Here is a 57,671-nt window from a genome sequence, read left to right on the forward strand (position 1 = left end):
TTGTGAAAATCTCCAGCCGCCCCAGCAGCATGGCGAAGCTCATCAGCCATTTGGTGGCACCATTGAGTGACCCGTAGTTGGGGCCGGCCTCGCCGAGGGCGGGGCCCAGATTGTTGAGCGATGAGAAGACCACCGACACGGCAGTGACCAGATCATGCTCGATACCGGAGACGATCAGCGTGAGCACGACCACGCAGAGGATGTAGAGCGACACATAGCCCCAGACCGCGTTGGCAACTTCCTGATCGAGCGTGCGCCCGCCCAGCTTCAGCGGCACTACGGCACGCGGATGAACAAGGCGCTTGAGCTCACGCAAGCCCTGCTTGGTCAACAGATAGACACGAATGATCTTGAAGCCGCCGGTGGTAGCGCCGGCGCAGCCGCCCAGACCGCTGATCAGCAGCAAGAGCAGGGGCAGCGTGCCAGGCCATGCATAGACTTCGGCCGTGGTGAAGCCGGTGGTGGTCATGTAGGAAATCGACTGGAAGACGGCGTAGCGCAGCGACTCCCAGAAGCTCGAATACAGGCTCTGGTGCCACAGCAAAAGCGTGGCCACCACTGAAATACTCAGCAGCAGCAGCACGAACAGCTTGAGTTCCGGATCGCGCAGATAGACCTGCAGGGTAGTCCGGCGCAGGGCCAGATAGTGCAGGCCGAAGTTCAGGCTGGAGATCACCATGAAGAATACGACCAGCCATTCGATCAGCGCGCTGTCGAAATAGCCAATCGAGGCGTCGTGGGTGGAAAACCCGGCCGTGGCGACGGTCGAAAAGCTGTGCCCGATAGCATCGAACAGCGACATGCCCGCCGCCCAGAAGGCGGCCGCGCACAGCACCGTCAGGCCGATGTAGATCAGCCACAGCGCCTTGGCCGTCTCGGCGATTCTCGGTGTCAGCCGGCTTTCCTTGACCGGCCCGGTAATCTCGGCCTTGTAGACCTGCATGCCGCCGATGCGCAGCATCGGCAGGATGGCGACCGCCAGCACGATGATGCCCAGCCCACCCATCCAGTGCAGCTGCTGGCGATACCACAGGATCGAGATCGGCATCTCGTCGAGGCCGGTGAAGACCGTGGCGCCCGTGGTGGTCAAACCGGAGGTTGATTCGAACACCGCGTCGACCAGACTGGCGTCGATGGCCAGGACAAAAGGCACGGCCCCGGCCAGACACACCGCTGCCCAGCAAGCCACCACCACCAGAAAACCGTCGCGAATGCGCAGCTCGCGGTGCGAATCGCGCATCGGCAGATACAGCGCCAGGCCGGTTACGGCCACCACCAGCAGGCTGACGGCAAACGCATGGAACGTGCCATCCTGGCTGACCAGAGCGAACACCAACGGCGGCACGAAGCCCAGGCTGAGGAAGATCAACAGCACCCCGACGATGCGCTGAACCGGTGCGTAGGCGCGGAACCGCATGTCGCCGGCTACAGGAAAACGGCTTCGACCGCGAACAGACGCTCGACGCGGCGGATGGAGGCCTGTTCGGCAACAAACAGGATGACGTGATCGTCGGTCTCGATGACGACGTCGTGGTGGGCGATGATCACGCGCTCACCGCGGATGATGCCGCCGATGCTGGTCGCCGGCGGCAGGTCGACCTCGCCGATACGCTTGCCGACCACCCTGGACTGCCCGGGGGTACCGTGCGCCACGGCCTCGATGGCCTCGGCGGCGCCCCCCCTGAGCGAGTGGACGCGCACCATGTGCCCCTTGCGGATATGAGTCAGCAATGCACCGATGGTGACCTGCTGCGGGCTCACCGCCACGTCGATACGATCGGACTCGACCAGGTCGACGTAGGCCGGGCGGTTGATCAGGGTGATGACCTTGTCCGCGCCCAGGCGCTTGGCCAGCATCGACGAGAGAATATTGACTTCATCGTCATTGGTCAGGGCGCAGTAGACGTCGGTCTCGTCGATACCCTCCTCGTGCAGCAGGTCCTCATCGGCTGCGTCTCCGACCAGCACCAGCGTGGTGTCGAGATCTTCGGCAATGCGCTCGGCGCGTACCGGGTCGCGCTCGATGAGCTTGACGTGATGACTGCGTTCGAGGCGACGCGCCAGGCTGGCGCCGATATTGCCGCCGCCGGCCAGCAGGATGCGATGCCCCGGCTCGCTCATGCGCCTGAGCTCACGCATCACCACCGGAATATCCTCGCGTGCAGCCAGGAAAAACACCGTATCGTCGACCTCGATCACGGTGTCGCCCTGCGGGATGATGGGCTCGTCATTGCGGAAAATGGCGGCCACCCGCGCGTCGACCCCGCTGGGCAGCTTGTCGCGCAGGGCGCGCAGCTCATGGCCGATCAGCGGCCCTTCGTGGAAGGCGCGCGTGCCCACCAGCTGGGCGCGGCCGTCGGCAAAGTCAAACACCTGCAGCGCGCCGGGATAGTCGATCAGGCGCTGGATGTGGTTGGTAACCAGACCTTCTGGACTGATCAATACGTCGATCGGCGTGCTGTCGCGCTTGAACAACTCCGGATAGGCCAGATAGTCGCTGGCGCGCACGCGCGCGACCTTGGTCGGCGTATTGAACAGCGAATAGGCCACCTGGCAGGCGACCATGTTGGTTTCGTCGGAATTGGTCAGGGCAATCAGCAGCTCGGCGTCGTCGATGCCGGCACGAATCAGCGTTTCGGGGTGCGCGCCATGGCCAAGCACGGTGCGGATATCGAGCTTTTCCTGCAGCTCGCGCAAGCGCTCGGCATCGGTGTCGACGACGGTGATGTCGAACTCTTCGGCCGACAGGCTGCGGGCCATCCCGCTTCCCACCTGTCCTGCGCCGAGGATGATGATCTGCATGGCCCGCTAGACCTGCTTGGGGTCGATGCCCAGCTGTTTGAGCTTGCGGTAGAGATGCGTGCGCTCCATCTCGACAATCTCGGCCAGCTTGCCGACGCTGCCTTCCACCGACTGGAGCTTGAAGGTCAGATACTGGCGCTCGAATTCCTCGCGCGCCTCGCGTAGCGGCATGCCATAGAGCGCCGGCATCTTGCGGTCGCCAACGGTCTCGCCGGTGTCTGATTGCGCCAGCGCTTCCTCCACTTCAGCGACCGTCACCTCTTCGCCATGGCCGAGGATGAGCAGGCGCTGGACCAGATTGCGGAGCTCGCGCAGATTGCCCGGCCAGTGGTACTGGCGCAGGCGATTCTGCACCGCCACCGGAAAATGCCGATAAGGCGTGCCGTCACGCCCGGGATAGTACTCGGCATAGAAGCGAATGAGATCGGGTACGTCTTCCTGGCGCTCACGCAGCGGCGGCACGTCGAGCGGCAGCACGTTGAGCTGATAGAACAGTGACTCATCGAAGCGCCCTTCGCGCACCCGCTTTTCCAGCGGCTGGCTGGTGCCGGCGATCACGCGCAGATCCAGCTCCGCGCTGTCGGGCCGGTCGGGGTTGACCCGGCCCAGCTCCAGCACCTTGAGCAGGGCTGTCTGCGCGCCCGGGTCCAGCCGCGACACGTCGTCGATGAACAGCACGCCGCCCTGTGCTTCGGCCAGCAGGCCTTCGTCATGCGCGCCGTGCAGCATCGACTGGAACGACGCGGCATCGACCCGCGTGGCCGCGCTGACGAACGGGCCTTCGCCGCGGGCTGAGTGCGCATGAATCCAGCGCGCTGCCTCGAGCTTGCCGACGCCGGCCTCGCCGGTGATCAGCACCGGCGCTTCGTGCTGGGCCACCCGTTCGAGCCGCTGCCGCAGCTGCTGCACCACTGCCGAACGCCCCAGCGGCTCGAGCACGGCGGGCTGACTGCGCTTGAGCCCTTCGTTCTCGCGCCTGAGCCGACCGGCCTCCAGAGCATTGTCGATGGTCACGATCAGCCGCGCCATGGAGACCGGCTTTTCCACGAAATCGAAAGCGCCCAGGCGCGTGGCTTCCACTGCGGTTTCCACCGAGCCGTGGCCGGAAATCATCACCACCGGACAGCGGATCACGTCCGCATCGCGCCATTCGCGCAGCAGGCTGATGCCGTCGGTATCGGGCATCCAGACATCGAGCAGGATCAGCTCGGGCGCGGCCTCGCGCAGGCGCTCACGCGCTTCGGCGGCGTTGCCGGCGACGACGGGCTCGTGGCCCTCGTCGCGCAGAATCTCGCCGATCATTTCGCGGATATCGGGTTCGTCGTCGACGATCAGGATGCGTGCACTGCTCATGGCGTCATTCTGGCACCGATTCGGGATCCAGAGGATACCTCAGCCGGCGAACGATCATCCGGCCGGCAGCCATAATTTCACTTCGGCGCCGCCGGCTTCTGCGTTGGCCACGGTGATGTGGCCACCGTGGTCCTCGACGATCCGGCGCACGATGGGCAGCCCCAGGCCCGAACCGCGCGGCTTGGTGGTCACGTAGGGCTCGAAGATCCGGGCCAGCACCTCCGACGAGAAGCCCGGGCCGTTGTCGCGCAGCAGGATGGTCACCCCCGGCTGCCCATTGTCGCCACAAGCCGGTTCGATCCGGATCTGAATTGCCAATCGCTGCTCGCGTTGCGCCTCCTGGGCGTTGCGCACCAGGTTGATCAGCAGCTGGCGGAACTGTCCGCGGTCGGCCAGGATGCTCAGCGGCGGGTCGGGCTCGATCAGATCGAAACTGATCGGCATATCGCCGCTGGCATAAAGATCGACCACCTCACGGATGACCCCGGCCGGATCCACCGACTCGGCATTGAGCCGCGCCGGGCGCGCGTAGTCACCAAAGCTGTCGACCAGCCGGCGCAGGGCGTCGACCTGTGCGCGAATGGTGGACGTCGCCCGCGAGAGGAGGTCGCGCTGCGGTTCCTGCAGCACCGGCTCGAGCTTCCAGGCCAGACGCTCGGCCGCCAGCTGGATCGGCGTGAGCGGATTCTTGACCTCATGCGCCAGGCGGCGGGCGACTTCTGCCCAGGCGGCTTCGCGCTGGGCCTGATCCAGCACCGTGACGTCGTCGAAGACCACCACATGCCCACCGGCTTCGTCGGGCAGGTCGGAGCCGCGGCAGACCAGCACCAGCGGGGGATCGGTTTCGCCCAGCTTGATTTCCTGACGCCAGTCGCTGCCGGGAGCGGCATGGCGCTCGACGATCAACTCGATCAAGGGCGCCAGATCCGGACGGCTGACGGCCAGCTCGGCAAGCCGGCGGCCGCTGTGATGCGCGGCATCCAGATCGAGAATCCGTGCCGCCGAGTCGTTGAACGCGCTGATGCAATTGTTGACGTCGATGGCGAGCACGCCGGCTGAAAGCCGACCGAGAACGATCTCCAGATAGCGCCGCTGCGCCTCGAGCTGCTGGCGGCTGCTGGCAAGCTCACGCGTCATGGTGTTGAACGAGCGCACCAGAAAGCCCAGCTCGTCGCGGCTGGTGACCTGCAAGTCATGCGGAAAACGACCGGCGGCCAGCTCTTCGGTCGCCTGCGCCAGTTCACGGATGGGCTGGGTCAGCCGACGGGCGGCGTTGAAGGCCAGCAGCATGGCCAGCAGCACGGTCAGCAGCAGCACCAGCGAAAGAATCAGGATCAGGCTCTGCTGCAGCCGAACCCGCAGATAGGTCACGTTCTGATAGCGGTGGTAAGCCGACTCGATGCGATCGGCGAGCTCGCTGAACTGCGCCGGCAGCGGATAGATCGCCTGAAGAATCAGGGTGTCGCCGCCGAGCGTGGGGCTGCCGAGCGTGCGCAGCACCCGAATCCGGATGCCATCAGCAAACGGTTCGGCGGCGGCATACTCTTCGTCCTCGAGCGCCTGGGTGAGCGCAAAGTCTCCCGGGCGCTGAGACACGATTCGCCCCGGGTCGATGCTGGCGCTGACCGTGGCCGAACCGGAGCCGTCGAGCACCGCCAGATCGGTCGGCCCGGCGCTGGAGACGTGTCGCAGCAGTCGCCGGAACAGGCGATCCTCATCGCCGGGATCGATCTGTTCGGCCAGTCGCCGGATCTCGTCGCGGGCATCGCGCGTGCGCAGATCGAGAAACATCTGCCCCAGCTCGATGGAATCAGCCAGCGCCTGCTCGGCGCGCGTGTCCATCCAGCCCTCGATGGTATCGCTGAGAAACTGCATGGCAAACAGATACAGAATCACCACCGGCAGCAGCGTCAAGGCAACGAAAACCGCGACCAGCCGGGCGGTCAGTCGCGCACCGGGCTCATCAGCCCTCAGACGCTGAATCAGGCGCACGGCGCGGCCGATGATGACGCCCAGCAGCACCAGCACGGCCAGGCCGGTGAGCGCAAAGATCCACTGCGCCAGCCGGCCCAGCTGGGTGGCCTCCTGCTCAACGGTCGAGACCAGATACAGGGCCGCCAGCAGCAGCACCAGCACCGCAGCGATGGGAATCGCCCGCAGAACGCGCAGCCGCCCCCGTCGTCCGATCATTCAGCGGCCTCCGCCGGGCGATTCGGCCGGCGCTCGCCCGGAGTCAGCGGCTGCCAGTCACTGTCGAGCTGCCACTGCGCCTCGAACCAGGTCGGCAACCGCATCGGCGACGGCAGGCGCGTGCGGTCGAGGCGAATCCTTGCCCGCACCAGCGAAACGGACTCATCCGGCGCCAGCGGAATGCTCCACGAGCGCGGCAGGCGCAGCTCGCTGATGAGCATATTCAGGCGGGGAAAGGTCTGGCGGGTGTCGTTATGCAGATCATGCAGCTGATAGTGGCGGCTCAGCGGCAGATAACTGATGCGAAAACGATGGCGCCGCCGCTCGTCCAGGCCCGGCAGCCAGACCCGCCCCGAGGAAGCGCGCAGGGCCACCAGAAAGGTGAGGTCGACGCCGCGCTCGAGCGCTTCGAGCATCGCCGGGCTGGGGTCGAGATCAACGCCGGCAATGAAGTCCAGGCCCTCGCCGGTCCAGCGCAGCTGCGGGGCGATGAAATCAACCCGCCAGTCGGCGGCTGCATCACTCCGGCATCCGGCGAGCGGCAAAGTAATAGAAACCATCACAGCCATGCTCACCAGGCAGAATCTGGCGGCCCGGGCCCATGGACCGACCGGGCATGTCGCTGTTGTCGATGGCTCGGGCATCTGCATGGCGCTCCAGAAAAGTGCGGGCCTGCTCGTCGTTTTCGACCCTCAAGAGCGAACAGGTGGCATAGACAAGGATACCGCCAGGCTCCAGCAGCGGCCACAGCGCGTCGAGGATCTCCCGCTGGGTTTGCACCAGGCGCGCGATATCCTCGGACCGGCGCAGCCAGCGAATATCGGGGTGTCGACGAATGACGCCGCTGGCCGAACAGGGGGCATCGACCAGAATGCGGTCGAAGCGCTGGCCGTCCCACCAGTCTTGCGGCTGTGCGGCATCGCCGGTCATCAGGCGGGCCTCCAGACCGAGCCGCGCCAGTCCGTCGCCCACGCGGGCCAGGCGCTCGCCGTCGACATCCAGGGCGGTCAGGTCAACGCCGTGGCGCTCGAGGATATGGGCCGCCTTGCCGCCGGGTGCGGCGCAGGCGTCCAGCACGCGCTGGCCCGCGCCCAGATCCAGATAGTCGGCCGCCAGCTGGGCGGCGCCGTCCTGCACCGAACACAGGCCGGCTTCAAACCCCGGCAAGCGGCCGATCCCGGCCCGCTCGGCCAGCCTGAGCGCGTCCGGAAAGCCAGGGACCGTTTGCGCCGCAATGTCGGCCTCGGCGAGCCGGGCCAGATAATCATCGCGGTCGGTCTTTCGCCGATTGACGCGCAGCCACAGCGGCGGCGGCTGATTGCCGGCGGCGAGAATGTCGTTCGCGCTGGCGCCGTGATCAGCTTCGATCCGCTGGATCAGCCAGCCGGGATAACCACAGGCGAACACGGCGCTGTCGGGCAACTGGGCCAGCAGTGCGTCACGTCGGCGCAGGAACGTGCGCAGCACGCCGTTGACCAGCCCGGTCAGGCGCGGGCCTGACAGCGCTCGCGCCGCTGCCACCGCGGCGTGGACCACCGCGTGATCAGGCTCGCGCCCGTCGCGCAGCTCGTGGAGCGCCACGGCCAGCAGAAAATGCAGGCGGCGGTTACGCCCTCGCAGGGGTTTTTCGACCAGCCGCCCGATCAGCCAATCCAGCGCCGGCCAGTCGCGCAGCACGCCGTGGCTCAGCCGTCGGGCGAGCGCACGATCACGCGAGCCGGGCAGAGAAGCCAGCAGCGGCAGGAGCGCGACATCGAGCGCGCGGCCCCGGTCGATGACCGCCAGAACCGCTTGCGACGCGAGCTGGCGAGGGGCGGCCCCATCGGCCTTTACCGGCCCCTGCTGGGTCGCATTCACGATGCGGCGCGACGCGCGTTGAACCAGTCGCGAGCCGACACCGGGCGCTTGCCCGGCGCCTGCAGCTCGAGAATTTCAAGCACGCCCTGCCCACAGCCCACGGCAAGCACTTCCGGCGCGCTCTCGGGCAGGATCGTCCCCGGCGGCGCATCTCCGGCCGCCGGTCGGGCGCGGTGGATGCGCCAGTTCTGGCCGTCGACTTCCGCGAAGGCCACCGGCCAGGGCTGATAGGCGCGCACCATGCGCGCCAGCTCGGCGGCGGGGCGCTGCCAGTCGAGCTGCGCGTCGCTCTTGCTGATCAGCGGCGCATGTGTTGCGCGCGATTCGTCCTGTGTCGTTGCAGGCGCCAGGCGGCCGCCGTCGAGCTGGTCGAGCGCATCGACGAGCAGCTCGGCGGCCAGCTGCGCCAGCCGATCGTGCAGCTCGCCAGCGGTTTCCTCTGGCCCAATTGACGTGGCCTTCTGCAGCAACACCGGGCCGGTATCGAGGCCGGCGTCCATCTGCATCAGCGAAATGCCGGTTTCAGCGTCGCCGTGGAGAATGGCCTGATTGATGGGGCTGGCACCGCGCCAGCGCGGCAGCAAGGAGGCGTGCAGGTTCCAGCAGCCGTGGCGCGGCAGCGCCAGCACCGCCGGGGGCAGCAGCAGGCCGTAGGCCGCGGTCACCAGAAGGTCGGGCTGATACGCCGCCAGCGCGGCTTGCTCCGCATGGCCTTTCAGGGACGCCGGCTGGAGCACGTCAATGCCGGCATCGACCGCCAGCTGCTTGACCGGGCCAAGGCGCAGTTTGCGACCGCGCCCGGCTCCGCGGTCAGGCTGGGCCAGCACCGCAACCGGCCGCCAGGCCGCGCGGTCGATCAACGCCTGCAGGGCCGGTACGGCAAAGGCCGGCGTGCCGGCGAAGATGATCCGCATACGAATCAGGCCGTGACTTTTTCGCGGCTGCCCTGCTGCTTGCGCAGCTTCTTGCCGATCATGCGACGCTTGAGCGGCGACAGGTAGTCAACGAACATCTTGCCGTCGAGATGATCGATTTCGTGCTGAATGCACACCGCGGCCAGGCCGTCGACCTCCCGCTCGAAAGGTTCGCCGTCCAGATCCAGACCGCGAACGCTGATCTTTTCAGCACGCGTGACCTCGGCGTAATGCCCCGGCACGGACAGGCAGCCCTCCTCGCACACCTGGCTGCCGCTGCGGTCGAGAATTTCCGGGTTGAACAAAACCTGTGGCTGATCGCGCTCTTCGCTCAGATCCATGACGAACAGGCGGATGTCCCGGTTGACCTGGGTCGCGGCCAGGCCGATGCCATGCGCGTGATACATAGTCTCGAGCATGTCGCGCGCCAGGGTCCGTTCAGGTTCGCCGACCTGGTCGACGGGACGGGCGACACGGCGCAGCCGGGGATCGGGGTATTGAAGAATCGTGAGTTTTGACATGGGATTTCAAGAAAACCGCTTAAAGGTGCGTTTTGCAATGACAATGTTTATGATAGTCTGCGAAAAATCAAGCCTGTGGGCAACGTTCGAGGGAGTCGCTTCAGTGAAACGCATACTTATTCTGACCGCCATTGTACTGGCGGCGTTCACCGTACAGGCTCAGGACGTGGAATTGCGCGACGATCACCCGCGGGAGTACGTCGTGCAGGAGGGGGACACGCTCTGGGATATCGCCAGCCTGTTTCTGACCCGGCCGTGGCAGTGGCCGGCCATCTGGGATGCCAACCAGCAGATCGAAAACCCGCACCTGATCTATCCGGGAGACGTCATCTCGCTGGCTTTCATCGGCGGTGAGCCACGGCTTCGGGTCGACGACTCGGTGCGGCGCCTGACCCGGGAGGTGCGGCGCGACCCCATCGACGGTCCGGTTTCGACCATTCCGCTCGAGGCCATCGAGACCTTTCTCAAGGCGCCGCGCATCGTTTCGGCAGAGGAATACGAGCAGCTGCCCTACATCATCGCCAACAACGAACAGCGCATGCTGGCCGGACCGGGTGACCGCACCTATGCACGCGGCCTGGACACGGCCCGCGTCGGCGACGATGTCGTGCTTGCGCGCGTCAACTACATGTTCGAGGATCGCAGCGTCAATCCGAACAGCGACGTGCGCATCAAGAAAAAACTGATTGACACCCAGGGCCGCCAGGTGCGCTCGGAGGTACGCCCGGCCAGCGGCGTCTGGAAAGCAACCATCGGCCAGATGGAGCGTTATGACTACCCGGTGATTGGTTACGAGCTGTGGGAAACCGCCCGCGGCCGCGTCGTCAAGACCGGCGACCCCGCCATCATCGAGATCACGTCCGGTCGCAATGAAACCATGAAGGGCGACTTTGTCCTGCCGGTCCAGGACCACGTCTACGAGCCGAACTTCCACCCGCGCGCCATGGACGAGAGCCCCGAAGACGGCCGCGTCATCGCGATTACCGGCAGCAACTACGGCGCCGGCCACTATCAGGTGGTGGCCGTCAACCTGGGAACGGCCGACGGCATCGCACCCGGCCATACCTTCTCCGCCTTCCGGCCGGGCGCCACCATGCGTGACGACCGCTTTCCGCTGATGAGCCGCGCTGCGTTCCGGGAGCCGGAAAAGCGCTACGTCGACCTGCCCGACGAGTTTGCCGGGCGCATCATGGTGTTTCGCCCGTTCGAGCACGTCAGCTACGCTCTGGTACTCGAGGGCAGCGCCAACACCATCCAGGTCGACGACGTGCTCAAGCACCCGGATCAGAGCCTCTGACGCGCGGGCCGTGCCCGTACCCGAGCGCGCAGCCGACTGGCTCAAGCTGATCCTCGTCGACGGCCTCGGGCCGCGGCGAATGGCTGCGCTGGAGGCAGCCTTTCCGAACCCGCTCGATGCCGTCGAGGCCAGCGAGGCCCAGCTGCGCCAGGCCGGGCTGACACGGCGGCATATCGAGCAGCTGCGTCACCCCGATCAGGACCGGCTCGAGCGCTGCCTCGCCTGGCTTGCCGGCGAGCGGCGCTGGCTGATCACCCGCGAGGACGCACTCTACCCACCGCTGCTCAAGCGCATTCCCGATCCGCCGCTGGCGCTGTTTGTTGCCGGCGACCCCAACATTCTGGTCGCGCCGCAGATTGCCATCGTCGGCAGCCGCAACGCCACCAGCGGCGGCCTGCAGCACGCGCGCTCGTTTGCCGCCACCCTGGCACGGGCGGGGCTGACCATCACCAGCGGACTGGCCGAAGGCGTGGATGGGGCCGCCCACGCCGGCTGCCTTGATGCCGGCGGCACCACCCTGGCCGTGGCCGGCACCGGCCTGGACCGGGTTTATCCCGCGCGGCACCGCGATCTGGCCGGGCGCATTGCCGGTTCAGGTGCCCTGCTGAGCCAGTTCCCGCCGGGCATCGGCCCGCTGCGGGGCAACTTTCCGGCGCGCAACCGCATCATTTCCGGCATGAGTCTGGGCGTGATCGTGGTCGAAGCCAGCCTGCGCAGCGGCTCGCTGATCACCGCCCGCCTGGCCAGCGAGCAGGGCCGCGAGGTGTTCGCCATCCCCGGATCGGTACACAATCCGCTCTCGCGCGGCTGCCATCGCCTGATTCGCGACGGCGCCCGGCTGGTTGAAACCGCCGACGAGGTAGTCGAGGAGCTTGCGCCGCTGGCCAGAGAGCTGGCCGGCGAAATCGAAGGTTTGCTGGCGCCCGCTCCGCCCGCGGCCGCTTCAGGGCTTGAGGAATCGGCTTCGTCGCCGCATATGGAGGGTGACCCGGACTACAAGCGCCTGCTCGAGGCCGTTGGCTTCGACCCCACGCCGGTCGACGAAATCATCCAGCGTTCACAATTGACGCCCGCGGCGGTATCCTCGATGCTGTTGATACTGGAGCTGGACGACCAGGTCAGCGCGCACCCCGGCGGACGCTATAGCCGCAATGCCTGAGGAAAGAACTGCATGAAAGAAAACGTGCTCGATCTGCTGATGTACCTGTTCGAGAACTATATCTACGAAGAGCCCGAAGAGGAGCCCGATCGGGAATCGCTCAGCGACAGCCTCGAGGAGGCCGGGTTTTCGAACGGGGAGATCAACCGCGCCTTTGCCTGGCTGGACGGCCTGGCGGCGCAGCGCAGGCTGCCCGAACTCGGTGGCCACGAGAATAATCCGATTCGGGTGTTCACCGACGAGGAGAGCCGCCGCCTGGACATCGGCGCGCGCGGCTTCATCATGTACCTCGAAAATACCGGTGTCCTCGACCCGCTCCGACGCGAGATGGTGATCGATCGCCTGGCCGCGCTGGAGTCCGGAGACATCGACCTCGAGGACGTCAAGTGGGTGGTCCTGATGGTGCTGTTCAACCAGCCCGGGCAGGAAGCCAACTACGCCTGGATGGAGGAAATGATGTTCGACCAGGAAGGTGAATATCAGCACTGAGCGCGCCGGCGAACCCGACCGCGGTGTCACCGGTGACGGACACCTTCGTCAACCCACCGCCCCGGGGATGCCCGGCACGACCGGGGCGCACACGCAAGAATGATCAACCCGAGCCTGCGGCGTCGCCGCGGCACCCCAACGCGACCGACGGCTCTGGCCGCGCTCGCCGCATCAAGAAACTGGCTTAAATGGCAAAAAATCTACTCATCGTCGAATCGCCGGCCAAGGCGACCACCATCAACAAGTACCTCGGCCCGAGCTTCAAGGTGCTGGCGTCCTACGGCCACGTGCGCGACCTCGTACCCAAGGAGGGCGCGGTTGACCCCGAACAGGACTTTGCCATGCGCTACGACATCATCGAGCGCAACAAGAAGCACGTCGACAAGATCGTCGCCGAAGCAAAGAAAGCCGACGCGATTTATCTGGCCACTGACCTGGACCGCGAAGGTGAAGCGATCTCCTGGCATATCGCCGAGATCCTCAAGCAACGCGGCGCCAACTCCAACAAGACGGTCAAGCGGGTGGTGTTCTCCGAAATCACCGAGCGCGCCATCAAGAAGGCCCTGGAAGAACCGCGCGATCTGGCCGGGTCACTGGTCGATGCGCAGCAGGCGCGGCGCGCGCTGGACTATCTGGTCGGCTTCAACCTCTCGCCGCTGCTGTGGAAAAAGGTGCGCCGCGGCCTGTCGGCCGGACGCGTGCAGTCGCCGGCCCTGCGCATGATCGTCGAGCGCGAGGAAGAAATCGAGAAATTCGAGCCGCGCGAATACTGGACCATCGAAGCTGACCTCGGCGCCAGCGAAGACGAAGCCTTCAGCGCCAACCTGGTCAAGCTCGACGGCGCCAAGCTCGAGCAGTTCGATATCACCACCGAAGCACAGGCGGCCGAGCTCGAGCAGCGCATCGACCAGGCAGCCAACGGCCGCTTTCAGGTTGCTCGCGTCAAGAAGAGCCAGCGCCGGCGGCGGCCGCAGCCGCCATTCATCACCTCGACGCTGCAGCAGGAAGCCGCGCGCCGGCTCGGCTTTACCACCAGCCGCACCATGCGCATCGCCCAGCAGCTCTACGAAGGGGTGGATACCGGCGGCGGCAGCCAGGGCCTGATCACCTACATGCGGACCGACTCGGTCTCGCTGGCCGGCAGCGCCATCAGCGAGATTCGCCAGACCATCGCCTCCGAGTTCGGAGAAAAGCTGGCGCCGGAAAAGCCCAACTTCTACCAGTCGAAGTCGAAAAACGCCCAGGAGGCTCATGAAGCCATTCGCCCGACCGTGGCGAAGCTCACGCCGATCAAACTCAAGAACCGCCTGAGCGACGATCAGTACCGGCTCTACGAGCTGATCTGGAACCGCGCTGTCGCCAGCCAGATGATTCCGGCCGTCTACGACACCGTCAGCGCCGAGTTCGATGTCGGCGACACCACCTTCCGCGCCTCGGGTTCGACCCTGATCGAGCCGGGCTTTCTGCGGGTCTATCGTGACGGCCGCGCCGAAAAGGACACCCGCCTGCCCGAAATCAACGAAGGCGACGAGATTCCACTGATCGCAGTGCGCCCCGAGCAGCACTTCACCGAGCCGCCGCCGCGCTATTCGGAGGCCAGCCTGGTCAAGGCGCTTGAAGACTTCGGCATCGGCCGCCCATCGACCTACGCCTCGATCATCCATACGCTCAAGGATCGCGAGTACGTCGAGCTCGAAAAGCGGCGCTTCATCCCCACCTCCACGGGGCTGGTCGTGGCCAAGTTCCTGGCGCAGCACTTCGATCGCTATGTCGACTACGACTTCACCGCCCGCCTCGAAGACGAGCTCGACGCCATTTCCCGCGGTGAAAACGATTGGGTGCCCCTGCTCCGGGACTTCTGGCAGCCGTTCATCGATCGCGTCAAGGAAAAGGAAGAAACGGTCAGCCGCAAGGAGGCTCAGCAGGCGCGCGAGCTCGGCACCGATCCGAAATCCGGCAAGCCGGTCATCGTCCGGCTGGGCCGCTACGGCCCCTTTGCCCAGATCGGCGCCGCCGAAGACGACGAAAAGCCGCAGTTCGCCGGTCTGCGCCCGGGCCAGAAAATGGACAAGATCACGCTCGAAGAAGCGCTGGAGCTGTTCAAGCTGCCGCGCAACCTCGGCGAAACGGATCAGGGCGAGCCGGTTCAGGCCAATATCGGCCGCTTCGGACCCTATATCCGCTACGGCGAGCGCAATTTCGTGTCGCTGAAGGAACACGACCCGCACGAAGTCACGCTCGAGCAGGCCCTGGAACTGATCGCCGAGCACAAGCAGCGGATGAAGGAACGCATCATTCAGGAGTTCAGCGGAGAGGGCATCCAGGTACTCAAGGGCCGCTACGGCCCCTTCGTTACCGACGGCAAGCGCAACGCCAGCGTACCCAAGGATCAGGAGCCGGAGAAGCTCACGCTCGAAGAGTGCCAGAAGATGCTGGCCGAGGCTCCGCCCAAGGGACGCCGCGGCAAGTTCGGCAAGAAAAAGGCCGGCGGCAAGAAAGCAGCAGGCAAGAAGGCGGCAAAAAAGAAAGCCACAAAGAAGAAATCATCGAAGAAGAAGGCCGCCAAGAAAAAGGCTTCGAAGAAGAAGACTGCAAAGAAGAAGGCTTCGGCTTGACCGTGCTGGCCGGGATCAGCTTCCCACAGGACGGCGAATATCCCTGCCCACACTTCACCATGCGTGTTCACTACCTGACATGAGCTGCTCCGAATCCAGTGTCGAAGGCGTCAAGGCTTACCTCCTCGACCTTCAGAATCGTCTGTGCGCCGCGTTCGAGCGCAGCGACGGGCAGGCGCGCTTCCATGAAGACGCCTGGGAACGGCCTGAAGGCGGCGGCGGCCGCACCCGCGTAATCCAGGACGGCGCCGTGTTCGAAAAGGGTGGCGTCAATTTCTCGCACGTTCATGGCGCGGCTCTGCCAGCGGCGGCCAGCGCGCGCCGCCCCGAGCTCGCCGGCCGCAGCTTTCAGGCGCTGGGCGTATCCGTGGTGATGCACCCCATCAACCCCTACGTGCCGACCAGCCACGCCAACGTGCGCTTTTTCATCGCCGAGAAGGAAGGCGAGCCGCCGGTGTGGTGGTTCGGCGGCGGATTCGATCTGACGCCCTACTACCCCTTTGACGAAGACTGTCGCTTCTGGCACCGCACGGCCCGCGAGTTGTGCGCGCCCTTCGGCGACCACGTCTACGTCGAACACAAGCGCTGGTGCGACGAGTACTTCTATCTCCAGCATCGCAAGGAAACGCGCGGCATCGGCGGGCTGTTCTTCGACGACCTCAACACCTGGGATTTCGACACCTGCTTTGCCTACATGCGTGCCGTGGGCGACGGCTATCTGGCCGCCTACCAGCCCATCGTCGAGCTACGCAAGGGCCACCGCTACGGCAAGCGCGAGACGGACTTCCAGCGCTATCGGCGCGGCCGCTACGTCGAGTTCAATCTGGTCTACGACCGCGGTACCCTGTTCGGCCTTCAGTCCGGCGGAAGAACCGAATCAATCCTCATGAGCCTGCCCGCAATCGTGCACTGGCGCTATGACTGGCAACCCGAAGCCGACACGCCGGAAGCGCAGCTCGCTGATTATCTGAAGCCAAGAGACTGGGCATAAGCGAACCACAAATAGCCGCCCAGCCGCGCTTTATCCTCGCCCGATCAACTCTCTGACAACTCCGCCAGGCGCCCCTCGAGACGCTCCAGCAGAAGATCGGCGCAGCCGCCCGGTGACACACGCGCCTCGAGACTGGCCTCCGGGCTTCTGCCCGCCAGATCATCCAGCTCGGCTGCGGCAAGGCGGTAGGCCTGGCGGAAGGGCCGACCCTCGCCCACCAGCTCGTTGGCCCGATCGGTGGCATGCAGGCTTGGTCTGATCGCATCCCGCAGGCGCCTTTCATGCCATCTGATCGAACCCAGCAGGCCCGGAACCAGTGCCAGGCCGGCAAGGCCGCGCGCGAACGCCCGGATCAGCGGCGGCTTGCTGTCCTGCAGATCGCGCTGATAGCCCGAGGGCAGCGACAGCACCGCGTCGAGTTCGGCGCGGGCGCCGACGACCGTGGCGTGCAGCGAGCGCAGCAGCTCGACGGTGTCGGGGTTGTGCTTGTTGGGCATGATCGACGAGCCGGTGCAATAGCCGCTGCCGATTTCAAGATAGCCGAACTCCTCGCTGGCATAAAGGCTGAGATCCCACGCCAGTCGGCGCAGGTCGCCGGTGGCGGCTGCCAGGGCGTCAAGCGCGCGCAGCTCGACCTTGCCGCGCGCGTTCTGAGCGTACTGCGGGTTGACCACCAGCCGCGGGAAACCGAGCTCGGCGGCGACGCCGTCACGGTCGAGCGCCAGATTGACGCCGAAACCGGAGGCCGTGCCCAGCGGACTGGCGTCGAGCCAGTCGGAGATGCGGCCGGCCAGCTCGGTGTTGTCGATGAACGCCTCGGCATGCCCGGCCCACCACAGGCCCAGCGACGAAGGCATGGCCTGCTGCAGGTGCGTATGCCCGGGCAGCGGCACCATGGTCTCGGCCGCGGCGCGATCGAGGGCCACGCGTGCGATGGCCGCGCAGCTTGCGCGCAGCGTTGCCAGCCGCGCACGCAGATACAGCCGGATGGCAACGGCCACCTGATCGTTGCGGCTGCGGCCGGCGTGGATGCGTCCGCCGACTTCACCGAGGTGCTCGACAAGCCAGGCCTCGATCGCTGAATGGCCGTCTTCGTAGCGCGCATCGAGCACGAACTCGCCGCTGGTGAACGCCTGCTGCAGCGCATCCAGCGATACCACCATGGCCGCGGCCTGGTCGTCATCGAGCACGCCGATTTGCGCCAGACCGCGGGCATGCGCCTGGCTGGCGCGGATGTCGAAGGGCAGCAGCTCCCGGTCGAGGGTCACGTCCTGCCCGGCAAGAAAGCGCATCACCCGCTCGTCGACCTCGCCGGTAGCGTCCTTTTTCCAGATGTAGTCAGTCATTGGGGATTCCGTGACTCCAGTGCGGCCGGGCGGCTGCGGGATCGTTCGCTTCAGTTCGACGCGTGGCGAGGCCTGCATCGAGCGCCCCCGCAGCCGCCCGGCCCCGGGGGTGCTGGATATTCATTTGCCGCCTGCCATCAACCCGGCCAACTCATCGAGCCCTAGCGCCCGATTGATGTTCTGCACGGCCTGGCTGGCGGCGCCCTTGCCCAGATTGTCGAGCACGACCACGAAACTGGCGCGCATCGGATCGCGTGCGTCCACGGTAAAACCGCCGATGGCCAGGCGCGGCGTGCCAGCCACCTCGCGAATCTCGGGGATGTCGCCGCCCACCTGGATCAGGGCTTCATCCGAATAGTGTTCGCTGAAGGTCGAGAGCAGCTCGTCGGCCGTCAGGGGCTCGGTCAGCATCACCGCAACGGTCAGTGAAATGCCCCGGAAAAAAGGGGCGACGTGCGGTTGAAAGCGCACCGGGCGACGCAGGCGGGCCGATATTTCCCGCTCGTGCACATGCCCGCTCAGGGCATAAGGGATCAGATTGTCCTCCAGCCGCTCGGGATCATTGCGCGGCGACGGTGTCTTGCCGGCGCCGCTGTAGCCCGATACCCCGAAAATGATCGGCGGCGCGGCCAGCGAGCGACGAATCGGCCACAGTCCGAACAGCGCGCCGGTGGCATAGCAGCCGGGGTTGGCGATGCGCCTTGCTGCATCGAGCGCGTCGCGGTTGAGCTCGGTCAGGCCGTAGGTCCAGTGCTCATCGAAGCGCCAGTCGGCACCCAGATCCAGAATCACTGCATCAGGGTGTGCTTTGCCGATGGCCTCGACCCAGGGCGCGCTGTTGTCGTTGGGCAGCGCCAGCACCCAGACCTCGGCGTCGACTGCGGCAACGCCGGACGGCTCGAGCGCCGCAAACGCCTGGTCTGCATCGGACCAGTCGGGCACGGACTCACGGATCGGCTGCCCGGCCTGGCTGCTGGTTGCCAGCGCAAGGCGGAGGTGCGGATGCCGCGCAATCAGGCCGAGCAGTTCCGAGCCGGTGTGGCCGCGCCCGCCGATCAGGGCCAGTCGATGCATGCTCATTCTCCCGTGTTCGTTTTATCGTCGCATCCGGCATTCTTGTCGTACCGGGTGCATGAATCAAGCGGCTTGCCAGCCCGAGTCGCGCCGGCGCGCATCGGCGGTGAGCCGGCCAAGCAGTTCGAAATCTTCGATGCCAAGCGTATACACAATCCACTCGCCCTGCCGGTGGGTGGTGTGCGCCTGCTGGAAGTACCAGCCGGCGATGGGATTGCCGGCGCGAGCGCGCCAGTAGATCTTCGGAAACCGCTGTCTGAGCGCCAGCCACAGCGCCGCGCCCAGTCCTTCACCCTGGGCCTCGGGCGTGACCACGAACTTGTCGAGATAGGGCAGGCCGTCGACGCCGGCGGTGACCAGGGCCGCGGCCCGGCCGCTTTCGGCCCACAGCAGGCCGAGCGGCTCACGCTGCTCGAGCCAGTCGGGCTGCAGGTTGCGACCGAAGCTGGCCTCCAGCAGAACCTTCAGCCGCTCGCGCTGCCCCGGCGAGATCGCATCGAACCAGTCGATGGCCTCGCCGCGCCGGATCAGAGTGCCCGCCCCGGTGTGCGTGAACAGCTCGCGGGTGAGGTTCTGCGCCGAAGTGATCGACACCGAGGTGTCCGGCGGCAGGCGCTCGAGCGTTTCCTTGATCTGCTCGAGCTTCAGCTGCATGCCCGAGTGCACCCAGTCCTGAGCCAGCAGGTGGTCGTAGTCGGTGCGCAGGCTGATGGCCGAAATTACCCGCCCGCTGTGGTCGAGCAGGCCGCCGGTGCCGGTCAGAAAGATCACCTTGTGCGGCTCGACCGCCCAGACCAGCTCGCGCGCGGCGATGTCGGCGTTGATGTTCATGACCTGCCCGGAAGGCGATTCGCCCAGGCAGGCGACCACCGGCAGCGAGCCCGATGCAATGGCGCGGCGCACCGCCTCGAGCTCGACGCGCTCGATCTCGCCGACCAGGCCGAGTCGCTCGCGATCAGCCAGCCGGGCGTCGAAGACGCCGTGCAGAATCCCGCGGGCACGCACCCCGCGCGCTTCCAGGGCGTCGACCAGAGCAGCGTTGGCCCGGTAGATGACCGGCCGGGCCACGGCCATCACGTCGTCGGTGGTCACGCGCAGGCCGTCGCATTTCTCGATCGGCACGCCGGCGGCGGCCATGGCGTCATCCAGCTGCGGGCCGGCGCCGTGCAGCACGATGGGCGTGAGCCCCAGGCGATGCAGAAAGGCCAGGGCGGCGGCCATCTCGTCGAGATCGTCGCGCATCACCGCGCCGCCGACCTTGACCACGGCAAAGCGCGACTCCTCGATGCGCGAGAACTGCTTGAGATATTGCCTGGCCTCGCGGCTGGAGCCGAGCTGGCCGAGCAGCTCGATGACGGTGCGGCGGACTTCAGCCATGATCGACGATCCGTTGAAAGATGTTCAGTGCCTGTTCGAGCTGATCCAGCGCCACCCACTCATCGGCGGTGTGCGCCTGGGCGATATCGCCGGGTCCGAGCACCAGCGCCGGCAGGCCGGCGGACGAAAACAGCGAAGCCTCGGTCCAGAAATCGACCGGCTCGCCGATCGGAATGCCGTGGCTGCGGCAAAAGGCCCGGACCGGCGCTTCGCTCTGCCCGGCGGCCGGCAGGGGTGGCCCCGAAAAGGGCACGTGCCAGCTGGCGTGCTCCTCGGCGCCGCCAAGCGACGACAGATGCGCGAGCAGCCTTTCGTTGGACTGGCCCGGGCCGAGCCGGGCCGAATAGTGCAGCCGGGCCTCGCCGGCGATCACGTTCGACTTGGTGCCGCCCGAGGCCAGGCCGACGTTGAAGCAGGTCGGCCGCCCGGCGGCCATTTCGCTCTCGCAGTAGTCGAGGGCGGCATCGATCCAGCGCGCCATGCGATGAATCGCGCTGTCGGCCAGCGCCCGGCCTTCCGAGGAATGCCCGGCAATGCCGGCAAAGCGCCCCTTGACCGACAGGAAGCCGCGGTGGGCAAGCACCGCTTGACAGCCCGTGGGCTCGCAGACCACCACCTGATCGAAGCGGATATTGGCCGGGTCTTCGAGAAAATTGCGTACGCAGCAGCCGCCGGCGCCTTCCTCGTCGGAGGAAAACAGGATCGCCATCGGCGCATCACCGGACTCGGCCACGGTCAGCAGCGCCGCGGCCGCGCCCTTGATATCGCAGGCTCCGCGGCCGAAGGCCTTGTCGCCTTCGATGGTGAGATCCAGCGGCGGCTTCGTCCAGCCCTCGCCGACGGGCACGGTGTCGAGGTGGCAGTTGAACAGCACCGGTGGATTGCCGCGCACGGCAAACAAGTTGACGTGCCCGTCCCCGTAGTCGGTCATGGCGACCTCGAAACCGGCATTTTCCAGCACGCCCCGGGCATGGACGAACATGTCGGCCTCGGGCGTGATCGCGCGCGGCGGATTCTGGCTGTCGCACGCGATCAGCCTGGCCAGGTGGCGTAGAAGTCTATCGGGCATGGCTTTCAGAACCTTTTCAACGCCAAGACGCAAAGGGTGAAAACAAGAAAACGGGAACCACGGAAGGCACGGCATTCACGGCAAGAGCGGATTCGTTACCACAACAGCGAGCGCCGGAACCGGTGTGCACATTCGAGACCTTCGATTGGTCCACCCCTGCTTTCATCCGTGCCTTCCGTAGTTCCATTGTTTTCTTTGCGTCTTCGCGTCTTTGCGTTTTCAGGTTTCGTTTCGGACCCGGGCCGCCAGGGTCGATGACTGGCCCAGCAGTTTGACGAAGCCCTCCGCCTCCTCGGGCGTCCAGGCAGCCGACTGGGCGTAGACGGCGTCAGGATCCTTGAGCAGGTAGCGCGAGCCCAGCGCCACGGCCTGAACGCTGCCGCCTTCGCTGGCCAGGCGGACCACGCCGGTGACGTGCTCGTTGGCCGATGCCAGATAGGCCTCGAGGTCGGCCTTGTGCGGCTCGAAGAAAAAGCCGGTATAGACCAGTTCGGCCCAGCGCTGGGCAACGGTGGCGTGGAACTGATTCTGCAGCCGCGTATTGACCGCCTCACGCAGCGCGCGCTGGGCAACCATCAGCCCGTCGATGCCGGGGCATTCGAACACGATGCGTCCTTTCAGCCCGATCGAGACATCGCCGGTATAGATATGCCGACCAACGCCCCAGGCGCCCAGGCGGGCGTTGAGCTCGGCGAGCAACCGCGGGCCTTCGAGGCGCTCATCGTTCAGGCTCACGGGACGCCCGGCCTGAAAGCCGATGGTCAGCTCCAGCTTTTCCGCCGGCCACTGCGCCCGCGGCTTGCACCACACGTGCGTATCTTCACCGGGCACGCCGAAGTGATCGATCTCCTGGCCCGAAAGCGTCACGCCCAGCAGGTTTTCGTTGATCGAGTAACGGCTGGCCGACTCGGGCACCTCGACGCCGGCTTCGGCCATCAATTCCAGCTCGTGGGCGCGCACGTTGCGAGTCTCGCGCTGCAGCTCGCGGATGGGCGCGTGGATGACATAGTCGCCGAGCGAGCGCACCGACTGATCAAAGCGCAGCTGGTCGTTGCCCATGCCGGTGCAGCCGTGGGCGAAATTTTTTGTGCCGAGCTCGTCGGCCAGCTTCAGGCACTGCTCAACGATGACGTAGCGATCAGAGCACAGCATCGGATACTGCTCGAGCACGCGTGCACCGGAGTACAACAGCGGCACCACGAACTGGTCCCACAGCGGCTGGCTGGCGTCGAGCTCGTGGTGCCGCGCAGCACCCAGGGCGCGGGCGCGCTCGCCGATCCAGGCCTTTTGCTCGGCGCCGATGCCGCCGGTGTCGACAAAGGCGGTGTGGACCTCGAAGCCCCGGTTTTTCAGCGCCAGAACGCAATAGCTGGTGTCCAGCCCGCCGGAGAAGGCAAGCACGATGCGTTTGCTCATTGTTCGGTCATCCCGTGTTCGTTGTTTCCGGTTGTCGGACACAAAAAAACCCGGCGGGTCCGGCCGGGTTTCTCGTGTCAGTCTCGTCTGGTTGAAGCTTTGATACGACTAACGCACACCCTGGCCCGAATGCGAGGCACGACGACGCAGGCGTCGCGGCAGGCGGCCGGGGCGCAGGGTGTCGATCAGGGTCAGTGCGATGGCTTCGATCATCATGGCGCTAACCTGCCACAGGTTCGGGCTCAAAACAAGTGGTTTCGACGGGTCAAGATCAAAATCAAGATCCAAGTCAAGGGCGTTCCGCCCGCCTGCTTCGCAGGCTGATGGCGGGCGGAACGTCTTTGACGTGTCGGAGCCACCAAAACGCCCGGTGGCGCCAGACGACCTGGACGATCGAAACACACATGGCTGATGTGTGAACAAGGCCCCGAATGTCGTCCGTCGCGGATGTAACCGCAACCTACGGTCTGGGGCCGGGGCATCGAGGGGTTGTGACCTCGGCGGCGTTCCAGGCGGCATGGCGGCCCAGCCGCCCGGCCAACGCGGGCCGATGACGCACCAGCACCTAACCGATCAACTCGGCCATCAGCGCCTTCTGCACGTGCAGGCGGTTTTCGGCCTCGTCGAGGGCCACGCAATAGTCGGCGTCCATGACGCCGTCGGTGGCCTTGATGTTTCGCCGCAGCGGCAGGCAGTGGCTGAACCGGGCGTTGTCGGTGAGCGCCATCTTCTGCTCATCGACCATGAAGTGGCGATACGGCGCGCGCAGTTTTGCTTCTTCTTCCGGACGGCCGTAGAAGGGCAGCGCGCCCCAGCTCTTGGCGTAGACGAAGTCCGCGCCGGCGTAGGCGGCTTCGATGTCGGTGGTCACTTGCAGGGAGCCGCCCGACTCGTCCGCCTGGCGCTCGGCGGCGCTCATGAACCGTTCATCGAGGCGGTAGGCATCATCGGGAACGAGCATACGGATATTCATGCCGAACTTGCTGGCGATCAGCAGCGCGGAGTTGGCGACCGCCGTGTTGAGCGGCCGCGGATGCCAGGTCCAGGTGATCACGAAGGTCTTGCCGTCGGGCGCGCCGAGATGGTCCTGAATGGTGCGCATCAGCGCCAGTTCCTGGCAGGGGTGGACGATGGTTTCCATATTGATGACCGGCACGCTCGAATACCGGGCCAGGGCACGAATCACCTTGTCCTGGCGATCTTCCTGCCAGTCCTTGAACAAGGGAAAGGCGCGCAGCGCGATGGCGTCGCAGTAGCGCGAGAGCACGCCGGCGACCTCGGCGATGTGCTCTTCGGCGTCGCCGTCCATGACGACATCGGGTTCGAACTCGATGCCCCAGGCGCCACGACCGGGCTCGAGCACCACGGCGTGGGCGCCGAGCTCGTGGACGCCGACTTCGAAGGACGCGCGCGTACGCAGCGACGGGTTGAGAAACAGCAGCGCCACGCTCTTGCCGGCCAGCGGACGCCCCGATTCACCGTTGCGCCACTGGCGGGCGCGGTCAAGCAGCGCCTGCAGCTCAGCGCGCGGTAAATCGATGGTATCGAGAAAATGTCGCATGCAGTACTCGCCGGTGCGTTGAGCACTTGACGATAGCAGGTTTGCGCCCTGGTCAGGTTTGCAAACCTGGCACTTGACGGCGGCGGGCTGAGCACCGATGCTTGATTCTCGTCATCCGCGACGTCAGGGAAACAGGAGAACGCCATGGGAATTGAAGTCACCGGTCTGCTCAGCCTGATCTGGCTGATCATCATCATATGGGCCATCGTCAAGACCGCCTCGAGCAGTGCCGGCACCGGCGCCAAGGTGCTGTGGATCCTGATCCTGCTGTTTCTGCCGCTGCTGGGCCTGATTCTGTGGCTGCTGCTCGGCCCCAAGGGCTGAACGCCTCGCTGTTATTGCAACGTCAGCTCATCGAGCCTGCTGCTCTGACAGCATGACCGGTCTGCCAACCTCAGAAGAACTGCTGCAGTTCTGGTTTGGGGAGGCCCGCCGCACGCCCGAAAAAATCGGCGAGCGCATGGGGTTGTGGTTCAACCCCGGGGCGTCCGAAGATCGAGCGGTGCGCGAACACTTCGAGCCGGTCATGCGGCGCGCCGCCGGCGGCGGGCTGACCGACTGGCTGGCTTCAGCCGCGGGCCGCCTCGCCCTGGTTCTGGCGCTGGATCAGGCGCCGCGCGTCATCTTTCGCCGCCAGCCAGAAGCCTTTGCCTACGACGGTCAGGCGCTTGCCCTGACGCTTGCCGGCATCGCGGCCGGCATCGACCGGCACTACGGCCTGGCCGAGCGCGGGTTCTTCTACATGCCGCTGGAGCACAGCGAGGATCCGCTGGCGCAGCAGCAGTCGCTCAAGCAGTTCGAGGGTTTGGCGGCGGACTTTCCCGAGCACCCCGCCGCCGAGAGTTTTCTGAAGTACGCCCGCGAGCATGCCGACATCATCGAGCGCTTCGGGCGTTATCCGCATCGAAACGCCGCACTCGGCCGCGAATCCACAGCCGAGGAGCTCGCTTTTCTGGAAAACGGGCCGCGCTACGGTCAATAACGACTGGCCAACCCGAAATGACCGGGCCGCTGTCAGCCGACCGTCAGGCGCGCAAAGCGTCGCTTGCCGACCTGCAGCACGCCCTTGAAGCCGGTCTCGAGCCTGAGGTCTCGATCGCTGATCTTTTCGCCGTCGATCTTGACCGCACCCTGCTTGAGCATGCGAAAGGCCTCGGAGTTGGACGCCGTCAGCCCGCAGGCGGTCAGCGCCGCCGGCAACCCGATCGGACCGTCAAGCTCATGGTCATCGATGTTTTCGGGCATCTGCCCGCCGCGGAAACGGGCGATGAACTGATCGCGTGCCTTGTCGCCAGCGCCTTCGCCGTGAAAGCGGCTGACGATTTCCATCGCCAGGGCGAACTTGGCGTCGCGCGGATTGCCGCCGTCGGCGACGCCTTTTCGCAACGCCTCGATTTCGTCCAGCGTGCGGAAGCTGAGCAGCTCGAACCAGCGCCACATCAGCTCGTCGGATACGCTCATGATCTTGCCGAACATTTCGTCGGCAGGTTCGGTGATGCCGACGTAGTTGCCCAGCGACTTCGACATCTTCTGCACCCCGTCGGTACCCTCAAGCAGCGGCCAGGTGATGATGATCTGAGGCGGCTGGCCGGCCTGCTGCTGCAGCTGGCGCCCGACCAGCAGATTGAACTTCTGATCGGTGCCGCCCATTTCGACGTCGGCCTCGAGCGCCACCGAGTCCTGCCCCTGCACCAGCGGGTAGAGAAACTCATGGATGGCGATGGCCTGCCCGGCGCGGTAGCGCTTTTCGAAATCATCGCGTTCGAGCATTCGCGCCACCGTGTGCTGCGACGCCAGGCGAATCATGTCGGCCGCACTCATCGCCGAAAACCATTCGGAATTGAAACGCACCTCGGTACGCTCGCGGTCCAGCACCGTGAAGACCTGCTCGCGATAGGTCTGCGCATTGGCGCGGACATCGTCTTCGCTCAGGGCCCTGCGGGTGATGTTCTTGCCGCTGGGATCGCCGATCATGCCGGTAAAGTCGCCGATCAGGAAGATCACCTCGTGGCCGGCATCCTGAAAGCGGCGCATCGCGTTCAGAATGACCGTGTGCCCCAGATGAAGATCCGGCGCGGTCGGATCGAAACCCACCTTGATTCGTAGCGGGCGATTTTCGGCCAGTCTTTTTTCGAGTTCGTCGGCCTGGATGACCTCAGCGGCGCCGCGAAGAAGCTCGTTGATATTCGTCACTTTTTGCTGCCTTCGATGCTGGTTGTCCTGCCGTGCGAGCACGTACGCGTTGACTTGCCCGACCGGAAATCGGTAATGTTACCGGGTTTGCAGCCTTGAGTTCGTCACGCATGAGCAGAAAAACCATGGCCACACCCGGCCGTGTCCGCCCCGCCCAGCGGGGTCGGAAGCCGAATCGGACCGCTTTGAAGGAACTGAGCCGGGCGGCCCTGAACAAGAGCCGGGAGATCAGCCGCCATTGCCTGCAGGCCGCGCACGAGCGCCCGCACGTCAGCCTGGCGGCCGTGGGTCTGATGACTCTGGGCCTGGTGGTCTCGCTGATTCCCGGTGGCCCCGAAGGCTCGCCGGCGGCCAGCGTCCGGCCGCTGGAGCTGCCGCGCCCACCAGCGTCCGAGAAAGAACCGCCGGCATTGGCGACGGTGACTTCTTTGCCGGCGGCCAAGACCCCCACGTCGCCCGATTCGAGCCGAAAGGTTCTCGATGACAACTGGCGGATCGTCGAGATCCAGCCCGGCCAGACGCTCGAGCGCGTATTCAGGGATCTGGGCCTGAGCGCCGGCCTGCTGCACGAGATCGTCACCACCACCTCGCAGACCCGCAACCTGGCCCGCATTCGACCCGGAGACGAGTTCGCATTCGATATCGAGACCGACGGCAGCTTTCGTGCGCTGCGCACCGAGCTTGACGAAGATGCCTGGCTGTTCATCGAGCGCGACGAGGAAGGCCTGACCACCCGCACCGAACCGCGCCACCTCGAGCGGCGCATCGTCGAGGCTTCGGGCACCATCGACAACTCGCTCTACCTCGACGCGCGGCAGGCCGGATTGTCCGACGCCATGATCATGCGCCTGGCCACGATCTTCGGCTGGGATATCGACTTCGCCCTCGATATTCGCGACGGTGACCGATTTGCCCTGATCTATGAAGAGGTCTGGCGCGAGGGCGAGTATCTGCGCGATGGCGAGATTCTGGCCGCCCGCTTCGTCAACCGCGGTGACGACTTCGAGGCCGTGCGCTTTGATACCGGCAGCGGCCCGCAATACTTTGCTCCCGACGGCCGCCCCATGCGCAAGGCTTTTCTGCGCACGCCGCTGAACTTCACCCGGGTGTCGTCCAACTTCAACCCACGCCGGCTGCACCCGGTGACCAAGAGCGTGCGCCCGCACAACGGGACCGATTATGCCGCGCCGACCGGCACCCCGGTCTGGGCGGCCGGTGAAGGCAAGGTCATTCAGGCCGGTTACACCCGCGCCAACGGCAACTACATCTTCATCCAGCACGGCAACAACTTCACCACGCGCTATCTGCACCTGTCGAAAAAGCTGGTCAAGCGCGGCGATCGGGTTCGCCAGGGACAAACCATCGGGCGGGTCGGATCCACCGGCCTGGCCACCGGGCCGCACCTGCACTACGAGTTTCTGGTCAACGGCGTGCACCGCAACCCGCGCACCGTGGACTTGCCGCCCGCCGACCCCTTGCCGGACGAGCACATGGACGATTTTGCCCAGCTGAGCGACGGCCTGCTGGCGCGGCTGGACACACTCACCGTCCCCGGTGCCCTGCTGGCGCACAGCAAGGCCGAGGGCTGCCGGGACGTCGGCAGCAGCTGCTGAAGTGCCCGCGACCCCGCCCGGCGAACGCTACGTCGGGCTGATCTCCGGCACCAGCATGGACGGCATCGACGCAGTGGCAGTCGATTTCTCGGGCGCCTGGCCCAGGCTTGATGCCGCGCTCACCCGGCCCTTCGAGCCGGCCCTGCTTGCAGCGCTTCTCGATGTTCGTCGAGCACCCGACGCCTGCCCGGTGGCCGACTGCGGCTGGCTGGACGCACGGCTTGGCGATGCGCTGGCCGAAGCGGCGCTGCAGGCCATCGACCTGGCCGGCTGGCGCCCGCACCAGGTTCGCGCCATCGGCTCGCACGGCCAGACCATCATTCATCATCCCGGACAAGAGCCGCCGTTCACGCTGCAGATCGGCGACCCCTGGCGCCTGGCGAGCCGAACCGGCATCGCCACCGTTGCCGACTTTCGTCGCGCCGATCTGGCCGCCGGCGGCCAGGGCGCGCCGCTGGCACCGCTGCTGCACGACGCGCTGTTTCGCCATTCATCCGAAACCCGCCTGGTTGCCAACCTGGGCGGAATCGCCAACCTCACGGTACTGACACCGGGCCAGCCGACCCGGGGCTTCGACACCGGCCCTGCCAACTGCCTGCTCGACGGCTGGTACCGCCGCCACCATGCCGACGCCGGCTTTGATTGCGCCGGACGCTGGGCCGCCACGGGCCGCGTCGACAGCGGCTGGCTGGATGCGCTTTTGCGCGACCCCTATCTTGCCGCGCCTGCCCCGAAGAGCACCGGCATCGAGTACTACAGCCCGCAATGGCTCGATCAGCGGCTGCCGAGCTGGGCTGATGAACGCCCGGCCGACATTCAGGCCACGCTGGCGGAATTCAGCGCCGCTGCGCTTGCCGGGGCCATTGCCAGTGCACAGCCGGCCGACGACAGCCCGCTGCTGCTGTGCGGCGGGGGCGTGCACAACGCCCACCTGGTCGAGCGCATCCGCCGCCGCCTGCCCCGGCTGCGCGTTGCAAGGACGACGGAATACGGCCTCGACCCGGACCATGTCGAGGCCACGCTGTTTGCCTGGCTGGCACGCTGCCACCTTGAAGGCAGGCGCATGGATACCCGCAGCGTGACCGGGGCGCAACGTCCGATTCCGGCCGGAAGTCTGTTCATGCGCTGAGCGCGCCCGGCAAGCGTCAGGCCAGTCCGGGCTGATAGCGGCGCTGCATCAGCCACAGAATCAGCAGGACGGCGGGAATGCCCAGCGCCGAGGCGTACACGAAAAAGAAGACGTAGCCGGCGTGATCGACAATCCAGCCCGAGGGCCCGCCGAGCAGCTTGCCCGGCAGGGTCATGAAGGAGCTGAACAGCGCGTACTGGGTGGCCGTATAGCGACGCGAGACGAGCGAGGACAGCCAGGCGATGAACACCGTCGCCGACAGCCCGTTGGCGAGATTGTCGGCGCCGATGGTCATGAACAGCGCCCAGAGCTGCGGCCCGATGGTCGCCAGCCAGGCAAACAGCAGATTGGTGACCGCTACGATCACCGCCGAGGCCAGCAGCATCTTCAGCAGACCGAAGCGAGCCACCAGCACGCCCCCGAGCAGCCCGCCGGTAATGGTCATGACGATGCCGAACACGTTGGTCACCGTGGCAATTTCACTCAAGCTGAAGCCCAGATCGAGGTAGAGCGGATTGGCCATGGCCGCCATGGAGATATCCGACACCTTGAACAGACCGATCAGGGCCAGCACCGGCAGCGCCAGCCAGCCGAGACGGCGAAAGAAGTCCACCAGCGGTGCAATCACCGCGCCGGTCAGCCAGGCACCAACGTCCTGGAGCCGCCCGGAAAGACGCGAGCGCTGCCGGTAGCCGCGCACCAGCGGGTCGCGCTCGATGTCGAGGCGCTCGAGCGAGCTCGGCTCCGGCGAAATCAGGACGGCGGCCACCCCCACCAGCACCAGGGCGCTCATCGCCAGATAGGCCAGGGTCCAGCTGACGAAGTCGGCAATGTACAGGGCGCCGGCGCCGGTGGCGAGAATGGCCATGCGATAGCCGAGCACGTAGGTGCCAGCCAGCGCGGCCTGGAACTCATCTTCGTCGGACTCGATGCGAAAAGCATCGATCGTGATGTCTTGGGTAGCGGCCGAAAAAGCCACCAGCAGGGCCAGCAACGCCACCTGGACAAGCTGCGTGACCGGGTCGCTCAGCGCCATCCCGGCCAGACCCGCCATGATGCCGCACTGCGCCAGCAGCATCCAGCCGCGGCGCTGACCCAAAACGCGCGTGAGCAACGGCAGGCGAATGCGGTCGACCACCGGCGACCAGAAGACCTTGACCGAGTAAGTGATGCCGATCCAGGCAAAAAAGCCGATGGCCGTGCGCGAAACGCCTTCGTCGCGCAGCCAGGCCGTCAGAGTGGAAAACACCAGCATGAAGGGCAGCCCGGCGGAAAAGCCGAAAAGCAGCATGCGCAATACGGTCGGGCGGGTATACACCGCCCATGCCCGCCGCCAGCCCAGGCCGGCGGTGTCACTCGTCATAGTCGATGATCAGCGGCGCGTGATCGGAAAAGTTCTCGCCGGTATAGATTTCGGTCGCGCGCGCACGCTCGGCCAGCCCCGACGTCGCAATCTGGTAGTCGATGCGCCAGCCGACGTTGTTTTCACGCGCCCGCCCGCGCTGGGACCACCAGGTAAAGCGATCCGGCTCCGGATCGATCCGGCGGAAGACATCGACCATGCCGACCGGCCCGAACACCTCGTCGAGCCAAGCGCGCTCCTCCGGCAGAAAACCGGAGTTCTTGAGGTTGTTCTTCCAGTTCTTCAGATCGATTTCCTTGTGGGCGATGTTCCAGTCGCCACAGATGACGTAGTCGCGATCGTGCCCGGCCAGTTCTTCCAGGTGCGGGCGCAGGCGCTCCATACAGCGGAACTTGAACTGCTGGCGCTCGTCCTTCGACGTGCCCGAAGGCAGGTACAGCGAGATGACGCTCAAGTTTTCGAAGTCGGCCTGCAGCCAGCGTCCTTCACGGTCGAACTCATCCCAGCCCAGGCCGTAGACCACGCGCTGCGGCTGGTGTTTCGAATACAGGGCGACGCCGGAGTAGCCCTTTTTCTCGGCGTCATGGTAATAACAGTGATAACCAATGGGAAAGAAGTCGCGATCGGCCAGCTGCCAGTGCTGGGCCTTGGTTTCCTGGATGCAGACAAAATCGGCATCCTGTTTTTTCAACCAGTCGAAAAAACCCTTGCGATGGGCGGCACGAATACCGTTGGCGTTGAGCGAGATGATGCGCATCAGATCCGGACAAGCGATGGGACAGCCCCGTATGGTAGGCCAAGCGCCTGCCGCCCGGGTGCGGCATCCTGCGTGCTTGGCGGCTCGATGACGCCGCCGGGCATGACCTTGAACCGGCAATCCAATAGAATGGAATCATGCTCAAGCCCTGGACAACCCGCTTTCTCGACCTTGCCCTTGAACGCAAGGCGTTGCGCTTCGGGCGCTTCACGCTGAAATCCGGTCGTGACAGCCCCTATTTCTTCAACGCCGGCGAGTTCAGCTCGGGGGCGGCGGTCGCCGTGCTGGCCCAATGTTACGCCGACGCCATCGTGGATTCCGGCATCGCATTCGACATGCTCTACGGCCCCGCCTACAAGGGCATACCGCTGGCCACGGCCATCGCCATGAGCCTGGCGCGCGATCACGATATCGACGTGCCGTTTGCCTACAACCGCAAGGAAGCCAAGGACCATGGCGAAGGCGGGATGCTGGTCGGCGCACCGCTGGCCGGCCGCGTGCTCATCGTCGACGATGTCATCACCGCCGGCACTTCGGTCGGGGAATCGCTGAGCATTATTGCCGCCGCCGGCGCCACGGCCGCAGGCGTGGCCATCGCGCTCGATCGGCAGGAGCGCAGCGGCGAAGACGACCACTCGGCCGTGCAGCGTGTCGAGGACCGCGGTTTGCGCGTGGTATCCATCGCCGGCCTGCAGGATCTCATCGACTGGCTGAGTGCGCGCGACCATCCGCCGTCCGACCTCGATGCCGTGCTTGGCTACCAGCAGCGTCATGGCGTGTAGGCTCGATATGCGTCACTGCTTCAAGCCCCTTGCTCTGTGCCTGCTGCTGGCAGCGGCGGCCGCTCAGGCCCAGTCGGTCTATCGCTGGGTCGACGACAAGGGCGAGACGCATTATGGCCAGTCGGTGCCGCCGGAATACAAGGATTACGGCTACGTGCGCCTGGGGCCCGACGGCACGGTTCGCGAGCGCGTCGAGCCCAAGCTCACGCCCGAACAGATCGCCGAGCGCCGCCGGCAGCGTGCCGAGCAGGCGCGCCGCGACGCCGAGGAGCACCGGCGGCGGGTGCAGGATCGCATGCTGCTGGCCACCTACAACAGCGAACAGGATATCCGCAACGCCTTCGAAGCCCGACGGGCCGGCATTGAAAGTCAGCGCGTGTCCACCCGGATGGCGCTCGACCTGGTCGAGATCCGCTTCGAGAAGCTGATCAGCCAAGCGGCGCGCCGAAATCGTGAGGGCCAGGCCGTCCCCGCGAAGCTGCAGACCCAGATTGACGACACGCGGGCCGAACTGCGCAGCCTGCGCGATGACCTCGCGCGCCTGGACGAACGCGAAACCCAGGCCCGCGAGCGCATGGCAGACCGGCTCGAGCGCTACCGCCAGTTGACCGGATCAAGCCCGCAAGATGACTCCTGATCCATCGGCGGTGTACACCCGCTGCCCCTCCTGCCAGGCCGTTTATGAAATGCGGGCGACCACGCTCGCCGAGGCTGCCGGCGTCGTGCGCTGCGGCAACTGCGGCAAGACCTTCAACAGCCTCTCCGAGCTGTTCGACCACCATCCGGATTCAGACCGGGAGCCACTGCGCGGCAGCGGCATGCCGCCCATGCTCGAGCACCCCGACATGATCCAGGCCGAGCTGCCGGTCGAGCATTTCGATCCACCGGAGGAATCGATCGAAGCCGGGATCGAGGCGGATCTGCTGTCGGATCCGGAAGGCCAGAAGGCAGACCGCGACAGCGCCGGCTGGCCGTGGCTGACCGCCAGCGCCGTGCTGGCAATCGTGCTGCTCGTTCAGCTGTGGATGCTGTGGCAAACACCGGGCTCCCCGGTGGCGCGCTGGCTGGGCAGCTCGGCTCAGCCCGATGCCGGGCTGAACCCCGACGAAACAATCCAGATCGTCTCGCGCGATCTGCACCCGCACCCCAGCCTGAACGACGCGGTGATCATCAGCGCCAGCCTGCGCAACCAGGCCAGCTCGGCCGTGCCGTACCCGATCATCGAGGTACGCTTCTACGACGCCAGCCAGCAGATACTGGGCGTGCGCCGCCTCAGCCCCGAGGAGTACCTGCGCGACAGCGAGGCCATCGAACGCGGCCTGCCGGCCGGCGTGGTCATGCCGCTGCTGCTGGAATTCGTTGTCGGCACCAGCCAACCGGCCGGCTTCCAGATGCGTTTTCACTGATGAAGGCGGCGGCAATGTGCTATGGTTTCGGGTTCGACGCCAAGGCCGATCCGCCAAGTCTTTAGAGGGATTCGAAGCTTGTCCGAAAAGCAGCCAGACCAGGGCCCGTGCTTGCAGGAGTTCGTAGGCTCCGTCGTGCGCCAGTACCTGGAAGACATGGGTGACACGCCACCGGACAAGTTGCACCGCCTGATCATGAGCGAGACCGAGCGATCGCTGGTCGCCACCGTGCTCGAGCATACCGGCGGCAATCAGTCGCGGGCGGCGGGCATGCTCGGCATTACCCGCACCACCCTGCGCCACCGCATCCAGCGCTACGGCCTGGACTAGCACCCCCCCGAGGCAAACCAATGAACCAATCGACACGACGCTGGGCGCTGCTGAGCGTGTCCGACAAGCGCGGCCTGGAGAATCTGGCCCGCCATCTGCAGCAGGCCGGTTTCGGGCTGCTGTCGACCGGCGGCACGGCAAAAGCCCTGACCCGGGCCGGGCTGACAGTCACCCAGGTCGACCAGCTCACCGGCTTTCCCGAAATCATGGGCGGCCGCGTCAAGACGCTGCACCCCAGAATCCACGGCGGCATTCTGGGACGACGCGATCGTGATGCCGAGGCCATGCACGAGCACGGCATTGACCGCATTGACGTGGTCGTCGTCAACCTGTACCCCTTTGCCGACACCGTGGCCCAGCCCGACTGCACGCTCTCGGAAGCGATCGAGAACATCGATATTGGCGGCCCGGCCATGCTGCGTGCCGCGGCCAAGAACCATGCCGATGTGTGCGTGCTGTGTGATCCCGACGACTACCCCGCCTTCGTCAACACGCTACCCGACGGGCCGGATGCCGACGAGCGCCGCCGCCTGGCAACCCAGGCATTCGCACACACCTGCGCCTACGACGGCCAGATCAGCCAGTGGCTGTCGGCTCGCGATGGCGACAGCGAGCTGCCGCCAAGAATCAACCTGGCGCTCGATGTCATCGAGCCGCTGCGCTACGGCGAGAACCCGCATCAGGCCGCCGGCGTCTATGGCCTGCGCGGGCACGGCGGACGCGGCCTGGCTGGCTGCCAGCCGCTGCAGGGCAAGGCGCTGAGCTACAACAACCTTCTCGACGCCGACGCCGCCTGGGCGGGCGTGAACAGCCTTGGCCAGGCCCCGGCCTGCGTGATCGTCAAGCACACCAACCCCTGCGGCGTGGCCCAAGGCGACACGGTTGCCGAAGCCCACGCCCGGGCCCTGGCCTGCGATCCGACCTCGGCCTTTGGCGGCATCATTGCGGTCAATCGAGAGGTCGACGCCGCGCTGGCCACCCGCCTGAACAAGCACTTCATGGAAGTACTGATCGCCCCGGCAATCAGCAGCGAAGGGCGACAAATCCTGGCCGACAAGCCCAACGTGCGCGTGCTCACGCCCGGTGACGCCGCCCCCCAGCCACTGGAGCTGCGCGCCATCGACGGTGGCTGGCTGGTCCAGGCTGCGGACGACTGGCAGACCGTGCCCCAACTCGACGTCGTGACCGAACGAGCCCCAGGCGACGACGAGCTCGATGACCTGCGCTTTGCCTGGGCGGCGGTGCGCCTGGTGCGCTCCAACGCCATCGTCTACGCCCGTGACCGGGCCACCGTGGGCATCGGTGCCGGCCAGATGAGCCGCATCGACTCGGCCCGCTTCGCCGCACTCAAAGCAAGTGAGGCCGAGCTGTCGCTGGACGGCGCCGTGATGGCCTCCGACGCCTTCTTCCCGTTTGCCGACAGCATCGAGGCCGCCGCCGAACGCGGCATCCGGGCCGTCATCCAGCCCGGCGGCTCGCGGCGCGACCAGGAAGTCATCGACGCCTGCAACCGGCACGGCATGGCGATGGTGCTGACGGGGCGGAGGCACTTCAGGCACTAGGCGAAGCCTCCGGGGCGTCGCCCGCAGCGGCTATCGACAGCGCCAGTGATTTTCAGATTCCAGGCACCAAGTACCAAACAAGTTCGAATGACAGAAGTACCAATGGCCCAAACTGCCATCGGGCCTCGACCAACCCGCCGCGCCATCCGGTCAGGCTTGTTTCGTTTCGGTCATTGAAATTTCAAACATCGAGATTTGTTCGCAAATTGGTATTTGGAATTTGATCATTTCCGGCGCCTCCGAACGCCCGGATGGCCCGGGCAGCCGCTGTACAATAAGACGGCACACAGACATCGGAATACCCAATGAAACTTCTCGTCGTCGGCGGTGGCGGCCGCGAGCACGCGCTGGCCTGGAAGCTGGCTCAATCGGACCGCGTCGACGAAGTCATCGTCGCGCCCGGCAACGCCGGCACGGCCTCCGAACCGGGCATTCGCAATGCGCCCGTGGGCGTCGAAGACATCGACGCACTGATCGAGCTGGCGCAATCGGAAGCCATCGCACTGACGGTGGTCGGACCCGAGGCACCGCTGGCGGCCGGTATCGTCGACCGCTTTGAAGCGGCCGGCCTGAAGTGCTTCGGCCCGCACGCCGCGGCGGCACAGCTGGAATCATCCAAGGCCTTTGCCAAGGAGTTCATGTCGCGCCACAACATCCCGACGGCCGCCTTTGGCGTGGTCGAGGACGTCGATGCCGGCATGAAGCTGATTCAGGGCATCGGCCTGCCGGTGGTACTCAAGGCCGACGGTCTGGCCTCCGGCAAAGGCGTGGTGATCGTCGAAACCGAGGAGCAGGCGCGCCGCACGCTCACCGACATGCTTTCCGGGCAGGCCTTCGGTGCAGCCGGCCGGCGGGTGGTGATCGAAGAGCTGCTGCTTGGCGAAGAAGCCAGCTTCATTGTCGTTGCCAACGGCCGGCAGTATCTGCCGATGGCCTCAAGCCAGGACCACAAGCGCCGCGACGACGGTGACCGCGGCCCCAACACCGGCGGCATGGGCGCCTATTCGCCCGCGCCCGCGGTCGACGAGTCCGCATACCAGCGCATCATCGACGAGGTCATCGAACCCGCACTCGCTGGCCTGGCAGCCGACGGCCATCCGTTTTCCGGCTTCCTCTATGCCGGGGTAATGCTCACCGCCAGCGGGCCGAAAGTGCTCGAGTTCAACGTGCGCCTGGGCGACCCGGAAACCCAACCGATCCTGATGCGCCTGCAATCGGACCTGGTCGAGGTGGTCGAGCACGCGCTTGCCGGCACGCTTGATCGGGTTGATCCGGTCTGGGATGAACGCACCGCCCTGGCGGTGGTCATGGCCGCCGGCGGCTACCCCGAACACTATGACCGGGGGCACGCGATCAGGGGCCTGGAAACCGATTTCCCCGCTGATGTGAAGGTCTTCCACGCCGGCACTGCCGCGGACGAAAACGGCCACGCGATCACCAGCGGTGGTCGCGTGCTGGCGCTCTGTGCCCTGGGCGAAACTCCGAAACAGGCCCAGGCTCTGGCCTACCAGTGGATTGCCCGGATCGGCTTTGAGCGCGGCTTCTACCGCGGCGATATCGGCTTCCGGGCCATTGACCGCAGCCGCTGATCGCCATGGATGTCAGCCACCTGCTCGAGGAGCTCAACGACGCGCAACGCCAAGCCGTCACCGCCGAGGACGGGCATGTGCTGGTGCTCGCCGGCGCCGGCTCGGGCAAGACCCGCGTGCTGGTGCATCGCATTGCCTGGCTGATCCAGGTTCACCACATCAGCCCCATGAGCCTGCTGGCGGTGACTTTCACCAACAAGGCCGCCGGCGAGATGCGCGCGCGCGTCGGCCAGCTGCTGGGCCTGCGCCCCGACGGGCTGTGGATCGGCACCTTTCACGGCATCTGCCATCGCATTCTGCGCATGCATGCTGCCGATGCCGGCCTGCCCGACACCTTTCAGATTCTCGACAGCGAGGACCAGTACCGGCTGATCCGCAGAGTCATCCGCGACATGGAGCTCGACGAGGGCGAATATCCCGCCCGCCAGATGCAGGGTCTGATCAACCACCACAAGGATGAAGGTCGACGGCCGGAAAACATCGAACCCTTCGATAACCCGCATGCGCTCACGCAGGTCGCCATCTATCGCCATTATCAGGACTACTGCGAACGCTCCGGCCTGGTGGATTTTGCCGAACTGCTGCTGCGCACGCTCGAGCTGTTGCGCGACAATCCGGCGCGCCAGCAGCAATACCGCGATCGCTTTGGCCACATCATGATCGACGAGTTTCAGGACACCAACAAGCTGCAGTACGCGCTGGTGCGAATCATTGCCGGCAACCGCTCCCGGCTGTTCGTGGTCGGCGATGATGACCAGTCGATCTACGGCTGGCGCGGCGCCCGGGTCGAAAACGTGGCGGACTTTGCCCGTGATTTCGCCCCGGCTGTCGTGCGCCTGGAACAGAACTATCGCTCGACCGCAACCATTCTCGAGGCCGCCAACCGGGTCATTGCCCACAACGACGAGCGCATGGGCAAGAACCTCTGGACCGAAGACGAAAGCGGCGAGCCGATCCGTATCTTTGCTGCCTTCAGCGCCGAGGAGGAAGCCGAGTTCGTGGTCGCCCGTATCCGCGACTGGCTGGAACAGGGAGGCACGGCGTCAGAAGCAGCGGTGCTTTATCGCTCCAACGCGCAGTCGCGCCTGTTCGAGCATCAGCTGCTGGCCGAAGGCATTCCCTACCGCGTCTACGGCGGCCAGCGCTTCTTCGAGCGCGCCGAAATCAAGGACGCCATGGGCTATCTGCGGCTGGTTCACAATCGCGGCGACGACCCGGCCTTCGAACGCGTGGTCAATGTGCCGGCGCGCGGTATCGGTGAACGCACGGTTGCCGCCATCCGCGAGCACGCACGGGCGGCCGGCACCTCCCTGTTTGCCGCCGCCACGGCCATGCGCGACAGCGGCGCTTTCGCTGCGCGCGCCGGTAACGCCGTAGCCCAGTTCCTGGAACTCATCGACGCGCTCGATCTTCGCACCCGTGACAGCTCGCTGGGCGAGCTGATGTCGGCGGTAGTCGAGACCGCCGACCTGGCGCGCTGGTACGCTCAACGCGAGGCGCCTGATCGCGCCGAAACACGCGAGGAAAACCTGACCGAGCTGATCCGCGCGGCCGAGACCTTCGACCAGCCGCTGGAAGACGAGCAGGCGGGCTTGAGCCCGCTGGCCTCCTTCCTGGCGCAGGCCGCGCTCGAGGCCGGCGAACACCAGGGCGAACAGTGGCAGGACTGCGTCCAGCTGATGACGCTGCATTCGGCCAAGGGACTGGAGTTTCCGCTGGTGTTTCTGTCGGGCATGGAAGAAGGCCTGTTTCCGCACCACAAATCGGCCCAGGAGCCCGGCCGCCTGTCCGAGGAGCGACGGCTGTGCTACGTCGGCATGACCCGGGCCATGCAGCAGCTATATCTGAGCTATGCCGAATCGCGTATGCTCCACGGCCAGACCACCACCAGCTACCCCTCGCGGTTCCTGGACGAGCTGCCGCGCGAACTGACCGAGGAAGTACGACCGCGTCCGTCGCGGCTGCAAGGCACCGCTTTCGGTTCGGGCGACGCGCAGCCTGGAGTCGAACACGAGTTCGGACTGGGCTCGACGGTGAGCCACGAACGCTTTGGTATCGGCACGGTAGTCAATGTCGAGGGCAGTGGCGCCGGCGCCCGGGTACAGATCAACTTTGAAACCGCCGGTCAGAAATGGCTGGTGCTGGCCTACGCCAACCTGGAGCGTCTGGACTGATGGAGCCGATCGAGCTGCTCGATGGCCGCATCGCCGCGCTGCGCCGCCGGCGCGGCGAGATACCCGTACTGGCGCTGCACGGCTGGCTCGATAACGCACACTCCTTTCTGCCGCTGAGCCCCCATCTCGACGGCCTCGATCTGATCGCCATCGACTTGCCCGGCCACGGCTTTTCGGCGCCCCGCCCCGAAGGCGCGCGTTACCACTTCGACGACTACGTCTTCGATGTTCTGGCCGTGCTCGACCATCTGGGCTGGCAGCGGGCCCACCTGCTCGGCCACTCGCTGGGCGGGGCGGTGGCGACACTGGTTGCGGCTGCGGCACCCGAACGCGTGCGCTCGCTCGCGCTGATCGAGGGCCTGGGCCCGCTTTCAGCGCCGGCCGAGAGCACCGCCGAACACTGGAAAACGGCGGTGGCGCGCTCGCGACCGCGGCCCCGGCGGGTACACCGAACGCTTGACGACGCCATCGCCGCACGCCAACAGGGCAACGATCTGGACACCACGGCCACCCGCCTGCTGGCCGAGCGCGGCCTCATCGAGGTCAGCGGTGGCTGGCAGTGGGGCCACGACCTGCGCCTGACCTGGCCCACGGCGCACCGCTATACCGAAGCGCAGGTCATCGATCTGATTGCCTGTATCAAGGCACCGGCGCTCAACATCTACTCCGAGCCAATGAGCGGCCTGCTGGATGAAGCGCTGTTCCAGCGGCGTCTGGCGGCGCTGGGCCCGCGTCCGGCCACGCTGAGCTGCCCCGGAGGCCATCACCTTCACATGCGCCACCCCGAGCGGATCGCCGCACACATCCTGGAGCACTTTCATGACCCTGCCTGACAATCGCCACGATATCCCCACGGCTGAACGCCTGATCTTCGCCCTCGACGTGCCCGATGTCGACCGTGCCCGACAGCTCATCAAGCAGCTTGGTGACCACGTGCACTTCTATAAGCTTGGGCTGGAGCTGTTCCTCAGCGGCGGCTATTTCGAATTGGCCGATGAGCTCAAGCAGGCCGGCAAGCGGGTCTTTGCCGACCTCAAGCTGTTCGACATTCCGCCGACGGTGGGCCGTGCCACCGCGCAACTGGCTCGCCGCGACGTTGATTTTCTGACCGTGCACGGCAATGACGGCATGCTCGCCGAGGCGGTGGCCAACCGCGGCGAAGTGGGCATTCTGGCCGTCACCGCGCTGACCAGCCTGGACCAGGGCGATCTCGATGATCTCGGCTTTGACTGCGATGTGGAAAGCCTGGTGCTCTCGCGCGCCCGCCGCGCGTTTGACCTGGGCTGTAGCGGCGTGGTCTCTTCGGGGCTGGAGGTCGCCGCCCTGCGCCAGCAGGTCGATGAGCGCCTGGTAGCCGTCTGCCCCGGCATCCGACCGGTCGCCAACGACGAGCAAAAGCGCACGCTCAGCGCCGCCCGGGCCTTCGCTGCCGGCGCCGACTACATCGTCGTTGGCCGCCCCATTCGCGATGCCGGCGACCCGGCGGCCGCAGCCGCCGGCATGCAGGAGGAAATCTCCAAGTATTTCAGCGGCTTGCAAGACACTCATGAGTAGGTTGATTAATAACCCGACCCTGGTATATGATTTCGCTTGAGGGAGGCAAGTACGGCATCGCCAGCCGCGCCCCCGCGATCAACAACGAAAAACAGTCCTCTCCGGCTCAGCCGGTTGGCCGGGCAGCTGCTGGCAGTTGCCCGGCCTTTCTTTCTGCGCTGTGCCAGTCCGGTCTGGCGGGCCGGATGGTAAACTGACCGGCCCCGAATCCCGATCTCGTCATGCAGCGATCCGCCCCCGCAATCGGTTGGCCGGCGCGCCTGTACCGCGCCTGGCTGAACCTGCTCCGACGCATTCTCCACTGGTGGGTGCGCTCGACCGTGCTGCCCGAAGATCTCAGCGAGCTCGGCATCGACCCCGAGCGCCCGGTGTTCTACGTCCTCGATACCTATGCGCTGTCCTCGCTGCTGATTGTCGACCAGGTCTGCGACAAGCTGGACTGGTCACGTCCCGCGGGGCCGTTCCGGCGCGGCTCTGAGCAGCTGCCGCGTTCCTACAGCGCCTCACGGCGCTACGGCGGCCTTTTCCTGCGGCGCCCGCAGCGGCGGCGGTATCCGCAGATGCTGCGACGGATGCTGGAATCGGCCGACCGCGACGCCCTGGCGCCGATACAGATCCTGCCGGTCACTGTGCTCATCGGGCGGGCGCCGGACAAGGAGGACAGCGTCTTCAAGATCCTGTTCAGCGAAAACTGGGCGGAGGCCGGACGCCTGCGTCGGCTGTTTTCGACCCTGATCAACGGGCGCGCAACCATGGTCCAGTTCGGCAAGCCGGTACAGGTGGGCGAAGTGCTCGCCGAAACCGAGGACAACGCCCAGGCGCTGGGGCGCATCAGCCGGCTTCTGCGCGTTCATTTCAAACGCGTGCGCACCGCCGCCATCGGCCCCGACCGCTCTCATCGACGCACTCTGGTCGAGCGCGTGGTGCGCTCCGACGCGGTCCAGGAAGCCATTGCCACCAAAGCCCGTCGCGATGACATCGCCACGGAGAAAGCCGAACTGCTGGCGCGCAAGTACGCCCGCGAGATCGCGGCTGACTATTCCTACGCCTTCATACGCATTGCCGACCTGCTGCTGACGTGGTTCTGGAACCGGATCTACCGCGGCGTGGCGGTGCGGCACTTCAGCGCATTCCGCGAAGCCCAGGCCGGGCAGGAGATCGTCTATGTTCCCTGCCACCGCAGCCATATCGACTACATGCTGCTGTCCTACCTGCTCTACCACCGCGGCTTCGTGCCCCCGCACATCGCCGCCGGGGTCAATCTCAACATGCCTCTGGTCGGGCCGCTGCTGCGTCGCGGCGGCGCGTTTTTCCTGCGCCGCTCGTTCCGCTCGCAGCCGCTTTATGCCGCGGTGTTCAACCAGTACGTCGCCCTCATCCTCGATCGCGGCGTGGCCATGGAATACTTCATCGAAGGAACCCGCTCCCGCACCGGCCGGCTGTTGCCGCCCAAGGGCGGGATGCTCTCGATCACCGTACGCGCATTCCTTCGCAACCCCACCAAACCGGTCATGTTCCAGCCGGTCTACATCGGCTACGAGCGTCTCGCCGAAGGCAGCTCCTATATTGCCGAGCTGTCAGGCCAGCAGAAAAAACCGGAGTCGCTGTCGGACTTTCGCAATCTGATCAACATCCTGCGCAAGAACTACGGTGAAGTCACCGTCAGCTTCGGCGAACCGATTCAGCTGGCCGAACTGCTGGATGGACACGAGGTCGAGTGGCGCGCGCAGACGGCCGACAGCAGCAGCAAGCCGCCCTGGCTCAACCAGGTGGTTGACGACCTGGCCGAGCGCATCATGGTCAACATCAACCGCAGCGCGGACGTCAATCCCGTCAACTTGCTGGCCACCGCGCTGCTGGCGAGCCGCAAGCATGCCCTCGACGAAGATGATCTGGAAATGATGATCGGCATGCTCAAGAACATCATCGAGCTGACCGGCTATTCGGATCGGGTCACCGTGACCCGCATGACGCCAGGGCAGATCATCGAATACGGGCTGGAGCTGGGCATCATCGAGCGTCAGCAGCACCGTCTCGGCGACATCATTCGCACCGACGCCACGCGCGCGGTGCTGCTGACTTACTTCCGCAACAATACCGCGCATCTGCTGGCCATCAGCGCCTGGATCGCGAGCTGTTTTCTCAACACGCAGCGCGTGCGCCGCGCGCGCCTGAAGGACCTCAGTCGCACGGTCTATCCGTTTCTGCAAAAGGAACTGTTCCTGCCCTGGACGCCCGAGGAGCTCGACGGTATCGTCGAGCGCTGCCTCGAGACCCTGATCGAACTCCAGCTGCTGCGAGTGACCGGCGACGACATCAAGCGCGCGCCCGGAGGCAGTGATCAGAGCTACTATCTGCGCCTTCTGGGGGGCTCGCTGCTGCAGACCTTCGAGCGCTATTTCATCACCATGGCGGTTCTGGTCAAGAACGGATCAGGCCGACTCAGCCGCGGCCAGCTTGAACAGCTGTGCATTCTGGCCGCGCAACGGCTGTCGCTGCTGCACGAATTCGAAGCGCCGGAATTCTACGACCGAACGCTGTTTCGCCAGTTCATCGAGGCGATGTTTGCCAGTGGCTTTCTCGCACGAGACGAGGACAACTGCCTGGTTTTCGGCGGCCGGCTCGAGCGCTTCACCCGCGACGCCAAGCTGGTGCTGAGCAAGGAAATCCGCCACACCATCATCCAGGTGACGCCAGAGCTGCTCGAACTGACCGGCAAGGATGCACAGCGCGTCTGAATGCAACCTGCTTTGATGCCGGGTTAATGGCTTGCCGACGTCAGCACCCGACGCTGACCGGCTTCAACCCCCGCTCAGACATCCACAAACTGCTCGGCATCGCCGAGCCAGCGTTCGATGACCGTATCCGCGGCGGCCACATCCAGCGACTCGCCCAGGGCCTTGACCGGCTCGAGCAAATCAGCATCGCGCGCCAGATCGGCGATGCGGAAACGCAGCATGCCGGTCTGGCGCGTTCCGAGCACCTCGCCGGGGCCACGCAACTCGAGATCGCGTTCGGCGATCACGAAGCCGTCGGTGGTCTCGCGCATCGTCTCCAGACGCTTTTGCGCGATCTTTCCCAGCGGCGGCCTGTAGATGAGCACACAGGCGGCCTGCTCGCTGCCGCGGCCCACCCGGCCGCGCAGCTGATGCAGCTGGGACAGTCCGAGGCGCTCGGCGTTTTCGATCATCATCAGGCTGGCTGCGGGGACGTCAACGCCGACCTCGATCACCGTGGTGGCCACCAGCAGGGCAATCTCGCCCCCGGCGAAGGCATCCATCACCGCCTGTTTTTCCGCCGGCTTCATGCGCCCGTGGATCAGCCCGACGGTGAACTCCGGCAACGCCGCCGACAGCGCGTCGGCGGTTGATTCAGCGGCCTGGGCGGCGAGCAGCTCGGAGTCCTCGATCAGCGGACACACCCAATAAGCCTGCCGCCCCTCGCCGAGTGCCGAACGCAAGCGCTCGATGATCTGCTCGCGTCGGCCCTCGCTGAGCACGACGGTGGTCACCGGCTTGCGCCCCGGCGGCAGCTCGTCGATGACGGAAATTTCCAGGCCGGCGTAGGCGGTCATCGCCAGCGTTCGCGGAATGGGCGTGGCCGTCATCACCAGCTGGTGCGGCGAGCGCGCGCCTTCGCTGCCCTTGGCAGCCAGCGCCAGGCGCTGGTGTACACCGAAGCGGTGCTGTTCATCGACCACGATCAGGGCCAGGTCGTTGAACTCCACGCCTTCCTGAAAAAGCGCATGCGTGCCGATCGCGATGCTCGCACCCTCGGCCAGGCGCGCCAGCGCTTGGCGGCGCGCCTTGCCCTTGACCTTGCCGGCAAGCCACACCGGCTCGATACCCAGCGGCTCGAGCCACTGTGACAAGGTTCGGTAGTGCTGCTCGGCGAGAATCTCGGTGGGAGCGACAATCGCCGCCTGGCGTTTGCTGGCGGCGGCGGCCAGCAGCGCGCAGGCGGCCACCAGAGTCTTGCCCGAGCCGACATCACCCTGCAGCAGGCGCCGCATCGGCTGCCTGGCGCCAACATCGGCCACGATCTCGCCGATGACCCGTTTCTGGGCGCCGGTCGGCTCGAAGCCGACGATCTCGAGCAGCCGACCCTGCAAGCGCTCATCAGGCACCAGAGCATGCGCGCGCTGGCGGGCACGGGCCCGGTTGAGCCGCGTGAGCGCCAGATGATGGGCCAGCAGCTCTTCGGTGGCCAGGCGCTGTATGGCCGGATGCTGGCCGTCGATCAAGGCGTCGAGGTTTTCCTCGGGCCCGGGGCGGTGGATGACGCGCAGCGCCGCGAGCAGGGCCGGCCCGCCACGCTGGGTCAGCGCGGTGGCCAGGGGATCGGCCAGCTCGATCCGATCAGCCAGCAGGCGCTCGACCACGCCGTCGATCAGGCCAGCCAGCGTGGCCTGCGCCAGGCCCCGCGTCACCGGGTAGATGGCAGTGAGATGCTTCGGCAGCGGCGCCGGCTTGTCGTCGCCCAGCACCTGGCACTGCGGGTGCGCCATCTCGAAACCCTGGGGCCCGAAGCGCACGTCGCCAAAGCAGCGCACGCGGTTGCCCTGGCGGTACATGCGCTGCTGCGAGGGGTAGAAGCGAAAAAAGCGCAGCGTGAGCTGGCCGGTATCATCGGCCAGGGTCACCAGCATCATCCGCCGGCGGCGCTGCACGATCTCCTGGTGAACGACGCGGCCTTCCACCTGCGATCGCGTTTCCGGCCGCAGCCGGCCCAGCGGCACGATGCGCGTGCGGTCCTCATAACGCAGCGGGCGGTGAAACAGCAGATCCAGCTCGCGGACAATGCCCAGCGCTTTCAGGCGCGAGGCCACCTGGGGACCCACGCCGTCAAGCTCGGAAACCTCACGCAAGCCCTTGCCCGCCACGCCGCAACCGCCCCGGCAGACCGCCGTCAGCCGTCCGCAAGCACCATCACCGCGTCCATCTCCACCGACACGCCCTTGGGCAGGGCCGCGACCTGGATGGCCGCACGTGCCGGATAAGGCTCGGAGAAGCGTTCGGCCATCAGCTCGTTGACGGTGCCGAAATGCGATAGATCGGTGAGAAAGATATTGAGCTTGACGATGTCATCCATGCGGCCGCCGGCGGCCTCGACCACCGCGGCGAGGTTGTCGAACACGCGGTTGGTCAAGGCGGTGAAATCACCCTCGATAACCTCGCCACTTTCCGGGTCGAGCGGAATCTGACCGGAAACATAAACCGTGTTGCCGGCACGAATGGCCTGGGAATAGGGGCCGATGGCCGCGGGAGCCGAGGACGTTTTTACAGGTTGTTTTGGCATATCCAGAATCTCCGGGTGTTAGCAGGCACGAAAGTTCGAAATCCGAAGCACCAAGTCCGAGACAAATTCGAAACACGAATATTTCAAACAAAACCCATCGGGGCTCAGGACGAGTTCCACAGGATCGCGCCCAGTATAAGCATGAGCTGCCGACCCGGAGGCCCTTTCGAGCTGCCTGGCGGCTTCAGGCAATTTCGCGACTCACCCTGAGCACATAGCGACTGCGCCGCAGCCGGCGCATCACGCGCGCCAGCTGGTCGCGGCCCGATACCGAGAGGGTGAACTGCAAGGTGGCCGTCTCGCGGGTGGTGGACGGTTGCTCGACGCGCTCGATGTTGGCCCCGACTTCGCTGAGACGGGCCGACACCGCGGCGAGCACGCCGGGGCCATTGACGGTGATGACCTTCAGCCGCACGGCAAATCGCCCCGCCATCACCGGCGCCCAGCCAACCTCGATGCAGCGCTCGGAGTGGTCTTTCTGCAGCTCGGGCACGTTGGGGCAGCGCTGCCGGTGAATGACCAGCCCCTTGCCCGGCGAGAGATAGCCCATGATGGGATCTCCCGGGATCGGATGGCAGCAGTTGGCGTAATCAATGGCGCTGCCTTCGGTGCCGCCGATGGTCAGCGCCTCGGACTCGGGTTCTTCGCTGGTTCGCCGCTGCGTCAGCGGCAGCAGCTTGTGAGCGACCACGCGCGCCAGCATCTCGCCGCGGGCGATGCGGATGAGCAGGTCTTCAAGGCGTTCGAGCTTGAGTTTCTTCAGGGAGCGATCCAGACGCCGCTGCGAAATGTCTTCCAGAAAGAAACCGCGGCGCGCCAGGGCCTGGTCGAGCAGGCGATGTCCAATCGCCACCGAGTCGGCCTGCTCCAGATTCTTCAGGTGGGCGCGGATGCTCGATCGCGCCTTCGAGGTGACCACGAACTCGTGCCACTCCGGCTGCGGGCTGGCGCCTTTCCGGGTCACGATCTCGACGGTCTGGCCCGACTCCAGCGGGGTGTTGAGCGGCACCGGTTCACGATCGATGCGCGCGCCCACGGCCTGGTTGCCGACGTCGGTATGAATCGCGTAGGCAAAGTCCAGCGCCGTCGATCTGGCCTTGAGGTCGATGATCTTGCCGCGCGGCGTGAACACGAACACATCGTCGGGAAACAGTTCGGCCTTGGCCGTGTCCATGAACTCGACGGAGTCGTGCGCGCGTGACTGGGTTTCAACCAGCTTGAGCAGCCACTCACGGGCACGCACAGCGGTCTGGCCATCGGGCGTGGCCTTGTAGAGCCAGTGCGCGGCGGCGCCCTTCTCGGCCACCAGGTCCATTTCCTCGGTGCGAATCTGGATCTCGATGGGCACATCGAAACGCGTATTGACCACCGTGTGCAGCGACTGATAGCCATTGGGCTTGGCCAGCGCGATGTAGTCCTTGAAACTGCCGGGCCGGGGCTTGTAGAGCGTGTGCACCACGCCCAGGGCCTGGTAACAGTGCGGCTCCGACTGCGTGATGACGCGAAACGCGTAACGATCCATCACCTGATCGAAGCTCAGCGACTTGTCGCGCATCTTGCAGTAGATGCTGTAGAGGGTCTTGGTGCGACCTTCGACACGGGCTGGAATGCCGGCCTCGCTGAGTCGCTTCTTGAGCGCGTCGGTGACCGAGTCGATGATCTCCGCCCGATTGCCCGCGCCCTGCCGGATCCGCCGGGTCAGCACCCGATGGCGATTGGGATGGCGGTACTGGAAACCCAGCGCCTCGAGCTCTTCACGCAGCTCGTTCATGCCCAGGCGCGCGGCGATTGGCGCATAGATGTCGAGCGTTTCGGTCGAGATGCGCCGCTGTGCGGCAGGCGTCATGTGGCCGATGGTGCGCATGTTGTGCAGCCGATCGGCCAGCTTGATGAAGATCACGCGCAGATCGCGGCTCATGGCCAGAAGCAGCTTGCGGAAGCTTTCTGCATCCGCCTCCTGGCGTGTGCGGAACTTCATCTTGTCGAGCTTGGTGACCCCGTCGACAAACTTGGCGACCTGCTCGTCGAACTGTTCGACGAGGTCGTCGCGCTCGAGCTCGGTATCTTCGATGGTGTCGTGCAGAATGGCCGCGGCGATGGTCTGATAATCCATCCGCATGCCGGCCAGGATGTGCGCCACCGCCACCGGGTGGGTGATGTAGTCTTCGCCCGAGCGGCGTTTCTGGCCCTGGTGCGCTTTCGAACCGGCCTCGTAGGCGCGCAGCACTACCGCCACGTGCTGCGGTTCCAGATAGGTATTGAGCAGGTCTCTCAGTTCGCGAACCGGGGCGGGCAACATGGCGACTTCAGGGTAACGATGTGCCGGCTCGGTGACAGGCACCTCGAATGCGTGCGCTCAGTCAGCGCCGGTTCAAACCGGGTCGTCTTCGGGCGGCACCGGCACGTCAGCCTGCATGGCCGCCAGCCGGGCGTCCAGCTCGGCCTGCAGCTGAGCGATGTTTTCTTCGTTGACCACCCCTTCAGCGATCTCGCGCAGGGCCATCACGGTGGGCTTGTCGGATTCTTCTTCCACCAGCGGGTCAGCGCCGTTGGCGATCATGCGGGCGCGCTGGGCGGCGGACATGACCAGCTCGAAGCGATTGGGCACCGCCTCGATACAGTCTTCTACGGTGACTCTTGCCATGGTTTGTTTCTACTCCGGAGGTTGTTCCAAAAGGTCGCCCGGATCGCGTCCGATCCCGGCTCGTAGCCACAATTCAGCCGCCTATTGTAGCGCTGGCGTCGCTATTCATCCAATAGTCGATCCACCTGCGCCTGCTGGCGCCGACAGCGCAGCGGCCAGGCGCGCACAATCGTCAGCAGGTCGGCCAGGGCCTGTTCGAATTCATCGTTGACGATCAGCCAGCGGAAATTGCCGCAGGCGATGATCTCGCGCCGGGCACCGGCCAGGCGCCGCTCGATCACCTCGGGCGCGTCGGAGCCGCGCGCGCGCAGCCGTTCGGCCAGCACCGTCATCGACGGCGGCAGAACGAAGATGGTGCACACATCCGGGTACGAGCGCTGGATCTGTTCTGCGCCCTGCACATCGATTTCCAGCAGCACATCGCGGCCGGCGGCCCACAGCGCCTCGACCCGGTCACGCCGGGTGCCGTAGTGGTTGCCGAACACCTGCGCATGTTCAAGATAGTCGCCCCTGCCGATGCCAGCCCGAAAATCCTCGGCGGAGACGAAATGATAGTGCTCGCCGTCAACCTCACCGGCGCGTGCCGGCCGGGTGGTATCGGACACCGACAGCGCCAGCTCCGGGCAGCGCTGCATCAGCGCATTGATCAGGCTGGTCTTGCCGGCGCCGCTGGGTGCGGCCACCAGAAACAGCTCGCCGTCATTCGACATTCTGCACCTGCTCACGCATCTGCTCGATCAGCACCTTGAGCTCGACGGCCGCCTGTCCGACCTCGGCCAGGGTGGCTTTCGAGCCCAGGGTGTTGGCTTCGCGGTTGAGCTCCTGCATCAGAAAATCCAGCCGCCGGCCAACCGGCTCATCGCGGGCCATCACCCGCCGGATTTCGGCCACGTGCGCATCGAGGCGATCCAGCTCCTCGTCGACATCGAGCTTGTGCAGCTGCATGACGACTTCCTGCTCGATGCGGCCGGGTTCGACGTCGATATCGACAGCAGCCAGCTTTTCTCGCAAACGCGTGTCGACCGCCTCGCGAATGGCCGGCAGGCGTTCGCGCACCGTTCGGGCCTGCTCGGCGACGCCGGCCAGGCGCTGCTCGAGCATGGCCGCGATGGCACGGCCTTCCTGTTCGCGCGCGGCAATCAGATCCTCGACGGCTTCGCCAAAAAGCGCCATGGCGGGCTCGAAAGCCGACTCGATATCGCCATCTGCCTGCTCGATCAGCCCGGGCCACTGCAGCAGATGCACCAGATCGGGCTCGACACCGCCTCCGGCCAGCTCGGCCAGTTCGGCGTGCGCACCGAGCAGACTTCGCGCCAGCTCCCGGTTGATGCGCATATCCGCGGCGGCCGCGGACGGATCAGGCTGGAACTTGAGCGAGACTTCCACCTTGCCCCGGCCCAGGCGCTCCTTGAGGCGAGCCCTGACCCCCGGCTCGAGAGCACGGAAGTCTTCGGGCAGACGCAGGTGCGGCTCGAGATAGCGCTGGTTGACCGAGCGCAGCTCCCAGGTCAGCTGGCCCACCTGAAGGCTCCCGGAACGCCGCGCGTAGGCGGTCATGCTTCTGATCATGCTGGTTTGAATCGCTTGCAATACAAGCCGCCATGGTACCCTTTCTGCCACATCCCGATAGACACAGAAGGACACCTCAGGCCTTGACTCGACCGTCCGGACGCCAGAACGACGAACTTCGCCCCGTGGCCATCGAGCGCCACTTCACCCGTTATGCCGAAGGCTCCGTGCTGATCAGCTGCGGCAACACCAAGGTGCTGTGCAACGCCAGCGTGGAAGATCGCGTGCCGCCATGGCTCAGAGGCAAGGGCCAGGGCTGGGTCACCGCTGAATACGGCATGCTGCCGCGCTCGACCAATACGCGCAACATGCGCGAGGCGACCCGCGGCAAGCAAGGCGGGCGCACGCTTGAAATCCAGCGCCTGATCGGCCGCTGCCTGCGCTCGGTGATCAACCTCGAGGCCCTGCGCGAGCGCACCGTTACGCTTGACTGCGACGTTCTGCAGGCCGACGGCGGCACCCGCACCGCCGCCATCACCGGCGCCTATGTGGCACTGGTCGACGCCATGGACGGCCTGCTCGACGCCGGTCAGATCAAGCACAACCCGATTCACGGTCGCGTCGCCGCCGTGTCGGTCGGCATGCTCGGCTCTGACGCGGTACTTGACCTCGACTACAAGGAAGACTCCAGCGCCGACACCGACTTGAACGTGGTCATGAACGACGGCGGCGGCTTCATCGAAGTTCAGGGCACGGCCGAAGGTCACGCCTTCCGCCGCGGCGAACTCGACGCCATGCTCGACCTGGCCGACCAGGGCATCCGCGAGCTGATCGCTGCCCAGGACGCCGCGCTTGAAGGCGCTTGAAGGCGGCCGGCTGGCTCTGGCCAGCGGCAACAAGGGCAAGCTGCGCGAGCTCTCGCAAATGCTCGAACCGATGCACATCGACGTCGTCTCAATGGCGGACTTCGATATTGAACCGGTGGAAGAAACCGGCCTGACCTTCGTCGAGAATGCGCTGCTCAAGGCCCGCGCCCTCGCGCGCGTCTCCGACCTGCCGGCACTGGCCGACGATTCCGGTCTGGTGGTCGACGCACTTGACGGACAGCCCGGAATTCACTCGGCACGTTACGCCGGAAAAGGCGCCGGCGATGCAGCCAACAACGAGCGGCTGCTCGAAGCGCTGACCGACCTGCCGGCCGAGCGCCGCGGCGCGCACTTTTACTGCTGCCTGGTGCTGCTGCGCCACGCCCACGACCCGGCACCGATCATTGCCGAGGGCATCTGGCACGGCCACATCCTGGAGGCCCCGCGTGGCGCGGGCGGCTTCGGCTACGACCCGCTGTTTCACGACCGCGACCTGGGCGCCACCGCCGCCGAACTGTCAATGGCGGAAAAGGCCCGCGTCAGCCACCGCGGCCAGGCGCTGGCAAAGCTGATCGAACGGCTGTGCTAGCCACCGCCGTGATGCCGGCCCCGAAACCCTTCTCGTAATCCCGGGCGAGCATCACCACCGCCGCAACCCCGGCCCCGAAGTCCTCTCATGATCCCGGGCGAGCATCCGCACCTCCGCAATCCCGGCCAAGCGTAGCGCAGAGCCGGGATCTACCCAAATAAAGGCGGCGTGGTTCGAGAAGACCCCGGATAATCGCATCCGCGATTTCCGGGGATACGACGGAAGGTGTTTCTCGCAATTTCCAGGGATGCAGGGAAAGGTGTTTTGCGCGATTTCCGGAGACACCGGCAAGAGACCCGAGGCCGGCACCGGTCCTCATTTCGAACATTCGAATTTCAAATTTGTTTGTAACCTGGCGCCTATAATCGTGTGCTTGGCGTCTGGCCGTTGCCCCAGCTGCAACCATACACAGGTATCCATGCCCGCACTCTCCCTGTCCCCACTGTCCTTGTACATCCACCTGCCCTGGTGCGTGGCGCGCTGCCCGTATTGCGATTTCAACGCACACGCGCTCGAAGGCGAGCTGCCAGAGGAACGCTATATCGATGCACTGCTGGCTGATCTGGAAGTCGACCTGCCGCGGGTGTGGGGGCGGCCGGTCGTCAGCGTGTTTCTGGGCGGCGGCACGCCAAGCCTGTTTTCTGCCGCGGCCATCGATCGCCTTCTCAGCGGCGTGCGCGCGCGCCTGCTGCTGGCGCCGGGCGCGGAGATCACCATGGAGGCCAACCCGGGCACGGTCGAGCACGACCGCTTCGAGGCCTATCGCGCCGCCGGCGTCAACCGCATCAGCTTAGGGATACAGAGCTTTGACGACGACCAGCTGAAAAAGCTGGGCCGGATTCACTCTTCCAGTGAAGCCCAACGCGCCATCGACTCAGTACAGGCCGCCGGCTTCGAGCGCTTCAATCTGGATCTGATGTGGGCTCTGCCCGGGCAGACGGCCGACGAAGCCGTCGCCGACGTCGGCCGCGCCCTGACCTTCGGCCCGCGCCATGTCTCGCATTATCAGCTCACCCTCGAGCCCAATACCGTGTTCGCCAAGCACCCGCCAGCGCTGCCCAATGAAGACACGGTCATCGGCATGCAGGAAGCCTGCAGCGCGCGCTTGCAAGAGGCTGGCCTGCAGCCTTACGAAATCTCCGCCTGGGCGACACCGGGCGAGGAGAGTGCGCACAACCTCAACTACTGGCGCTTTGGCGATTATCTGGGCATCGGCGCCGGCGCCCACGGCAAGATCACCCTGCCGGCGGAAGATCATATTGTGCGCACCCGCCGCAAGGCGCACCCGCGCCCCTACCTGAAGGCGGCGGACGACAGCAGCTTCATCGCCGAGGAAAGGGTCGTGGATTCAGGCGAGCTGGCCTTCGAGTACTTTCTCAACCGCCTGCGCCTGGACGAGCCGATCCCGCTGGCCGAGTTCAAGGCCCGCACCGGCATCAGTCGCGAGCAAATCGCGAAGCCGCTCGCCCGTGCAGTCGAGCTGGAGTTGCTGTCCATCGACGAGGCCCGCGACCACATTACGCGGACCCGGCGCGGCCACCGCTACCTCAACGACCTGCAGGCCCTGTTTCTGCCGGAATGAACGCTCGACCCGACGCCCCACTGGTAGTATAATGCTACCACTATGAAGTCGATACACATTCGCGATGTCGACCCTGAAGTGCTTGCGAGCCTGAAGCGCCTGGCGCAGCGCCACCACCGTTCGCTGCAGGGCGAGCTGCGCGCCATCCTCGAGCGCGAGGCCCGGCTTGCACCAGACGAAACGACCGAGTCGCTGCAGCTGCATACCGTCAGCACCGACAATACCGGCACCTGGTCCAGAGACGAAATCTATGACGATCAGGGCCGGTGATCGGCTGCTCGTGGACACCAATGTGCTGCTGGGCGCGACCGACCAGAGCCATGATCAGCATGCAGATGCATTGCGCCTGATTGGCGAAACCCGGCAGCGAGGAGTCCATCTGATTGCCAGCGGGCAGGTGCTGCGAGAGTATCTGGTGGTAGCGACCCGGCCGCAAGAACAAAATGGGCTGGGCTTGACACCTCGCTTCGCGCTTGACAACGTAGCACAGTTCTCTCGCCGCATCGCGCTCGTGGACGAAACCACCAATATTGCCAGAGCGTTGCAGCAGCTCGTCGACAGGTTTTCTCTCAGCGGCAAGCGAATCCATGATGCCAACCTGGTCGCCACCATGGAAGTCCATGGTATTGCACTGCTGATCACGGAAAACGAGCGCGACTTCCAAGCGTTCGATACCATCCAGATCCTGGGCATCGCCCAGGCGGCCGCCGCTCTACCGGCCAGATAGCGCCCTGCGGGAACATCAGGGGCCGTATCGAGTCTGTCTCTGACATAATCTTCTCTCGACCCCCGGATCCGATTCGATGCGCGCCATCACGTCCATTTTCACCCTGCTGTTCGGCATTGCCCTGCTGCTGGCGGGCAACGGCCTGATCGGCACCCTGCTGGGCGTGCGCGGCGGGCTGGAGGGGTTTTCCACCTCCACGCTCGGACTGGTCATGGCCGGCTACTTCACCGGTTTTGTCGGCGGCACCTTCGTCGTGCCGCGCATGATTCGCGGGGTCGGTCACGTGCGCACCTTTGCCGCCCTGGCTTCGCTGTGCTCGATCACGGTGCTGCTGCACGGTCTTTATCCGCTGGCCATCATCTGGATCGCCGCGCGTGCGATCGGCGGCGTGTGCATCGTCGGCATCTATATCGTCATCGAAAGCTGGCTCAACAAACAGACCAGCAACGAACAGCGCGGCCATGTCTTCTCCGCCTACATGACCACGACCCTGCTGGGCATGGGGGTCGGTCAGCTGTTGCTGCTGGCCGGTGATATCGGCACGCTCGAGCTGTTTGCCGTCGCCTCGGTGCTGATGTCGATCGGGCTGATTCCGGTCGCCCTCACGCGCGTGCCTGAACCGGCCATCATCGAAACCCAGCGGCTGGGCCTGGGCAAGCTCTACGAAACCTCGCCGCTGGGTGTCGTCGGCGCCGTATTCGCCGGCGTGGCCACCGGCGCTTTCTGGGGCCTGGCGCCGGTGATGGCGGCCGGAATCGGCCTTGATGCCGGCGGAATTTCGGCGTTCATGGCGCTCACCATTCTCGGCGGGGTGATCATAATGTGGCCAATCGGCAGCCTGTCAGACCACTTCGATCGGCGTACCGTGCTTGCCTGGGTGTGCCTGTTCACCAGTGCCGGAGCGCTTGGCGCCTTCTGGCTGATCGACATCGACGCCCGCCTGGTCCTGCTGGGCGGCCTGCTCTACGGTGCCACCGGCTTCAGCATGTTCGCGCTGTCAGCATCCCACACCAACGACCACGTCGACTCCGAACACATGCTCGAGGCCGCCTCCAGCCTGCAGCTTCTCTACGGCATCGGCGCCATTGTCGGCCCGCTTGCCGCCGGCGTGCTCATGCAGCTCACCCGGCCCGGTACGCTGTTGCTGTTCATGGGCGCGGCCGCCCTTGTTCCTGCGGTGTTCGCGCGCTGGCGGATGTGGCGCCGCGACCCGGTCCCGCTCGACGAACAGGGCGAGTGGGTACCTCAGTTCGCCACCTCACCGGCGGCATTTGAAATGTATCCGGAGCAGGAAGACGAAGAAGAGGAAGCACAAGAAGCGGCCGACGAAACCCCGGAAAAGCCCTGACAGATTCAAAGTGGCATTCTGAATTTGTCAACCATTGCCGCCAAGCTTCGAGTGAGGCCCCGGATCGAGCCCGGGGCAGGCTTCGCGAAGCGCAGAGCCGGGATCTCCCAGACGTAACGCCAGAGCTCGGGCAGACCCCGGACAGCCGCGTACTCGAATTCCGAGGATACGAGAGCTGCCACTCCCGTAATCCCGGCCGAGCGCAGCGAGAGCCGGGACCTGCTCAAACGAAAGCGCCGAGGTTCACCGAGGCCCCGGATGACCGCATACGCGATCTCCGGGGATACGGATGAACCGTGCGGCCGACTTCCGGGGTACGTATTACGACGGCACGATCAACTCCACCCGAAAATGACCATCCTGACGATAGGTCTTCAATCGCGCGCCCTCCTCGTAGGCCAGGGCCAGGCGCTGGCGGATGTTGACCAGAGCTGTTCGGTTGTTAGGGGCTTCCGGCCGGCCTTTTTCGTCCGCGACCGGGTTGATGATCTCGATGCGCAGCCGGCCCCAGGCGGCGGGCTCGATGCGGATGGTCAGCACGCCGCCGTCGGGCAGGCGGGCAATACCGTGAACGATGGCGTTTTCCACCAGCGGCTGGATCAGCAGTGCCGGCAGCTCGCGCTGCAGCGGCAGATCGTCGGCCAGCTGCCAGTCCACCTGCAGCCGCTCGCCCAGGCGCAGGCCCTCAAGGCGCAGATAGCCGCGCACCAGATCCAGCTCCTCTTCCAGAGTTTGGGTCTTGCCCGAGCGCATGCCGGTTCGGAGCAGATCGGACAGATCCAGCGTTGCCTGCTCGGCCGCCTCGGGCTTGTCGTGCACCAGGCTGGCAATGGTATTGAGGCTATTGAACAGAAAATGCGGCTGAATGCTGGCCTGCAGAGCGTCGAGCCGCGCGCGCGATTCGGCCGCTACCTGGCGGCGCCACTGCTGTTGCAGGCTCAGGTAGCGCAGCAGCACAAGCGCTGCCAGCAAGCTGATGGCGGTATTGCGGATGACGAACCACCAGCCACCCGATTCGGCATCCGGCAGCCAGGCGATCACGATCAGACTGGCGGCCGCGCACACCAGCGGCACCACAAGAAAAGCCAGCCAGCCGAGCACGGCGGCTTTCATGTTTCCGGCCCGGCGACGAAGCGTGCACAGAATAGCCACCGAGGCCAGCACCACCCACTGAACGAACAGCACCGCCAGGCCGAAGTCCAGCCAGAAAGCGCGCGGCCCGGCCGTGCCGGCCAAGGCAAAGATCAGGGCGACGATCAGGCCGACGAGCACCAGCAGCAGCACGCTCGAAGGCGTGCACAGGTCGGGCAACTCGGCGGTCGCCGTCGGAGGCGGGTTTCTTCCCTCGGGTTTCACGCGCTTTTGAAGCCTGGCGCGGGGCGGGCCGCGGTGAGAGTCACCATAACCAAGGATGCTGCCCCGGGGAAGGCCCCGGACAGCCGCGTGCGCGACTTCCGGGGTTACGGGTTACGGGCAGCTGTGCATTCGAGGCTTCCACGGAGGCGAGGTGCGGGGACCGGCTCCGGTCCGACCGCGTGCTACCAGCATTCCTCGACCGCAGCCTTACCGCTCACGCCCCGGGTGCCGTTGTGGCTCAAAGTGAAGTTCTTGCAGTCGGTGTCGCGGGTGGCCTGCTCTTTCTGCGGCACGGCCTCCAGCGTGAAACTGGTGGCATCAATCTTCTGATCGTCCTTCGACATCTTGTATTTCTTGGCCTCGGATTCAATCGGAAAGTTTACGCAGTCGCTACTGTATGCATTGTTCCGCGAGTAGCACCGTTCCAGGGCCTGGGCAGTCTGCATCAGAATGGTCTTGGCTTCGGCGCGGTTGCTGCGCGTCACGTGATCCTGGTAGGCGGGGATGGCGATGGCCATGAGGATGGCCAGAATGGCCACGGCGATCATCAGCTCGATAAGGGTAAAGCCCTTGTGGCGCGTCAAAGTGGACATCATCGCACTCCCAGTACGAACAGCTCGCTGATGCCGCCGTCGCCGCTCATTTCATCGACGGCGTAGCGAATGCGATCACCGACCTGAAGGCGGCGCAGATCAATCCCGCCGTCGATCAGGTGCTTTTCGCTGTCGCCGACAATCCGGTCGAGAATGTCGTTCTGATCGGGCAACAGCCGGTACTGGCGGCCGTTGACCTCGATCGTGTAGCCGCTGGTATCGATGGCCGAAATCACGCCGCTTCGCACCTCGCTCAGGCCGTCGGTCAGGGGTACCGCCTGAGAAGCCGCGTCCTGTACGTCTTCTCCTTGCGCCAGCGCACCGTTGCCGATGAGCAAAAGAAACGGGAGGGTCAGTGCCAGCAGCATCATCCTGGGTGCTGGCATGTGTCTGTATTCAGGCATTTTGGCTTGTCCTCCGGATACCATTATTTGATCTCGCGCCACAACTGTCGGCCATAGCAGATGATGTCATCGTCCTCATCGAGCTTGTCGGGATGCTGACACCATTCGACGGGCGTGCTGTAAACCGGCGGCACGTCGGGCACCTCTGGCGCGTCCCCGGGCGACTGTGACCCGGGGTCACGCAGCCGGCCGGGCGCAACCGTGCCCGGGGGTGCGGGGATGTCCGGTGCCGTTCCTGGAATCTCGTCGGACTGCCTCGCCGACCCCACGCC

The 57,671-nt window shown here is 65.6% G+C and carries 51 protein-coding genes and 1 pseudogene (2 of these 52 only partly in view); 25 read left to right on the plus strand and 27 right to left on the minus strand.

Annotation, left to right across the window (positions count from 1 at the left end; all coding sequences use genetic code 11):
- The 8 genes in view from ACEWQZ_RS09300 to def are tightly spaced (at most 54 nt apart) and all read right to left on the minus strand, a layout consistent with a single transcriptional unit that may run on beyond the window.
- A protein-coding gene (locus tag ACEWQZ_RS09300; RefSeq protein ID WP_476482814.1) for a TrkH family potassium uptake protein crosses the window boundary here: on the minus strand, positions 1-1,417 show its 5' portion. The gene continues 38 nt to the left of window position 1, outside the view; the window shows 1,417 of its 1,455 coding nt (coding positions 1-1,417); the start codon lies at positions 1,415-1,417; the stop codon falls past the left edge of the window.
- An 8-nt stretch (positions 1,418-1,425) separates the two neighbouring features.
- On the minus strand, positions 1,426-2,802 hold the full coding sequence (gene trkA, locus ACEWQZ_RS09305) for a Trk system potassium transporter TrkA (protein WP_476482815.1): 1,377 nt from the start codon (positions 2,800-2,802) through the stop codon (positions 1,426-1,428).
- 6 nt (positions 2,803-2,808) lie between these two features.
- Entirely contained in the window at positions 2,809-4,155 is a 1,347-nt protein-coding gene (locus ACEWQZ_RS09310; protein WP_476482816.1) for a sigma-54-dependent transcriptional regulator, read from the minus strand.
- Positions 4,156-4,209: 54 nt separating this feature from the next.
- A complete protein-coding gene (locus ACEWQZ_RS09315) occupies positions 4,210-6,345 on the minus strand; it encodes a sensor histidine kinase (protein ID WP_476482817.1) in 2,136 nt (711 codons plus the stop codon).
- A complete protein-coding gene (locus ACEWQZ_RS09320) occupies positions 6,342-6,905 on the minus strand; it encodes a DUF4390 domain-containing protein (RefSeq protein WP_476482818.1) in 564 nt (187 codons plus the stop codon). Before ACEWQZ_RS09320 ends, ACEWQZ_RS09315 begins: the two co-directional genes overlap by 4 nt.
- A complete protein-coding gene (gene rsmB, locus ACEWQZ_RS09325) occupies positions 6,865-8,202 on the minus strand; it encodes a 16S rRNA (cytosine(967)-C(5))-methyltransferase RsmB (protein ID WP_476482819.1) in 1,338 nt (445 codons plus the stop codon). The genes ACEWQZ_RS09320 and rsmB overlap by 41 nt, the downstream gene beginning before the upstream one ends.
- A complete protein-coding gene (gene fmt / locus ACEWQZ_RS09330; RefSeq protein ID WP_476482820.1) occupies positions 8,199-9,116 on the minus strand; it encodes a methionyl-tRNA formyltransferase in 918 nt (305 codons plus the stop codon). Before fmt ends, rsmB begins: the two co-directional genes overlap by 4 nt.
- Positions 9,117-9,121: 5 nt before the next feature.
- A complete protein-coding gene (def, locus tag ACEWQZ_RS09335; protein WP_476482821.1) occupies positions 9,122-9,637 on the minus strand; it encodes a peptide deformylase in 516 nt (171 codons plus the stop codon).
- Positions 9,638-9,740: 103 nt separating this feature from the next.
- Between def and ACEWQZ_RS09340 the strand changes: the two genes are divergently transcribed.
- The 5 genes and pseudogenes from ACEWQZ_RS09340 (at position 9,741) to hemF (ending at position 16,188) form a co-directional block, all read left to right on the plus strand.
- The gene (locus ACEWQZ_RS09340) at positions 9,741-10,934 is read left to right on the plus strand and encodes a LysM peptidoglycan-binding domain-containing protein (protein ID WP_476482822.1); all 1,194 of its coding nucleotides are present in this window, start codon (positions 9,741-9,743) and stop codon (positions 10,932-10,934) included.
- Positions 10,935-10,944: 10 nt separating this feature from the next.
- Entirely contained in the window at positions 10,945-12,093 is a 1,149-nt protein-coding gene (gene dprA, locus ACEWQZ_RS09345; protein WP_476482823.1) for a DNA-processing protein DprA, read from the plus strand.
- Positions 12,094-12,105: 12 nt separating this feature from the next.
- Positions 12,106-12,582 (plus strand): Smg family protein, encoded by a 477-nt coding sequence (locus ACEWQZ_RS09350; RefSeq protein WP_476482824.1) that lies wholly within the window; start codon positions 12,106-12,108, stop codon positions 12,580-12,582.
- A 188-nt stretch (positions 12,583-12,770) separates the two neighbouring features.
- A pseudogene (locus ACEWQZ_RS09355) lies at positions 12,771-15,194 on the plus strand (DNA topoisomerase I); the annotation flags it as partial.
- 82 nt (positions 15,195-15,276) lie between these two features.
- Entirely contained in the window at positions 15,277-16,188 is a 912-nt protein-coding gene (gene hemF / locus ACEWQZ_RS09360; protein WP_476482825.1) for an oxygen-dependent coproporphyrinogen oxidase, read from the plus strand.
- A gap of 44 nt (positions 16,189-16,232) precedes the next feature.
- Here hemF and ACEWQZ_RS09365 read toward each other — a convergent pair whose 3' ends face one another.
- From ACEWQZ_RS09365 to ACEWQZ_RS09390, 6 genes are all read right to left on the minus strand, one after another.
- Positions 16,233-17,534, minus strand: a complete 1,302-nt coding sequence (locus ACEWQZ_RS09365; RefSeq protein WP_476482826.1) for an argininosuccinate lyase — start codon at positions 17,532-17,534, stop codon at positions 16,233-16,235.
- A gap of 120 nt (positions 17,535-17,654) precedes the next feature.
- A complete protein-coding gene (gene argC, locus ACEWQZ_RS09370; protein WP_476482827.1) occupies positions 17,655-18,608 on the minus strand; it encodes an N-acetyl-gamma-glutamyl-phosphate reductase in 954 nt (317 codons plus the stop codon).
- 63 nt (positions 18,609-18,671) lie between these two features.
- On the minus strand, positions 18,672-19,985 hold the full coding sequence (locus ACEWQZ_RS09375; protein WP_476482828.1) for an acetylglutamate kinase: 1,314 nt from the start codon (positions 19,983-19,985) through the stop codon (positions 18,672-18,674).
- Positions 19,978-21,054, minus strand: coding sequence for an acetylornithine deacetylase (locus ACEWQZ_RS09380; protein WP_476482829.1), 1,077 nt, complete (start codon positions 21,052-21,054; stop codon positions 19,978-19,980). The genes ACEWQZ_RS09375 and ACEWQZ_RS09380 overlap by 8 nt, the downstream gene beginning before the upstream one ends.
- A gap of 219 nt (positions 21,055-21,273) precedes the next feature.
- Positions 21,274-22,470, minus strand: coding sequence for an argininosuccinate synthase domain-containing protein (locus ACEWQZ_RS09385; RefSeq protein ID WP_476482830.1), 1,197 nt, complete (start codon positions 22,468-22,470; stop codon positions 21,274-21,276).
- 565 nt (positions 22,471-23,035) lie between these two features.
- Positions 23,036-24,031: an N-acetylornithine carbamoyltransferase gene (locus ACEWQZ_RS09390; protein ID WP_476482831.1), complete on the minus strand. Its 996-nt coding sequence runs from the start codon at positions 24,029-24,031 to the stop codon at positions 23,036-23,038.
- A gap of 144 nt (positions 24,032-24,175) precedes the next feature.
- Here ACEWQZ_RS09390 and ACEWQZ_RS09395 point away from each other — a divergent pair, with 144 nt between their 5' ends.
- A complete protein-coding gene (locus tag ACEWQZ_RS09395) occupies positions 24,176-24,355 on the plus strand; it encodes a PLDc N-terminal domain-containing protein (RefSeq protein WP_476482832.1) in 180 nt (59 codons plus the stop codon).
- 52 nt (positions 24,356-24,407) lie between these two features.
- On the plus strand, positions 24,408-25,013 hold the full coding sequence (locus tag ACEWQZ_RS09400) for a DUF924 family protein (RefSeq protein WP_476482833.1): 606 nt from the start codon (positions 24,408-24,410) through the stop codon (positions 25,011-25,013).
- Between the two features lie 32 nt (positions 25,014-25,045).
- Here ACEWQZ_RS09400 and tyrS read toward each other — a convergent pair whose 3' ends face one another.
- A complete protein-coding gene (tyrS, locus tag ACEWQZ_RS09405; protein WP_476482834.1) occupies positions 25,046-26,224 on the minus strand; it encodes a tyrosine--tRNA ligase in 1,179 nt (392 codons plus the stop codon).
- Between the two features lie 185 nt (positions 26,225-26,409).
- On the opposite strand from tyrS, the gene ACEWQZ_RS09410 reads away from it, so the two are divergent.
- Both ACEWQZ_RS09410 and ACEWQZ_RS09415 read left to right on the plus strand, forming a co-directional pair.
- Positions 26,410-27,837 carry an OapA family protein gene (locus tag ACEWQZ_RS09410; RefSeq protein WP_476482835.1) on the plus strand — a complete coding sequence of 476 codons (1,428 nt, stop codon included), beginning with the start codon at positions 26,410-26,412 and terminating at the stop codon, positions 27,835-27,837.
- 1 nt (position 27,838) lies between these two features.
- Complete coding sequence (locus ACEWQZ_RS09415) at positions 27,839-28,966, plus strand: anhydro-N-acetylmuramic acid kinase (protein WP_476482836.1); 1,128 nt, start codon at positions 27,839-27,841, stop codon at positions 28,964-28,966.
- A gap of 16 nt (positions 28,967-28,982) precedes the next feature.
- Here ACEWQZ_RS09415 and ACEWQZ_RS09420 read toward each other — a convergent pair whose 3' ends face one another.
- On the minus strand, positions 28,983-30,329 hold the full coding sequence (locus ACEWQZ_RS09420) for an AmpG family muropeptide MFS transporter (RefSeq protein WP_476482837.1): 1,347 nt from the start codon (positions 30,327-30,329) through the stop codon (positions 28,983-28,985).
- The gene (locus tag ACEWQZ_RS09425; protein WP_476482838.1) at positions 30,319-31,086 is read right to left on the minus strand and encodes an exodeoxyribonuclease III; all 768 of its coding nucleotides are present in this window, start codon (positions 31,084-31,086) and stop codon (positions 30,319-30,321) included. Before ACEWQZ_RS09425 ends, ACEWQZ_RS09420 begins: the two co-directional genes overlap by 11 nt.
- Before the next feature lie 137 nt (positions 31,087-31,223).
- Here ACEWQZ_RS09425 and pyrE point away from each other — a divergent pair, with 137 nt between their 5' ends.
- The 10 genes from pyrE to plsB all read left to right on the plus strand — a co-directional run bounded on the left by pyrE (position 31,224) and on the right by plsB (position 43,221).
- Positions 31,224-31,868, plus strand: coding sequence for an orotate phosphoribosyltransferase (gene pyrE / locus ACEWQZ_RS09430; protein WP_476482839.1), 645 nt, complete (start codon positions 31,224-31,226; stop codon positions 31,866-31,868).
- A gap of 7 nt (positions 31,869-31,875) precedes the next feature.
- The gene (locus tag ACEWQZ_RS09435) at positions 31,876-32,505 is read left to right on the plus strand and encodes a DUF4124 domain-containing protein (RefSeq protein WP_476482840.1); all 630 of its coding nucleotides are present in this window, start codon (positions 31,876-31,878) and stop codon (positions 32,503-32,505) included.
- Positions 32,495-33,274 carry a zinc-ribbon and DUF3426 domain-containing protein gene (locus tag ACEWQZ_RS09440; RefSeq protein ID WP_476482841.1) on the plus strand — a complete coding sequence of 260 codons (780 nt, stop codon included), beginning with the start codon at positions 32,495-32,497 and terminating at the stop codon, positions 33,272-33,274. Before ACEWQZ_RS09435 ends, ACEWQZ_RS09440 begins: the two co-directional genes overlap by 11 nt.
- Before the next feature lie 78 nt (positions 33,275-33,352).
- Positions 33,353-33,604: a helix-turn-helix domain-containing protein gene (locus ACEWQZ_RS09445; RefSeq protein ID WP_476482842.1), complete on the plus strand. Its 252-nt coding sequence runs from the start codon at positions 33,353-33,355 to the stop codon at positions 33,602-33,604.
- A gap of 20 nt (positions 33,605-33,624) precedes the next feature.
- Positions 33,625-35,166, plus strand: a complete 1,542-nt coding sequence (purH, locus tag ACEWQZ_RS09450; RefSeq protein WP_476482843.1) for a bifunctional phosphoribosylaminoimidazolecarboxamide formyltransferase/IMP cyclohydrolase — start codon at positions 33,625-33,627, stop codon at positions 35,164-35,166.
- Positions 35,167-35,471: 305 nt separating this feature from the next.
- Positions 35,472-36,755, plus strand: a complete 1,284-nt coding sequence (gene purD / locus ACEWQZ_RS09455; RefSeq protein WP_476482844.1) for a phosphoribosylamine--glycine ligase — start codon at positions 35,472-35,474, stop codon at positions 36,753-36,755.
- Between the two features lie 5 nt (positions 36,756-36,760).
- Positions 36,761-38,929 carry a DNA helicase II gene (uvrD, locus tag ACEWQZ_RS09460; RefSeq protein ID WP_476482845.1) on the plus strand — a complete coding sequence of 723 codons (2,169 nt, stop codon included), beginning with the start codon at positions 36,761-36,763 and terminating at the stop codon, positions 38,927-38,929.
- Positions 38,929-39,762 (plus strand): alpha/beta fold hydrolase, encoded by an 834-nt coding sequence (locus ACEWQZ_RS09465; RefSeq protein WP_476482846.1) that lies wholly within the window; start codon positions 38,929-38,931, stop codon positions 39,760-39,762. The genes uvrD and ACEWQZ_RS09465 overlap by 1 nt, the downstream gene beginning before the upstream one ends.
- Positions 39,749-40,483, plus strand: coding sequence for an orotidine-5'-phosphate decarboxylase (pyrF, locus tag ACEWQZ_RS09470; protein WP_476482847.1), 735 nt, complete (start codon positions 39,749-39,751; stop codon positions 40,481-40,483). Before ACEWQZ_RS09465 ends, pyrF begins: the two co-directional genes overlap by 14 nt.
- A 221-nt stretch (positions 40,484-40,704) precedes the next feature.
- Complete coding sequence (gene plsB, locus ACEWQZ_RS09475) at positions 40,705-43,221, plus strand: glycerol-3-phosphate 1-O-acyltransferase PlsB (RefSeq protein ID WP_476482848.1); 2,517 nt, start codon at positions 40,705-40,707, stop codon at positions 43,219-43,221.
- Between the two features lie 74 nt (positions 43,222-43,295).
- On the opposite strand, the gene recG is transcribed toward plsB, so the two are convergent.
- The 6 genes from recG to ACEWQZ_RS09505 form a co-directional block, all read right to left on the minus strand.
- Positions 43,296-45,350, minus strand: a complete 2,055-nt coding sequence (recG, locus tag ACEWQZ_RS09480) for an ATP-dependent DNA helicase RecG (protein WP_476482849.1) — start codon at positions 45,348-45,350, stop codon at positions 43,296-43,298.
- Between the two features lie 41 nt (positions 45,351-45,391).
- A complete protein-coding gene (locus ACEWQZ_RS09485) occupies positions 45,392-45,781 on the minus strand; it encodes a RidA family protein (RefSeq protein ID WP_476482850.1) in 390 nt (129 codons plus the stop codon).
- A gap of 184 nt (positions 45,782-45,965) precedes the next feature.
- On the minus strand, positions 45,966-48,080 hold the full coding sequence (locus tag ACEWQZ_RS09490; RefSeq protein ID WP_476482851.1) for a RelA/SpoT family protein: 2,115 nt from the start codon (positions 48,078-48,080) through the stop codon (positions 45,966-45,968).
- Positions 48,081-48,152: 72 nt separating this feature from the next.
- Entirely contained in the window at positions 48,153-48,425 is a 273-nt protein-coding gene (gene rpoZ, locus ACEWQZ_RS09495) for a DNA-directed RNA polymerase subunit omega (protein ID WP_476482852.1), read from the minus strand.
- Between the two features lie 101 nt (positions 48,426-48,526).
- Positions 48,527-49,135, minus strand: a complete 609-nt coding sequence (gene gmk, locus ACEWQZ_RS09500; RefSeq protein WP_476482853.1) for a guanylate kinase — start codon at positions 49,133-49,135, stop codon at positions 48,527-48,529.
- On the minus strand, positions 49,125-49,982 hold the full coding sequence (locus ACEWQZ_RS09505) for a YicC/YloC family endoribonuclease (RefSeq protein WP_476482854.1): 858 nt from the start codon (positions 49,980-49,982) through the stop codon (positions 49,125-49,127). The genes gmk and ACEWQZ_RS09505 overlap by 11 nt, the downstream gene beginning before the upstream one ends.
- Before the next feature lie 95 nt (positions 49,983-50,077).
- Here ACEWQZ_RS09505 and rph point away from each other — a divergent pair, with 95 nt between their 5' ends.
- The 6 genes from rph (at position 50,078) to ACEWQZ_RS09535 (ending at position 55,046) form a co-directional block, all read left to right on the plus strand.
- Complete coding sequence (gene rph, locus ACEWQZ_RS09510) at positions 50,078-50,800, plus strand: ribonuclease PH (protein ID WP_476482855.1); 723 nt, start codon at positions 50,078-50,080, stop codon at positions 50,798-50,800.
- Positions 50,787-51,389: an RdgB/HAM1 family non-canonical purine NTP pyrophosphatase gene (gene rdgB, locus ACEWQZ_RS09515; protein WP_476482856.1), complete on the plus strand. Its 603-nt coding sequence runs from the start codon at positions 50,787-50,789 to the stop codon at positions 51,387-51,389. Before rph ends, rdgB begins: the two co-directional genes overlap by 14 nt.
- 418 nt (positions 51,390-51,807) lie before the next feature.
- Positions 51,808-52,971 (plus strand): radical SAM family heme chaperone HemW, encoded by a 1,164-nt coding sequence (gene hemW / locus ACEWQZ_RS09520; RefSeq protein ID WP_476482857.1) that lies wholly within the window; start codon positions 51,808-51,810, stop codon positions 52,969-52,971.
- A gap of 42 nt (positions 52,972-53,013) precedes the next feature.
- Entirely contained in the window at positions 53,014-53,241 is a 228-nt protein-coding gene (locus tag ACEWQZ_RS09525; RefSeq protein WP_476482858.1) for a FitA-like ribbon-helix-helix domain-containing protein, read from the plus strand.
- Positions 53,222-53,698, plus strand: coding sequence for a type II toxin-antitoxin system VapC family toxin (locus tag ACEWQZ_RS09530; protein WP_476482859.1), 477 nt, complete (start codon positions 53,222-53,224; stop codon positions 53,696-53,698). The genes ACEWQZ_RS09525 and ACEWQZ_RS09530 overlap by 20 nt, the downstream gene beginning before the upstream one ends.
- Before the next feature lie 76 nt (positions 53,699-53,774).
- Complete coding sequence (locus tag ACEWQZ_RS09535) at positions 53,775-55,046, plus strand: MFS transporter (protein ID WP_476482860.1); 1,272 nt, start codon at positions 53,775-53,777, stop codon at positions 55,044-55,046.
- A 321-nt stretch (positions 55,047-55,367) separates the two neighbouring features.
- On the opposite strand, the gene ACEWQZ_RS09540 is transcribed toward ACEWQZ_RS09535, so the two are convergent.
- The 4 genes from ACEWQZ_RS09540 to ACEWQZ_RS09555 all read right to left on the minus strand — a co-directional run.
- Positions 55,368-56,402, minus strand: a complete 1,035-nt coding sequence (locus ACEWQZ_RS09540; protein ID WP_476482861.1) for a sensor histidine kinase — start codon at positions 56,400-56,402, stop codon at positions 55,368-55,370.
- A gap of 182 nt (positions 56,403-56,584) precedes the next feature.
- Positions 56,585-56,995: a type IV pilin protein gene (locus ACEWQZ_RS09545; protein WP_476482862.1), complete on the minus strand. Its 411-nt coding sequence runs from the start codon at positions 56,993-56,995 to the stop codon at positions 56,585-56,587.
- Positions 56,995-57,381, minus strand: a complete 387-nt coding sequence (locus ACEWQZ_RS09550) for a hypothetical protein (protein WP_476482863.1) — start codon at positions 57,379-57,381, stop codon at positions 56,995-56,997. Before ACEWQZ_RS09550 ends, ACEWQZ_RS09545 begins: the two co-directional genes overlap by 1 nt.
- A gap of 41 nt (positions 57,382-57,422) precedes the next feature.
- A protein-coding gene (locus ACEWQZ_RS09555) for a pilus assembly protein (RefSeq protein WP_476482864.1) crosses the window boundary here: on the minus strand, positions 57,423-57,671 show its 3' portion. Its footprint extends 3,006 nt past the window's final position; the window shows 249 of its 3,255 coding nt (coding positions 3,007-3,255); the start codon falls outside the window, past its right edge — the gene reads right to left on this strand; it ends in the stop codon at positions 57,423-57,425.

The sequence above is a fragment of the Wenzhouxiangella sp. YN1 genome, from assembly GCF_056324145.1.

Excerpts from the sequence above, each read along its gene's own strand:
- ACEWQZ_RS09395 (WP_476482832.1), top strand. The coding sequence starts at position 24,176 with ATGGGAATTGAAGTCACCGGTCTGCTCAGCCTGATCTGGCTGATCATC.
- ACEWQZ_RS09535 (WP_476482860.1), top strand. The coding sequence starts at position 53,775 with ATGCGCGCCATCACGTCCATTTTCACCCTGCTGTTCGGCATTGCCCTG.
- ACEWQZ_RS09365 (WP_476482826.1), bottom strand. The coding sequence starts at position 17,534 with ATGACTGACTACATCTGGAAAAAGGACGCTACCGGCGAGGTCGACGAG.
- ACEWQZ_RS09315 (WP_476482817.1), bottom strand. The coding sequence starts at position 6,345 with ATGATCGGACGACGGGGGCGGCTGCGCGTTCTGCGGGCGATTCCCATC.
- pyrE (WP_476482839.1), top strand. The coding sequence starts at position 31,224 with ATGCTCAAGCCCTGGACAACCCGCTTTCTCGACCTTGCCCTTGAACGC.
- ACEWQZ_RS09435 (WP_476482840.1), top strand. The coding sequence starts at position 31,876 with ATGCGTCACTGCTTCAAGCCCCTTGCTCTGTGCCTGCTGCTGGCAGCG.
- ACEWQZ_RS09530 (WP_476482859.1), top strand. The coding sequence starts at position 53,222 with ATGACGATCAGGGCCGGTGATCGGCTGCTCGTGGACACCAATGTGCTG.
- ACEWQZ_RS09425 (WP_476482838.1), bottom strand. The coding sequence starts at position 31,086 with ATGCGCATCATCTCGCTCAACGCCAACGGTATTCGTGCCGCCCATCGC.
- ACEWQZ_RS09320 (WP_476482818.1), bottom strand. The coding sequence starts at position 6,905 with ATGGTTTCTATTACTTTGCCGCTCGCCGGATGCCGGAGTGATGCAGCC.
- ACEWQZ_RS09440 (WP_476482841.1), top strand. The coding sequence starts at position 32,495 with ATGACTCCTGATCCATCGGCGGTGTACACCCGCTGCCCCTCCTGCCAG.
- ACEWQZ_RS09390 (WP_476482831.1), bottom strand. The coding sequence starts at position 24,031 with ATGCGACATTTTCTCGATACCATCGATTTACCGCGCGCTGAGCTGCAG.
- ACEWQZ_RS09310 (WP_476482816.1), bottom strand. The coding sequence starts at position 4,155 with ATGAGCAGTGCACGCATCCTGATCGTCGACGACGAACCCGATATCCGC.
- ACEWQZ_RS09420 (WP_476482837.1), bottom strand. The coding sequence starts at position 30,329 with ATGACGAGTGACACCGCCGGCCTGGGCTGGCGGCGGGCATGGGCGGTG.
- plsB (WP_476482848.1), top strand. The coding sequence starts at position 40,705 with ATGCAGCGATCCGCCCCCGCAATCGGTTGGCCGGCGCGCCTGTACCGC.
- ACEWQZ_RS09375 (WP_476482828.1), bottom strand. The coding sequence starts at position 19,985 with ATGGCTGAAGTCCGCCGCACCGTCATCGAGCTGCTCGGCCAGCTCGGC.
- ACEWQZ_RS09380 (WP_476482829.1), bottom strand. The coding sequence starts at position 21,054 with ATGCCCGATAGACTTCTACGCCACCTGGCCAGGCTGATCGCGTGCGAC.
- fmt (WP_476482820.1), bottom strand. The coding sequence starts at position 9,116 with ATGCGGATCATCTTCGCCGGCACGCCGGCCTTTGCCGTACCGGCCCTG.
- ACEWQZ_RS09490 (WP_476482851.1), bottom strand. The coding sequence starts at position 48,080 with ATGTTGCCCGCCCCGGTTCGCGAACTGAGAGACCTGCTCAATACCTAT.
- hemF (WP_476482825.1), top strand. The coding sequence starts at position 15,277 with ATGAGCTGCTCCGAATCCAGTGTCGAAGGCGTCAAGGCTTACCTCCTC.
- ACEWQZ_RS09485 (WP_476482850.1), bottom strand. The coding sequence starts at position 45,781 with ATGCCAAAACAACCTGTAAAAACGTCCTCGGCTCCCGCGGCCATCGGC.
- rpoZ (WP_476482852.1), bottom strand. The coding sequence starts at position 48,425 with ATGGCAAGAGTCACCGTAGAAGACTGTATCGAGGCGGTGCCCAATCGC.
- ACEWQZ_RS09505 (WP_476482854.1), bottom strand. The coding sequence starts at position 49,982 with ATGACCGCCTACGCGCGGCGTTCCGGGAGCCTTCAGGTGGGCCAGCTG.
- ACEWQZ_RS09350 (WP_476482824.1), top strand. The coding sequence starts at position 12,106 with ATGAAAGAAAACGTGCTCGATCTGCTGATGTACCTGTTCGAGAACTAT.
- ACEWQZ_RS09465 (WP_476482846.1), top strand. The coding sequence starts at position 38,929 with ATGGAGCCGATCGAGCTGCTCGATGGCCGCATCGCCGCGCTGCGCCGC.
- trkA (WP_476482815.1), bottom strand. The coding sequence starts at position 2,802 with ATGCAGATCATCATCCTCGGCGCAGGACAGGTGGGAAGCGGGATGGCC.
- ACEWQZ_RS09385 (WP_476482830.1), bottom strand. The coding sequence starts at position 22,470 with ATGAGCAAACGCATCGTGCTTGCCTTCTCCGGCGGGCTGGACACCAGC.
- hemW (WP_476482857.1), top strand. The coding sequence starts at position 51,808 with ATGCCCGCACTCTCCCTGTCCCCACTGTCCTTGTACATCCACCTGCCC.
- ACEWQZ_RS09550 (WP_476482863.1), bottom strand. The coding sequence starts at position 57,381 with ATGCCAGCACCCAGGATGATGCTGCTGGCACTGACCCTCCCGTTTCTT.
- ACEWQZ_RS09400 (WP_476482833.1), top strand. The coding sequence starts at position 24,408 with ATGACCGGTCTGCCAACCTCAGAAGAACTGCTGCAGTTCTGGTTTGGG.
- purH (WP_476482843.1), top strand. The coding sequence starts at position 33,625 with ATGAACCAATCGACACGACGCTGGGCGCTGCTGAGCGTGTCCGACAAG.
- def (WP_476482821.1), bottom strand. The coding sequence starts at position 9,637 with ATGTCAAAACTCACGATTCTTCAATACCCCGATCCCCGGCTGCGCCGT.
- ACEWQZ_RS09545 (WP_476482862.1), bottom strand. The coding sequence starts at position 56,995 with ATGTCCACTTTGACGCGCCACAAGGGCTTTACCCTTATCGAGCTGATG.
- ACEWQZ_RS09525 (WP_476482858.1), top strand. The coding sequence starts at position 53,014 with ATGAAGTCGATACACATTCGCGATGTCGACCCTGAAGTGCTTGCGAGC.
- purD (WP_476482844.1), top strand. The coding sequence starts at position 35,472 with ATGAAACTTCTCGTCGTCGGCGGTGGCGGCCGCGAGCACGCGCTGGCC.
- gmk (WP_476482853.1), bottom strand. The coding sequence starts at position 49,135 with ATGTCGAATGACGGCGAGCTGTTTCTGGTGGCCGCACCCAGCGGCGCC.
- argC (WP_476482827.1), bottom strand. The coding sequence starts at position 18,608 with ATGCATCGACTGGCCCTGATCGGCGGGCGCGGCCACACCGGCTCGGAA.
- pyrF (WP_476482847.1), top strand. The coding sequence starts at position 39,749 with ATGACCCTGCCTGACAATCGCCACGATATCCCCACGGCTGAACGCCTG.
- uvrD (WP_476482845.1), top strand. The coding sequence starts at position 36,761 with ATGGATGTCAGCCACCTGCTCGAGGAGCTCAACGACGCGCAACGCCAA.